This window comes from Dactylosporangium sp. NPDC049742 (assembly GCF_040674675.1).
GTDB classification, from domain to species: domain Bacteria; phylum Actinomycetota; class Actinomycetes; order Mycobacteriales; family Micromonosporaceae; genus Dactylosporangium; species Dactylosporangium maewongense.
Window position 1 is genome coordinate 1 of sequence record NZ_JBFANF010000043.1, and the last position, 55461, is coordinate 55461.

60 protein-coding genes, 5 tRNA genes and 1 pseudogene (1 of these 66 only partly in view) are annotated in these 55461 nt (G+C 71.3%); 29 read left to right on the forward strand and 37 right to left on the reverse strand.

Annotated features, from left to right (window positions below):
- Nucleotides 1-261, forward strand: a 261-nt coding sequence (locus tag AB0J72_RS38770; RefSeq protein ID WP_363408297.1) for a hypothetical protein, incomplete at its 5' end; no start/stop codon positions are given.
- A 402-nt stretch (nt 262-663) separates the two neighbouring features.
- Nucleotides 664-876, forward strand: coding sequence for a hypothetical protein (locus tag AB0J72_RS38775; protein WP_363408300.1), 213 nt, complete (start codon nt 664-666; stop codon nt 874-876).
- Between the two features lie 34 nt (nt 877-910).
- Here the strand turns inward: AB0J72_RS38775 and AB0J72_RS38780 are convergent, their stop codons facing one another.
- The 7 genes from AB0J72_RS38780 to AB0J72_RS38810 all read right to left on the reverse strand — a co-directional run bounded on the left by AB0J72_RS38780 (nt 911) and on the right by AB0J72_RS38810 (nt 7329).
- Entirely contained in the window at nt 911-1705 is a 795-nt protein-coding gene (locus tag AB0J72_RS38780; RefSeq protein WP_363408303.1) for a carbon-nitrogen hydrolase family protein, read from the reverse strand.
- A gap of 16 nt (nt 1706-1721) precedes the next feature.
- Entirely contained in the window at nt 1722-2555 is an 834-nt protein-coding gene (locus tag AB0J72_RS38785) for a DMT family transporter (RefSeq protein ID WP_363408306.1), read from the reverse strand.
- Between the two features lie 189 nt (nt 2556-2744).
- Complete coding sequence (clpX, locus tag AB0J72_RS38790) at nt 2745-4040, reverse strand: ATP-dependent Clp protease ATP-binding subunit ClpX (RefSeq protein WP_344501471.1); 1296 nt, start codon at nt 4038-4040, stop codon at nt 2745-2747.
- 274 nt (nt 4041-4314) lie between these two features.
- A complete protein-coding gene (locus tag AB0J72_RS38795; protein WP_344501472.1) occupies nt 4315-4974 on the reverse strand; it encodes an ATP-dependent Clp protease proteolytic subunit in 660 nt (219 codons plus the stop codon).
- A gap of 11 nt (nt 4975-4985) precedes the next feature.
- Nucleotides 4986-5636: an ATP-dependent Clp protease proteolytic subunit gene (locus AB0J72_RS38800; RefSeq protein ID WP_344501473.1), complete on the reverse strand. Its 651-nt coding sequence runs from the start codon at nt 5634-5636 to the stop codon at nt 4986-4988.
- Between the two features lie 174 nt (nt 5637-5810).
- The gene (gene tig, locus AB0J72_RS38805) at nt 5811-7181 is read right to left on the reverse strand and encodes a trigger factor (RefSeq protein WP_363408310.1); all 1371 of its coding nucleotides are present in this window, start codon (nt 7179-7181) and stop codon (nt 5811-5813) included.
- 74 nt (nt 7182-7255) lie between these two features.
- Nucleotides 7256-7329: transfer RNA gene (locus tag AB0J72_RS38810), tRNA-Pro, on the reverse strand.
- A 142-nt stretch (nt 7330-7471) separates the two neighbouring features.
- On the opposite strand from AB0J72_RS38810, the gene AB0J72_RS38815 reads away from it, so the two are divergent.
- Nucleotides 7472-7542, forward strand: a tRNA-Gly gene (locus tag AB0J72_RS38815).
- Between the two features lie 140 nt (nt 7543-7682).
- On the opposite strand, the gene AB0J72_RS38820 is transcribed toward AB0J72_RS38815, so the two are convergent.
- The 9 genes from AB0J72_RS38820 to AB0J72_RS38860 all read right to left on the reverse strand — a co-directional run bounded on the left by AB0J72_RS38820 (nt 7683) and on the right by AB0J72_RS38860 (nt 12522).
- Nucleotides 7683-7898 (reverse strand): hypothetical protein, encoded by a 216-nt coding sequence (locus AB0J72_RS38820; RefSeq protein ID WP_363408313.1) that lies wholly within the window; start codon nt 7896-7898, stop codon nt 7683-7685.
- Nucleotides 7898-8056, reverse strand: a complete 159-nt coding sequence (locus AB0J72_RS38825; protein ID WP_363408316.1) for a hypothetical protein — start codon at nt 8054-8056, stop codon at nt 7898-7900. Before AB0J72_RS38825 ends, AB0J72_RS38820 begins: the two co-directional genes overlap by 1 nt.
- 444 nt (nt 8057-8500) lie before the next feature.
- Nucleotides 8501-8698 (reverse strand): hypothetical protein, encoded by a 198-nt coding sequence (locus AB0J72_RS38830; protein ID WP_363408319.1) that lies wholly within the window; start codon nt 8696-8698, stop codon nt 8501-8503.
- Nucleotides 8699-8800: 102 nt separating this feature from the next.
- Nucleotides 8801-9181 (reverse strand): excalibur calcium-binding domain-containing protein, encoded by a 381-nt coding sequence (locus AB0J72_RS38835; RefSeq protein WP_363408322.1) that lies wholly within the window; start codon nt 9179-9181, stop codon nt 8801-8803.
- Between the two features lie 110 nt (nt 9182-9291).
- Nucleotides 9292-9447 carry a hypothetical protein gene (locus AB0J72_RS38840; RefSeq protein ID WP_344501479.1) on the reverse strand — a complete coding sequence of 52 codons (156 nt, stop codon included), beginning with the start codon at nt 9445-9447 and terminating at the stop codon, nt 9292-9294.
- Nucleotides 9448-9537: 90 nt separating this feature from the next.
- The gene (locus AB0J72_RS38845; protein ID WP_363408325.1) at nt 9538-10725 is read right to left on the reverse strand and encodes a sigma-70 family RNA polymerase sigma factor; all 1188 of its coding nucleotides are present in this window, start codon (nt 10723-10725) and stop codon (nt 9538-9540) included.
- Nucleotides 10709-11110, reverse strand: a complete 402-nt coding sequence (locus AB0J72_RS38850) for a YciI family protein (protein ID WP_363408552.1) — start codon at nt 11108-11110, stop codon at nt 10709-10711. The genes AB0J72_RS38845 and AB0J72_RS38850 overlap by 17 nt, the downstream gene beginning before the upstream one ends.
- A gap of 11 nt (nt 11111-11121) precedes the next feature.
- The gene (locus tag AB0J72_RS38855) at nt 11122-11874 is read right to left on the reverse strand and encodes an alpha/beta hydrolase (protein ID WP_363408328.1); all 753 of its coding nucleotides are present in this window, start codon (nt 11872-11874) and stop codon (nt 11122-11124) included.
- Complete coding sequence (locus AB0J72_RS38860) at nt 11875-12522, reverse strand: DUF2625 family protein (RefSeq protein WP_363408331.1); 648 nt, start codon at nt 12520-12522, stop codon at nt 11875-11877.
- Between the two features lie 128 nt (nt 12523-12650).
- On the opposite strand from AB0J72_RS38860, the gene AB0J72_RS38865 reads away from it, so the two are divergent.
- The 3 genes from AB0J72_RS38865 (at nt 12651) to AB0J72_RS38875 (ending at nt 14760) form a co-directional block, all read left to right on the forward strand.
- Entirely contained in the window at nt 12651-13463 is an 813-nt protein-coding gene (locus AB0J72_RS38865) for an SDR family oxidoreductase (RefSeq protein ID WP_363408334.1), read from the forward strand.
- A gap of 506 nt (nt 13464-13969) precedes the next feature.
- Nucleotides 13970-14260 carry a hypothetical protein gene (locus tag AB0J72_RS38870; protein WP_363408337.1) on the forward strand — a complete coding sequence of 97 codons (291 nt, stop codon included), beginning with the start codon at nt 13970-13972 and terminating at the stop codon, nt 14258-14260.
- 11 nt (nt 14261-14271) lie between these two features.
- Entirely contained in the window at nt 14272-14760 is a 489-nt protein-coding gene (locus tag AB0J72_RS38875; protein ID WP_363408340.1) for an SMI1/KNR4 family protein, read from the forward strand.
- Between the two features lie 9 nt (nt 14761-14769).
- Here the strand turns inward: AB0J72_RS38875 and AB0J72_RS38880 are convergent, their stop codons facing one another.
- Nucleotides 14770-15519, reverse strand: coding sequence for a tyrosine-protein phosphatase (locus AB0J72_RS38880; protein ID WP_363408343.1), 750 nt, complete (start codon nt 15517-15519; stop codon nt 14770-14772).
- Complete coding sequence (locus AB0J72_RS38885) at nt 15516-17219, reverse strand: hypothetical protein (RefSeq protein ID WP_363408346.1); 1704 nt, start codon at nt 17217-17219, stop codon at nt 15516-15518. Before AB0J72_RS38885 ends, AB0J72_RS38880 begins: the two co-directional genes overlap by 4 nt.
- Nucleotides 17220-17339: 120 nt before the next feature.
- On the opposite strand from AB0J72_RS38885, the gene AB0J72_RS38890 reads away from it, so the two are divergent.
- A complete protein-coding gene (locus AB0J72_RS38890) occupies nt 17340-18566 on the forward strand; it encodes a GNAT family N-acetyltransferase (RefSeq protein ID WP_363408349.1) in 1227 nt (408 codons plus the stop codon).
- Nucleotides 18567-19272: 706 nt separating this feature from the next.
- A complete protein-coding gene (locus AB0J72_RS38895; protein WP_363408352.1) occupies nt 19273-19698 on the forward strand; it encodes a hypothetical protein in 426 nt (141 codons plus the stop codon).
- Between the two features lie 92 nt (nt 19699-19790).
- On the opposite strand, the gene AB0J72_RS38900 is transcribed toward AB0J72_RS38895, so the two are convergent.
- From AB0J72_RS38900 to AB0J72_RS38920, 5 genes are all read right to left on the reverse strand, one after another.
- Complete coding sequence (locus AB0J72_RS38900; RefSeq protein WP_344501488.1) at nt 19791-20264, reverse strand: ribose-5-phosphate isomerase; 474 nt, start codon at nt 20262-20264, stop codon at nt 19791-19793.
- Nucleotides 20265-20277: 13 nt separating this feature from the next.
- The gene (locus AB0J72_RS38905; RefSeq protein WP_344501489.1) at nt 20278-20466 is read right to left on the reverse strand and encodes a hypothetical protein; all 189 of its coding nucleotides are present in this window, start codon (nt 20464-20466) and stop codon (nt 20278-20280) included.
- Between the two features lie 56 nt (nt 20467-20522).
- Nucleotides 20523-21689, reverse strand: coding sequence for a DUF1015 family protein (locus tag AB0J72_RS38910; protein ID WP_363408357.1), 1167 nt, complete (start codon nt 21687-21689; stop codon nt 20523-20525).
- Between the two features lie 17 nt (nt 21690-21706).
- Nucleotides 21707-21883 carry a hypothetical protein gene (locus tag AB0J72_RS38915; RefSeq protein WP_363408360.1) on the reverse strand — a complete coding sequence of 59 codons (177 nt, stop codon included), beginning with the start codon at nt 21881-21883 and terminating at the stop codon, nt 21707-21709.
- Nucleotides 21884-22052: 169 nt separating this feature from the next.
- Entirely contained in the window at nt 22053-22481 is a 429-nt protein-coding gene (locus AB0J72_RS38920) for an ATP-binding protein (protein ID WP_363408555.1), read from the reverse strand.
- A 126-nt stretch (nt 22482-22607) separates the two neighbouring features.
- Here AB0J72_RS38920 and AB0J72_RS38925 point away from each other — a divergent pair, with 126 nt between their 5' ends.
- Nucleotides 22608-23540 (forward strand): cation diffusion facilitator family transporter, encoded by a 933-nt coding sequence (locus AB0J72_RS38925; protein ID WP_363408363.1) that lies wholly within the window; start codon nt 22608-22610, stop codon nt 23538-23540.
- Here AB0J72_RS38925 and AB0J72_RS38930 read toward each other — a convergent pair.
- Genes AB0J72_RS38930 through AB0J72_RS38940 form a run of 3 tightly spaced genes read right to left on the reverse strand, consistent with a single transcriptional unit; the run spans nt 23508 to nt 24859 of the window.
- Nucleotides 23508-23825 (reverse strand): DUF3817 domain-containing protein, encoded by a 318-nt coding sequence (locus AB0J72_RS38930; protein WP_344501899.1) that lies wholly within the window; start codon nt 23823-23825, stop codon nt 23508-23510. The two genes, AB0J72_RS38925 and AB0J72_RS38930, sit on opposite strands and share 33 nt — an antisense overlap.
- Nucleotides 23826-23838: 13 nt before the next feature.
- Complete coding sequence (locus tag AB0J72_RS38935; RefSeq protein ID WP_363408366.1) at nt 23839-24204, reverse strand: hypothetical protein; 366 nt, start codon at nt 24202-24204, stop codon at nt 23839-23841.
- 25 nt (nt 24205-24229) lie between these two features.
- The gene (locus AB0J72_RS38940) at nt 24230-24859 is read right to left on the reverse strand and encodes a disulfide bond formation protein DsbA (protein WP_363408369.1); all 630 of its coding nucleotides are present in this window, start codon (nt 24857-24859) and stop codon (nt 24230-24232) included.
- A gap of 159 nt (nt 24860-25018) precedes the next feature.
- Between AB0J72_RS38940 and pepN the strand changes: the two genes are divergently transcribed.
- Nucleotides 25019-27610, forward strand: coding sequence for an aminopeptidase N (gene pepN, locus AB0J72_RS38945; RefSeq protein WP_363408558.1), 2592 nt, complete (start codon nt 25019-25021; stop codon nt 27608-27610).
- 1155 nt (nt 27611-28765) lie between these two features.
- On the opposite strand, the gene AB0J72_RS38950 is transcribed toward pepN, so the two are convergent.
- Nucleotides 28766-29170, reverse strand: a complete 405-nt coding sequence (locus AB0J72_RS38950) for a DUF5130 family protein (protein WP_354900557.1) — start codon at nt 29168-29170, stop codon at nt 28766-28768.
- Nucleotides 29157-29459, reverse strand: a complete 303-nt coding sequence (locus tag AB0J72_RS38955; RefSeq protein WP_363408372.1) for a hypothetical protein — start codon at nt 29457-29459, stop codon at nt 29157-29159. The genes AB0J72_RS38950 and AB0J72_RS38955 overlap by 14 nt, the downstream gene beginning before the upstream one ends.
- 59 nt (nt 29460-29518) lie before the next feature.
- Here AB0J72_RS38955 and AB0J72_RS38960 point away from each other — a divergent pair, with 59 nt between their 5' ends.
- The 3 genes and pseudogenes from AB0J72_RS38960 to AB0J72_RS38970 all read left to right on the forward strand — a co-directional run bounded on the left by AB0J72_RS38960 (nt 29519) and on the right by AB0J72_RS38970 (nt 30531).
- Nucleotides 29519-29674, forward strand: a complete 156-nt coding sequence (locus tag AB0J72_RS38960; protein WP_363408375.1) for a hypothetical protein — start codon at nt 29519-29521, stop codon at nt 29672-29674.
- 156 nt (nt 29675-29830) lie between these two features.
- A pseudogene (locus tag AB0J72_RS38965) lies at nt 29831-29956 on the forward strand (hypothetical protein); the annotation flags it as partial.
- Nucleotides 29957-29994: 38 nt separating this feature from the next.
- Nucleotides 29995-30531: a hypothetical protein gene (locus AB0J72_RS38970; protein WP_363408568.1), complete on the forward strand. Its 537-nt coding sequence runs from the start codon at nt 29995-29997 to the stop codon at nt 30529-30531.
- 5 nt (nt 30532-30536) lie between these two features.
- Here the strand turns inward: AB0J72_RS38970 and AB0J72_RS38975 are convergent, their stop codons facing one another.
- A complete protein-coding gene (locus AB0J72_RS38975; RefSeq protein WP_363408378.1) occupies nt 30537-31079 on the reverse strand; it encodes an HNH endonuclease in 543 nt (180 codons plus the stop codon).
- 199 nt (nt 31080-31278) lie between these two features.
- Between AB0J72_RS38975 and AB0J72_RS38980 the strand changes: the two genes are divergently transcribed.
- The 5 genes from AB0J72_RS38980 (at nt 31279) to AB0J72_RS39000 (ending at nt 36929) form a co-directional block, all read left to right on the forward strand.
- Complete coding sequence (locus tag AB0J72_RS38980) at nt 31279-32310, forward strand: mechanosensitive ion channel family protein (RefSeq protein WP_363408381.1); 1032 nt, start codon at nt 31279-31281, stop codon at nt 32308-32310.
- A 233-nt stretch (nt 32311-32543) separates the two neighbouring features.
- On the forward strand, nt 32544-34100 hold the full coding sequence (locus tag AB0J72_RS38985) for an MFS transporter (protein WP_363408384.1): 1557 nt from the start codon (nt 32544-32546) through the stop codon (nt 34098-34100).
- The gene (locus AB0J72_RS38990) at nt 34097-34507 is read left to right on the forward strand and encodes a globin (RefSeq protein ID WP_363408387.1); all 411 of its coding nucleotides are present in this window, start codon (nt 34097-34099) and stop codon (nt 34505-34507) included. Before AB0J72_RS38985 ends, AB0J72_RS38990 begins: the two co-directional genes overlap by 4 nt.
- A gap of 75 nt (nt 34508-34582) precedes the next feature.
- Complete coding sequence (locus tag AB0J72_RS38995) at nt 34583-35836, forward strand: delta-60 repeat domain-containing protein (RefSeq protein WP_363408390.1); 1254 nt, start codon at nt 34583-34585, stop codon at nt 35834-35836.
- 166 nt (nt 35837-36002) lie between these two features.
- Entirely contained in the window at nt 36003-36929 is a 927-nt protein-coding gene (locus AB0J72_RS39000; RefSeq protein ID WP_363408393.1) for a hypothetical protein, read from the forward strand.
- Nucleotides 36930-36976: 47 nt separating this feature from the next.
- On the opposite strand, the gene AB0J72_RS39005 is transcribed toward AB0J72_RS39000, so the two are convergent.
- The 4 genes from AB0J72_RS39005 to AB0J72_RS39020 all read right to left on the reverse strand — a co-directional run bounded on the left by AB0J72_RS39005 (nt 36977) and on the right by AB0J72_RS39020 (nt 42571).
- Nucleotides 36977-37052: transfer RNA gene (locus AB0J72_RS39005), tRNA-His, on the reverse strand.
- A gap of 53 nt (nt 37053-37105) precedes the next feature.
- Nucleotides 37106-37744: an oligoribonuclease gene (gene orn / locus AB0J72_RS39010; protein WP_344501505.1), complete on the reverse strand. Its 639-nt coding sequence runs from the start codon at nt 37742-37744 to the stop codon at nt 37106-37108.
- Nucleotides 37745-37839: 95 nt separating this feature from the next.
- Complete coding sequence (locus AB0J72_RS39015) at nt 37840-39570, reverse strand: hypothetical protein (protein WP_363408396.1); 1731 nt, start codon at nt 39568-39570, stop codon at nt 37840-37842.
- 1216 nt (nt 39571-40786) lie between these two features.
- Complete coding sequence (locus tag AB0J72_RS39020) at nt 40787-42571, reverse strand: copper resistance protein CopC (protein WP_363408399.1); 1785 nt, start codon at nt 42569-42571, stop codon at nt 40787-40789.
- A gap of 131 nt (nt 42572-42702) precedes the next feature.
- On the opposite strand from AB0J72_RS39020, the gene bcp reads away from it, so the two are divergent.
- From bcp to AB0J72_RS39055, 7 genes are all read left to right on the forward strand, one after another.
- On the forward strand, nt 42703-43176 hold the full coding sequence (gene bcp / locus AB0J72_RS39025) for a thioredoxin-dependent thiol peroxidase (RefSeq protein WP_344501508.1): 474 nt from the start codon (nt 42703-42705) through the stop codon (nt 43174-43176).
- Nucleotides 43177-43234: 58 nt separating this feature from the next.
- The gene (locus AB0J72_RS39030; RefSeq protein ID WP_363408403.1) at nt 43235-44809 is read left to right on the forward strand and encodes a circularly permuted type 2 ATP-grasp protein; all 1575 of its coding nucleotides are present in this window, start codon (nt 43235-43237) and stop codon (nt 44807-44809) included.
- 8 nt (nt 44810-44817) lie between these two features.
- Entirely contained in the window at nt 44818-45765 is a 948-nt protein-coding gene (locus AB0J72_RS39035) for an alpha-E domain-containing protein (protein WP_344501510.1), read from the forward strand.
- A complete protein-coding gene (locus AB0J72_RS39040; protein ID WP_363408406.1) occupies nt 45762-46604 on the forward strand; it encodes a transglutaminase family protein in 843 nt (280 codons plus the stop codon). Before AB0J72_RS39035 ends, AB0J72_RS39040 begins: the two co-directional genes overlap by 4 nt.
- A gap of 25 nt (nt 46605-46629) precedes the next feature.
- Nucleotides 46630-46702: transfer RNA gene (locus AB0J72_RS39045), tRNA-Leu, on the forward strand.
- Between the two features lie 52 nt (nt 46703-46754).
- Nucleotides 46755-47486: a hypothetical protein gene (locus tag AB0J72_RS39050; RefSeq protein WP_344501512.1), complete on the forward strand. Its 732-nt coding sequence runs from the start codon at nt 46755-46757 to the stop codon at nt 47484-47486.
- A 110-nt stretch (nt 47487-47596) separates the two neighbouring features.
- Nucleotides 47597-47745, forward strand: a tRNA-OTHER gene (locus AB0J72_RS39055).
- 136 nt (nt 47746-47881) lie between these two features.
- On the opposite strand, the gene AB0J72_RS39060 is transcribed toward AB0J72_RS39055, so the two are convergent.
- Genes AB0J72_RS39060 through AB0J72_RS39070 form a run of 3 tightly spaced genes read right to left on the reverse strand, consistent with a single transcriptional unit; the run spans nt 47882 to nt 49929 of the window.
- Entirely contained in the window at nt 47882-48373 is a 492-nt protein-coding gene (locus AB0J72_RS39060) for a hypothetical protein (protein ID WP_363408409.1), read from the reverse strand.
- A gap of 27 nt (nt 48374-48400) precedes the next feature.
- A complete protein-coding gene (locus AB0J72_RS39065) occupies nt 48401-49090 on the reverse strand; it encodes a hypothetical protein (protein WP_363408412.1) in 690 nt (229 codons plus the stop codon).
- Between the two features lie 17 nt (nt 49091-49107).
- Nucleotides 49108-49929, reverse strand: coding sequence for an MOSC N-terminal beta barrel domain-containing protein (locus tag AB0J72_RS39070; protein ID WP_363408415.1), 822 nt, complete (start codon nt 49927-49929; stop codon nt 49108-49110).
- 107 nt (nt 49930-50036) lie between these two features.
- On the opposite strand from AB0J72_RS39070, the gene AB0J72_RS39075 reads away from it, so the two are divergent.
- The 4 genes from AB0J72_RS39075 to AB0J72_RS39090 are packed head-to-tail and all read left to right on the forward strand — an operon-like array spanning nt 50037 to nt 55102.
- Nucleotides 50037-50885 (forward strand): MurR/RpiR family transcriptional regulator, encoded by an 849-nt coding sequence (locus AB0J72_RS39075; protein WP_363408561.1) that lies wholly within the window; start codon nt 50037-50039, stop codon nt 50883-50885.
- A 13-nt stretch (nt 50886-50898) separates the two neighbouring features.
- Nucleotides 50899-52548, forward strand: coding sequence for a urocanate hydratase (gene hutU, locus AB0J72_RS39080; RefSeq protein WP_363408418.1), 1650 nt, complete (start codon nt 50899-50901; stop codon nt 52546-52548).
- Nucleotides 52549-52550: 2 nt separating this feature from the next.
- A complete protein-coding gene (locus AB0J72_RS39085; protein ID WP_363408564.1) occupies nt 52551-53756 on the forward strand; it encodes an allantoate amidohydrolase in 1206 nt (401 codons plus the stop codon).
- The gene (locus AB0J72_RS39090) at nt 53753-55102 is read left to right on the forward strand and encodes a formimidoylglutamate deiminase (RefSeq protein ID WP_363408421.1); all 1350 of its coding nucleotides are present in this window, start codon (nt 53753-53755) and stop codon (nt 55100-55102) included. The genes AB0J72_RS39085 and AB0J72_RS39090 overlap by 4 nt, the downstream gene beginning before the upstream one ends.
- Here AB0J72_RS39090 and AB0J72_RS39095 read toward each other — a convergent pair.
- Nucleotides 55083-55461 carry the 3' portion of a hypothetical protein gene (locus AB0J72_RS39095; protein ID WP_363408424.1) on the reverse strand. The gene runs 131 nt beyond the window's last position, so the window shows 379 of its 510 coding nt (coding positions 132-510); its start codon lies beyond the right edge, outside the window; the stop codon is at nt 55083-55085. The genes AB0J72_RS39090 and AB0J72_RS39095 overlap by 20 nt on opposite strands.

The window sequence follows — 55461 nt, forward strand, 5'->3', positions numbered from 1 at the left end:
ATCCTCGGACACGACAACAGCCGTGTCACGGGGTCAATCAATTGGCACTGGCTTAACAAGCACCCTGTTGAGTTCTCAAACAACCAACACACACCGCTGAAGCTCGCTCAGTTGAGCTTGCCTCATCCGGGGCAACTTCTCTACTTTACCAGGTCGCTCGCCGTTGTCAAGTCCGTATTTTCGGGCTATTCAACTTCAAGCGGCTTCCCGAGCATAACAAGGACACCGTTTCCGGTGATCTTGTTTCGGGAGATCCAGTAGGACCGGCCGGCACTGGAGCGTGTCGCTCGCTTGCCCGCCCGGCTCCCTGCCGGCTTTGTTACTTTACCAGGTCGTTCCTGCCTGTCAAGTTCGCGTTATCCGCTTGTCGACCTTCTGGAACGTTTCCCGCACACGCCAACCGCACCGTTTCCGGTGTGGAGACCTGCTCGGGATTCCGACTGGACCGGCCGGCTCGAGCCTCTCGGCTTTCACCCGCCCGGCTCCCTGCCGGCTGGATCAACTTACCTGGCCGGCTTCGCGATCGCAAATCCGGCTTACACCGGTTGAAACCGCACCACCCAGGAAGAAGTCCGGCGAACCGGTCGTTTCCGACCAGTCCCTCGGACCTGGAGAACCGTACGGGGAACGGCGAACCCGCGTCAAATCGGGGAGGATGACGGCATGACGCCGAGCCCCCACGCGGACGCACTGCTGGACATGCTCTTCCCGCTGTGGCAGTTCGTCATCGGGATCGCCGTGGCGTTGTTCGTGGTCGTGGCCACCTATCGACTGGCGATGCGCGGACCTTCGCGGATGCGCGCCGCGATGCTCGTCACGGGCGCGGCGATCGTGGGGATCACCGTCGTCGGCATCCTCAGCAACCATCACGCCTGACCCGGCGGCAACCGCCGGGCCGGCGCGGGGAAGGTCAGAGCCGGCGGTTGGCCAGACTCGGCAACGTGGCGCGGATCTCCGCGAGCCGCTCGAAGTCGAGATCGGCGAACGTGACGCCCACGACATCGGGCGCCAGGGCGACGACCGTCCCCCAGGGGTCGATCACCATGCTGCGCCCGAAGCAGGTGCGGTCGGGGTCGTGGTTGCCGACCTGCCCGGCGGCCAGCACATAGCACTGGTTCTCGATCGCGCGGGCACGCAGCAGCGGCTCCCAGTGGTCGCGGCCCGTGTGGAGCATGAACGCCGCCGGCACCGCGAGCACCGTCGCACCGTCGATCGCCAGCTGCCGGTACAACTCCGGGAAACGCAGGTCGTAGCAGATCGACAGGCCAAGAACGGCCTCGTCGACCTGGAGCAGCGTGGTCTGCGCGCCGGGCGCCACCGTCGCGGACTCGTGATAGGAGACGCGACCGGGGATCTCGACGTCGTAGAGGTGGATCTTCCGGTAGGTGCCGGCGAGTCCGCCCTGGCGGTCGAAGACGAGCGTGGTGTTGTACGTGTGCTCGGGGTCGGGCCCGACCTCGTGGAAGGAGCCGGCGTGCACCCACATCCCGAGCTCGCGCGCGGCGTCGGCGAAGAAGGCCGCGAACTCCCCGTCGATCGGCTCCGGCTTCGGCGCCCCGTCGGCGCGGCCGAGATAGTCCACGTACTCCGGAAGCACCGCCAGATCCGCGCCGCCCGCCGCGGCGCGCTCCAGCAGGGTCCTGGCCACCCTCAGGTTGTCGGCCCGGTCGTCACGGGCGTTCAGCTGACACACCGCTACGCGCATACCCTCAGCCTATCGATCAGGCGGCGGTCAGGACGAGCGCTGCGGCGGCCAGACCGAGCCCGGTGATCTGCAGCGGCCGCATCCGCTCCCGGTCGACGGCCATCGCGAGGAAGACGGTGCTCACCGGGTACAGCGACGCGATCGGCGCGGTGATGCTCAGCATGCCCCCGCGGACGGCCACGAGGTAGAACGCGTTGGCGGTCACGTCGAACACGCCGGCGGTGCTCGCGAGCGCCACCGACGCCCGGTCCATCCGCAGCGGCACGCGCATGACGCGCATCGCGACGAGGAGACCGGCGACCCCGGCGAGGCGCCCCGACAGCAGCGGCCACATCCCGGACGTGTGCGACGTCTGGGCGATGAGCGTGAAGTACCCACCGAACAGCAGCCCGGCGCCGAGCGCGGCGACGATCGTCCCCCGGGGGACGGTGACGCCGCCGGTCGGGCCGGCGCTGACGAACGTGATGGCGACGACGGCGAGCACCGCGCCGCACAAGGCGAGCGTCGACGGGCGCCGGTCCAGGACGAGACCGAGCAGCAGCGGCACTGCGGCCGTCGTCGTGGCGGTCAGCGGCGCGACGACCGACATGGCGCCGCCGGCGAGACCGCGGTAGAAGACGACGAGACCCGCGACGCCGACGACGCCGGCCGCGGCGCCCCACGTAAGGTCGGCGGCGGCCGGCGGGCCCGGGCGGGTGACGATCAGCCAGCCGATGACCAGTGGGATGCCGGCCAGCTCGGCCACGAGCGCGATGCCGAACGAGTCGGTGCGCTGACTCGCCTTGCCGCCGGCGAAGTCACCCGCACCCCAGACGAGCGCGGACACGGCGGCGAAGACGAGTGACAACACGCCGAGAACGCTATTGGTTGTCATCGTGTACCGCTACCGCGTTTTCCGTCGCGTTGTCGGCAGTGTGATCCGTATTCCGCAGCGCTGGCGTACACATGCCGCAAACGCCAACGTCGTACACCTGCCGCAAACGACACAAAGAGAAGCGCCGCCCACCCGAGGGGGTGGACGGCGCTGCGTCTCGTGCGGCTAGGCCGACTTCTCCTCGCGGTCCGCGCGGCGGCGGCCGGCCCGGTGGGCGGCGAGGTCGCGGGGAACGATGGTCGGGATGACCTTCTCGAGCACGACCTCGCGGGTGATCAGCACGCGGGCGATGTTGGGGTTGCTGGGCACCTCGTACATCACGCTGAGGAGCACTTCCTCCATGATCGCGCGGAGGCCGCGGGCGCCGGTGCCGCGGAGGATCGCCTGGTCGGCGATGGACTCGAGGGCCTCGGCGTTGAACTCCAGCTCGACGCCGTCGAGCTCGAACAGGCGCTGGTACTGCCGGACGAGCGCGTTGCGCGGCTCGGTGAGGATCTTGACCAGCGCGTCGCGGTCGAGGCTCTTGACGCTGGTGATCACCGGGAGGCGGCCGATGAACTCGGGGATGAGCCCGAACTTCAGCATGTCCTCCGGCATCACGTCGCCGAAGCTGTCGTCGAGCGTGCGGTCGGTGATCGAGCGCAGGTTGGCGCCGAAGCCGGTGCCGCCCTTGCCGACGCGCGCCTGGACGATCCGGTCGAGCCCCGCGAACGCGCCACCGCAGATGAACAGCACGTTGGACGTGTCGATCTGGATGAACTCCTGGTGCGGGTGCTTGCGGCCGCCCTGCGGCGGCACGTTGGCTACCGTGCCCTCGATGATCTTCAGCAGCGCCTGCTGCACGCCCTCGCCGGACACGTCCCTGGTGATGCTGGGGTTCTCCGACTTGCGGGCGATCTTGTCGACCTCGTCGATGTAGACGATGCCGGTCTCGGCGCGGCGGATGTCGTAGTCCGCGGCCTGGATCAGCTTCAGCAGGATGTTTTCGACGTCCTCGCCGACATAGCCGGCCTCGGTGAGCGCCGTGGCGTCCGCGATCGCGAACGGCACGTTGAGCATCCGGGCCAGGGTCTGCGCCAGGTGGGTTTTGCCGCAGCCCGTGGGGCCGATCAGCAGGATGTTGGACTTCGCCAGCTCGACGCCGTCGCTGGAGTTGCCGCCGGACTCGGCCTGGACCCGCTTGTAGTGGTTGTAGACCGCCACCGCGAGGGCCTTCTTGGCCTGGTCCTGCCCGACCACGTACTGGTCGAGGAAGGCGCAGATCTCCATCGGCTTGGGCAGCTCGTCGAACTTGACGTCACCCGACTCGGCGAGCTCTTCCTCGATGATCTCGTTGCAGAGGTCGATGCACTCGTCGCAGATGTAGACGCCCGGTCCTGCGATCAGCTTCTTCACCTGCTTCTGCGACTTGCCGCAGAAGGAACATTTCAGTAGGTCGCCGCCGTCGCCGATCCGTGCCACCTACGATCTCCCTGCATTCGGCCGGACTGACTGCCCGGATCGCGTCGCGCATGTGCTTCGCGCTTTGCGCGCTTTGCGCTTTTTGTTCAGCTCACGTGCGCGGCTTGCTGCCGGTCGCCGCTTGCGTCTTGCGTCGTGCGTGTTGCTTCGTGCTGCCTCGACGTTACCTGGTGGTCGGCCGTATTCCGACCCCCTGAGCGGTGGTGTCTTTCCGGATGGCCACATCGGCCCGCCAGACCATGAGGTGAGGCGGGCCGACCGTGAACCTTGTGGGCTACGCCCCGGAAGCGACCAGCGCCGACTTCTTGCGGCTGACCAGGATGTTGTCGACCAGACCGTACTCCTTGGCCTCGTCGGCCGTCAGGATCTTGTCGCGGTCGATGTCCTTGCGGACCTTGTCGATCGGCTGCCCGGTGTGCCGGGACACCATCTCCTCGAGGTTCGTGCGCATCCGCATGATCTCGCGGGCCTGGATCTCGATGTCGGACCCCTGCCCGTAGCCGCCCTCGGTGGCCGGCTGGTGGATGATGATCCGCGAGTTGGGCAGGGCCAGCCGCTTGCCGGGCGTGCCGGCCGAGAGCAGGACCGCCGCGGCGCTCGCCGCCTGGCCGAGGCAGACCGTCTGGATGTCGGGCCGCACGTACAGCATCGTGTCGTAGATCGCCGTCATGGCCGTGAACGAGCCACCGGGCGAGTTGATGTACATGATGATGTCGCGGTCCGGCTCGTTGCTCTCCAGCGTCAGCAGCTGCGCCATCACGTCGTTGGCCGACGCGTCGTCGATCTGCACGCCGAGGAAGATGATCCGGTCCTCGAACAGCTTGTTGTACGGGTTGGTCTCCTTGATCCCATACGACGTGCGTTCCACGTAGGACGGGAGGATGTAACGGTTGTGCACCTCGCGCATCGCCGGGGGCAGGCTCAGATCGGTCATCGCTTCGCTCCTCAAGCCAGGGTTCCGGCGCCTTCCGGAGCCTGCTGGGCCCCGGTGATCACCTTGTCGATGAAGCCGTAGTCGCGCGCCTCTTCGGCGGTGAACCAGCGGTCGCGGTCGGAGTCGGACTCGATCTGGTCCAGGCTCTGCCCCGTGTGGAACGACACCCGCTCCTGGAACATCCGCTTGGTGTAGAGCATCTGCTCGGCCTGGATGGCGATGTCCGAGGCCGTGCCGCCGATGCCACCCGAGGGCTGGTGCATCATGATCCGCGCGTGCGGCAGCGCCATGCGCTTGCCCGGCGCGCCGGCGCACAGCAGCAGCTGGCCCATCGACGCCGCCATGCCCATCGCGACCGTCGCCACGTCGTTGGTGACGAACTGCATGATGTCGTAGATCGCCATGCCCGAGTAGACGGAGCCACCGGGCGAGTTGATGTAGAGCCAGATGTCGCGCTCCTCGTCCTCGGCGGCGAGCAGGAGCATCTGGGCACAGATCCGGTTGGCGACCTGGTCGTTGACCTCGCTACCAAGGAAGATGATGCGCTCCTTGAGCAGCCGATTGAACACCGAGTCGTCGAGCGTCAGGCTCGAGTCCGCGCCCCGACCGCGCCCCGAGGGCGCGGGACTGACTGGCGACGCTGGAATATGCAGGTCGGTCATGGCAGCCCTTCGCAAGAGTCTTGTACTTGCCGACCCTAACCGGTGTTGGGAGCGGGAGCTTCCTATGCTCACCGCATTTCGCTATGAGCGCACCGTGGTCGGCCGGGCCCGTTGTGCGTGCTTTGCCGCGCTGCGTGCTTCCACGCTGCGGCTCGGGCCCGGCCGGCTCCCAGATCAGTGGTTGTGACCCTCGTGGTCACCGTGGTCGTGACCCTCGTGCTCGTCCACCGGACCGCGCAGGTCGTCCAGCGACAGCGCGGTGCCCTCCGAGTCGACGATCTTCACCCGCTCGAGCACCACACCCAGCGCCTTGCCCCGCCGCACGTCACCGAAGACCGCACCGGCGACACCGGCCTGGACCAGCTGGTCGTAGTACTGCTGCGGGCCGACCCCGGCACGCTGCGCCCGGTGCACGATCTCGTGCCCGAACTCGTCGTCGCTCACCTGGATGTTCTCGGCGTCGGCCAGGGTGTCGAGCACCAGCTGCACCTTCACGCCCTCGACGGCCGCCTCGTTGAGCTCGGCGTCCATCTCCTCCTCGGTCTTGCCCTCGGTCGACAGGTAGTCCTCGAACGACGCACCGATGCGCTGGAGCTGGTCGTTCATCGACTCCTTGCGCGACTCCACCTCGTCCTTCACCACGCCCTCCGGCGCGGGGACCTCGGTGGCCTCGATGACGGCCTTCAGGGCCAGGTCACGAGCCGAGTAGAGCTGCTCCATCCGCTTCACCCGGGTCAGCCGGGTGCGCAGGTCGTCCTTGAGCTCGTCGAGCGTGTCGAACTCGCTCGCCAGCTGCGCGAACTCGTCGTCGACCGGCGGCAGCTGCTTGTCCTTGACCGACTTCACGGTCACCGACACCTCGGCGTCGCGGCCCTCGAAGTCGCCACCCACCAGCTGCGTGGTGAACGTCGTCGACTCACCCGCCGACATCCCCGCCAGCACGTCGTCGAGCCCCGGCACCAGCTGCCCGCTGCCCACCTCGTGGGAGATGTTGGTGGCGCTGCCGCCCGGCACCTCCTCGCCGTCGACCGTCGCGACCAGGTCGATCTGCACGAAGTCGCCGACCAGCGCCGACCGCTCCACCGTCTTCAGCGTCGCGAACCGGTCCCGCAGCCCCTTGAGCTGCTCGTCGACGTCCTCCTCGCTCACCACGAGCGCGTCGACCGTCACCTGGATCTCCGCCAGGTCCGGCAGCGTGATCTCCGGCCGCACGTCCACCTCGGCGGTGAACTTCAACGGCTGCCCATCCGCGAACTCGGTGATCTCCACCTCGGGCCGGCCCAGCGTCTTCACCTCGTGCTCACGCACCGCGGCCAGGATCTGCGTCGGGATGACCTCCTGCACCGCCTCGTTGAGCACGGCGCCCCGCCCGACCCGCTGGTCGATCACGGCGGTCGGCACCTTGCCGCGGCGGAACCCGGGAATCACGACCTGCGAGCCGATCTCCCGGTAGGCCTTCTTCAAGCTGGGCTCCAGCTCGGCGAACGGCACCTCGATTTCGAGCCGCACGCGCGTCGGGCTCAGGGTCTCGACGGTGCTCTTCACAGAACTTCTCCTCATGGGTCGCGGTCAGCCGCTCCAACGGCTGGGTGGACTGGCGGCTGCCTGGTATGTCCCGGTCGGGGTGGCGGGATTTGAACCCACGGCCCCTCGCTCCCAAAGCGAGTGCGCTACCAAACTGCGCTACACCCCGGTGCTGTGCGTCGGCAAGTGTATGCGTTGGGTCTGACAGGCCGCCGCTCGGTATGGCGGTGTCGCACTGCATGGACCCGCCATATGCCCTCCGGCGGAGGATTCGGTACGCTGGGAGCCGCACCCGGCCGAGCCGGGAGCACGCGGGCGTAGCTCAATGGCAGAGCTTCAGTCTTCCAAACTGACGGTGTGAGTTCGATTCTCATCGCCCGCTCTTAGCTCTTCAAGCAGGTCACAAGCTCCATCGTCGCACCGCCACGACCTGCGCTTCTCACCCTTGGGCCAGTAGCTTCCCGCCCGCGCCCTTGCTGACGGATCAGCGCCGCCGCATGCTCGGCTGGCCGAGGCGATGCGTCAGCTCGCAGGTGCTGGCGCCGGCCGCGGTGGCGAGGGCATGCCGATGTGGCGTAGGTCGCGGAAACGGAATCCGTTGGCCAAGTTGACCGCTTTGACCGCATATTTTCGTTTCACCGCCCAGTCGAAATTGCCGAAACGCAGCAGCGCCCAATCCCCGGCCCTGAACACGATCACGTCGGTTCCCTCATCGGTGAGCTCGGCGAGGTGCGCCATCAGTGCCGTGACCGCCGCGCAGTCCGGAGGGTGACGATCCGCACTCCGGCGCCGCCGGCTTCGACGCCGCCGAACGCCAGACCGCTCCTCAGCGCCGCCAACTTGCGCTGCACCCTGGTCCGGCTCGCGTCGAGATCCAGGGCGAACCGGCGCAGCACGACCAGCTCACCCCCTTGCAGACCCGAAAGGCGGCAACCACGGTCAGCGCACGGAACCGGGGCGGCATGGCGTCCGCGAAAGCGAACACCTGTTTGACGGTCTCCGTCGGACGCTCCGGGGTGTGGTTGCTCTCGCCGAGCTGCACCTTGCCGAGATGCGGCCGGACACGGAGGCGGTACAGGTCCTCGTAGTGCTCCCTGCTCCTGGGCGCGAGCTTGAGTTTCGGCAATCCACTGGACCGCGTTGCCGGCCGGCTCCACCTCGCCGGGCCTCCGGCGCGCCGTCCACGATTCCTTAATCACCTCCAACTCCATCACGGTCAGCCGGTCGTGCGCGTCCCGTTCAAGCGACCAACTGGCTCTCGCTCCGCGATGAAGTCGAAGATGATGAACCCGACCGTCGCAATCACCGTCGACCGTGCACCAAGTGGGATGATCCGGAGGTCAGGCCGCTCCCGCCTCGTCGGCCACCGCTGCGTCGCGCTCGGCGACGCTGCCGAACTCGCGTCCGCACGCGGTACAGATGTAGTCGCCGGTCTGGGCGCCGAGGTAGTACTCCTTGGCGAGATCGGCGTGGGCGCACGGAGGAGATCCGGCCGCCCGGTGCCGCGCCCGGAGCTCGCTCGCACTGTCGGACTGCACGGATCAAGCCTAGGCGGCGGCGGTGCACCTCGCGCCGGACTCCGATGATCGAGCGGCGATCAGGTCGCCGCGCCGGCGGGGCGCGGTCCTGCCCCGGCGGCCTTACTCGCAGGCGACGCCGTCGCCGTCGCGGTCCAGGGCCTTGCGGTAGCCGGGCTCGCCGCGGTGCAGCGGGGCGGCGCCGGCCTGCCTGACCTCCGTGCAGTTCGCGTAGTAGACCGCCGCGGGCTGTTCCTGCGTCGGTTCCGTCGTCGGCACGTCGACCGTCGGGACCGGCGGGATGGCGATCGTGGTCGTCGGGGCGGCCACGGCGGTCACCGGCGCGGACGGCGAAGGCGACGACGACGGGGACGGCGACGCGGACGCCGAGGGAGACGCCGAACCGGACGCGTCCAGGGGCTGCGCCGTCGGCTTCGCGGTGGAGCCGCAGCCGGCGAGGGTGAGCAGGACGATCACGGCGGCGGTGAGGCGGCGACGGCTCATGCGCTGATCTTCCGCCGCGAAGCGGCACCGTTGATCGGTCGCGTGGACGTCATCGGAATCACGTTCAGTCAAGGATCCAGTACGTTCGGACGCCCGAGCTGGAGCGTCGGTCATTCCTGGGAGGTCCAGCGGACCGGGAAGACGCCGACGCGGGACTCGTGGACCGGGTCGCCGGCGGCGACGTGGTCGGGGTGTTTCGAGCAGCGGACGGGGACGTCGCCGGTGGCGGTCGGGGTGAGTTTCACGGCGGTGCAGGTGATCTCCATGAGTGGGGACAGTAGTCGAACAGGCGTTCTAAATCAGCCGGATCATGGAATTGACCAGGAGCAACGCCCGCTACGTGCCCGACCGTCCGATCATTGGCACGCGGCGGCGCGGGTGTGCAGGTACCGGCGAAGCGGCACGCTGCCGGTGAGGCCGGCGGCCTTCGTGTAGGCGTCGCGGGCGTCCGCGAGCGAGCCGCTCATCTCCAGCAGATGCCCCCGCACCGCGTGGAAACGGTGATCGCCCGCCAGGGAGGTCAGCGACGACAGCAGCGACAGGCCGGCGGAAGGGCCCGAGGCCATCGTCACCGCCACCGCGTGGTTCAGCGCGACCATCGGGTTGTCCGTCAGGGTCAGGAGCAGCTCGTACAGTGCGACGATCTGCGGCCAGTCGGTCTCGGCGGCGGTGGGGGCCTCGTCGTGCAGGGCCGCGATCGCCGCCTGCAGCTGATACGGGCCGACCGGGCCGCGGGGCAGCGCCGCCGTGACGAGGGCGACACCTTCGGCGATCAGCGCCGCGTCCCACAGGGTGCGGTCCTGCGCGTCCATGGGGACGGGGGTGCCGTCGGGCGCGGTGCGGGCGGGCCGTCGCGCGTCGGTGAGCAGCATCAGCGCCAGCAGCCCGGCGACCTCGCTGTCGGCGGGCATCAGCCGGTGTACGAGCCGCGCCAGCCGGATCGCCTCGGCGGCCAGATCGGGCCGGTGCAGGTCGGGGCCGGCCGTGGCGGCGTAGCCCTCGTTGAACATGAGGTAGAGCACGTGCAGCACGGCGCCGGAGAAGCCGGACGGCAGCGCGAACGGCACGCCGCTGGCCTTGATCCGTTGCTTGGCGCGGCTGATGCGGCGGGCCATCGTCGCCTCCGGCACCAGGAACGCCCGCGCCACCTCGACGGTGGTGAGGCCGCCGACGGCCCGCAGCGTCAGGGCGATCTGGTCGGGCGGGGTCAGCGACGGGTGGCAGCACATCGCCAGGAGGATCAGGCTGTCGTCGTGCGCCGCGCCCGACGGCGGCGGTGGCACCCACTCCGCCTCGCGGCGCAGCCGCGCCTGCTCGCTGCGCAGCAGGTCCGTCAGCCGCCGCGACGCGACGGTGATCAGCCAGCCGCGCGGGGACTCGGGGACGCCGCCGGTCGGCCACTGCGCCGCGGCCGCGATGAGGGCCTCCTGCACGGCGTCCTCGGCGTGGTCGAAGTGCCCGTACCGGCGCACGAGCGCGCCGAGGACCTGCGGCGCGAGCGAACGCAGCAGGTCCCCTAAGGCGTCCTCAGAGACCGATCTCATCGCCGGATTCGATGATCGGCCGCACGTCGGCGTAGGCCGTCGCGGCGGCCGCGGGCGGCGCGGGGCACTGGCCGAGCCGGGAGGCGATCTCGGTGGCCCGGTCGAAGCTGTCGACGTCGACGATCCAGTACCCGGCGAGGACCTCCTGCGTCTCCGCGTACGGCCCGTCGGTGACCAGCGCCGGCGTCCCGCCGATGCGGCGGGTGTGCACCGGGGCGCCCAGGGCCCGGGTCTCGACCAGTTCGCCGGACGCCTCGAGCTCCTGGTTGAACTTCGTCATGAACTCGCCCATCGCGGCGAAGTCCTCGGCGGTCCAGACCGGTGCGTCGCCGGGCTTGCCGGCCATCTCGTCGTAGTCCCGCTGCGACGCGTACGTCAGGATCATGTACTTCACGGTCACTCCTCTCGAACGGCACCGTCCACCGGTGACGCCGGAGACGTCGGAGCGGGCGCGCCGTCCCGGACAGCATCGCCGAGAAACTTCATGACCGTCTCGCGGAACCGGTCCGGGGCGGTGCTGTGGATGCGGTGCCCGACCGGGAGGGTGACCAGCTCGCAGCGCGGGATGAGCGCCGCCACCTCGGCCAGCCGCGCCGGCGCGATGTGGCTCGCGGGTCCGCCGGACAGCAGCAGGGTCGGCGCCGCGATCGCCGGCAGCGCGTCCCACCACTGCGGTTGCGCCTGCCTGAGCTGCGCGATCGCGGAGGTCAGGGCCAGCCGGTCGTACCGGCGGCGCGGGTCGGCGGTCCCGATCGACAGCAGCAACAGGCGGCCCAGCGACAACCGGCCCTCGGAGACGCGCGGCGGCGCCGGCGGATCCTCCAGGACCAGCCGCGTGACCCGGTCCGGCCGCTCCTGCGCGACCAGCGACGCGGCGAACCCGCCCAGCGAATGCCCGACGAGCGTCACCCGGTCCAGACCGAGCCGGTCGAGCAGCGCGAGCACGTCGTCGCGGTGGGAGTTCAGCGTGTACTGGCGGGAGCGCGGACTGCCGCCATGACCTCTCAGGTCCGGCACGACCACCCGGTGCCCGGCCTCGAGCAGCGCCGGCGTGAACAGGTTCCAGGTCGCGCCGCGGCTGCCCCCGCCGTGCAGCAGGACCACGGCGGGGGCGTCCCGCGGGCCCTGGTCGCGGTGGTGCAGCTCCACCTACGCGCCGAGCTGGTCGGCGAAGTCGTGCAGGACGCTCACCAGCTGGGTCATCGGGACCGGCCGGCGGCTCACCTCGGCCACGTCCTTGCCCTCGGCGGCGAACAGCGGCGGCAGCGTGTGGATCCCGGCGTCGAACGGCACCGCGGCCACCTCGTCCTGCCAGCCCGGCCAGCGCCAGCTCAGGTAGAACTGGTCGATCGCGCCGCCGAGCATCGCGTACAGCCAGTCGGTGTACCCGAGGCCGAGGTCCTCCCAGCCGAGCGTGTCGGGCGCGAAGTAGTGGATCGACGGTGACGGACCGTCACCCTGCCGCCACACGAACTCGCCGCCCATCACGTCCTGCGCGACGACCAGCCCCGCGCCCTCGAACCCGGCGTTCACCGTGTGGATGTCCGGCAGCCGCCGCTCGGGGTGCCCCGAGCCGAGGATCCGCAGCCAGCCGTCGTCGACGACCAGCCCGCCGGACAGGTACACCAGCGACCCGAGCCACGACTTGGTGGTGACCTGGAGCCGCTCCAGGCAGGCCGCCGCCCTGTCGGGATCGGTCGGCAGGATCTCCACCGCGAACGGTGACCCGCTGACCGCCGCCTCGACCTCGGCCCACGCCGACCGGTCCTCGGAGATCAGCTCGGCGAGCGAGCGCATGCCGCAACTGTACGACGCCCCGCCCCGCCGCGTTCGCAGACACGAACGACGGATTTCCGGTGGTGAATGACGATCATTCACGTTCTCGCTCTGTCCCGCGTCGCGTACTCAGCGTCACGATGTCGGGCATGACTCGCCGCTGGCTGATCACCGGATGCTCCACCGGCCTGGGCCGCGCCCTCGCCGAGGCCGTCGCCGCCTCAGGACAGCAGGTCCTCGCCACCGCCCGCCGGCCGTCGACGATCGAGGACCTGCGGGAGGCGTACCCCCGCACGCTCGCCACCTGCGCGCTCGACGTGCGCGACCCCGACGACTGCCACAACGCGATCCACGCCGCCGTCGCCCGCTTCGGCGGCATCGACGTCCTGGTCAACAACGCCGGCTACGGCCACTTCGGCGCCGTCGAGGAGGTCACCGACGCAGAGCTGCAGGCCCAGTTCGCCACCAACCTGTTCGCCCCCTGGCGCCTGACCCGCCTGGTCCTGCCCCTCATGCGCGCCCAGGGCCACGGCGACGTCGTCATGGTCTCCTCGACCGCGGGCCGTCTCGCGTACCCGGGCCTGGGCGCCTACGCCGCCGCCAAGTACGCCCTCGAAGGCATGGTCGAGACTCTCGCCCAGGAGCTCACCGGCACCGGCGTCCACGTCGTCGCCGTCGAGCCGGGCTGCTTCGCCACCGAGTGGGGCACCACCCTGACCGAGTCGGACCACCTCGACACGTACCGCGCGGTCACCGCCCCCATGCTCGCCGGCACCCGCGCCATGAAGGACCTCCCGATGGCCAACCCGCCGTCCCTCTTCGCCACCGAGGTCCTGCGCCTGATCGCCTCCGACGCCCGCCCCACCCGCCTCCCCATCGGCGCCGACGCCTGGCAGTCCCTCCTCGACGCCGCCGCCCGCGACCACACCGCCCTCCTGAACGCCCGCCCCGTCTCCGTCTGACCCCCCGGCACGGCCGGCCGGCGCGGGTGGCATTCATCCCCGCGCAGCCGGTTTGCACTGTATTACCGCACGTAATTGTTTGTGAAGATTTCCAGCGCTTTTTGCCTGCGCACGGTAATCGATACAGTTGACGGCGCTCAGGGCAATCACAATGCGTGCGACAGCGCCCGGATCAGCGAATTTAATCATTGCCCGGGCCGTGCCGGGTGCCGTAGGTTGCGTGGCGTAATCACGACCTACGGGGGTTCAGCATGGCTGCAGATACGATTCCTGCTGCGCGAGAACGGCCAATGAAATCGCGGTTCCTCCGTCGGCCGATTTCGCACCGAGCATTCTGACGGGTCGATCCGGCTGACGGATCCCCGGGCGACCATCTCCGGCGCCCATCCCCGCACCGGCCTCCGGCGCCGACCCCTGCGGCCGTCACCGCGGCCACGACGCCCACGGGCGCCCCATCGCCGGGCAGCGGTCCCGGCGCCGTCGACGACGGCACCGACCACCACGGCGTGATGGACGCCTGGGCGAAGGCCAACATCGCGGGATACAAGTCGCGCGCGGCGGATTCGACGACCATTCGCTTGAGCGAGGCCAACCACGACGCGACCAGAGCGTGGTACCGCGACTGGCTGGAGATCAACTATGGCCGCCGGGTCGGGGTCAGGGTCGACTGGGCGGCGATGAGTCCCCGCGAGGCCTATGCAATGTCGGAAGCCATGTTCGACGTGGCGAACGTGCCGCAGGCCGCCCGCAACGCGTACTACCGTGAGTTCGCGAAGTACATCTATTCGCTGAGTTAGGATTTTTCGCCGTGGACATCGCGACGCTGCTGCGGGCGATCGGGTCGCGGGCCGGATGCCGGGTCTTCCCGGTGTCCGGCCCGGTCCGGGTCGAGCCGCACCACACCGTCCCGCGGGACGTCGCCGACTTCTACGCCGCGTGCGGTGGCGCGGAGCTGTTCGCCGATCAGTTCTTCGGCGCCCTGATCCTGCCGCCGGAGCAGGTGGTCAAGGCCAACCTCGCGATCGTCGGCGAGGAGTTCCCGGACGACCCGTCGGACGCCTGGTATCTCATCGCGAAGACCAACGACAGCGCGTCCTCGGCCATCTCCGCCGACTTCGGCGACGTCCACAACGGCCGCTGCTACGACAGCTACTGGGACCGGCACGGCGTTGCCGGGTCCATGGACGTCGTCGCGAGCAGCTTCACGGACCTGCTCGAGTGGATGCTGCGCGCCGAAGGGCGGGCGCTGCACTGGACCGACCCGTCGTTCCCGGCGCTGGGCGACGCCTACGACTGAGCGGACCGGTCAGGCGACCAGCGCGGCGCGCAGGGCGGACAGGTCGTCGTCCTTCAGGCCGTACGTGCGGGCCCAGTCCTCGATCGAGCCCCAGCGGTCCTTCGCCAGCTCCAGCGTCCGCAGCATCATCGCCGCCTCGGGGGTCCAGTCCAGGACGGAGGCGGGGCGGGGCGGGAGACCGAGGCGGTCGACGACGACCGAGACGCGCTCGTGGATGCGCGGCATCGCGGCGGCCGTGGCGGCGTAGTCGGCGGCGATGACCTCGTCCGGGACGCCCAGGAGGCCGAGGACCACCGCGGCCAGCACGCCGGTGCGGTCGCAGCCGGCCTCGCAGTGGAAGACGGCCGGCAGGGTCGAAGAGGTGGACAGGAGGCGGACGGTGGAGGCGAGGACGTCGCCCTTCTCGGTGAGCATCGCGACGTAGTGGCCCACGAGGTCGGCGGCGCCGCTGACGTCGGCGATCGGGGCGGAGACGTAGTCGACGGGGGCGGTCGCGACGAACCCGCGGCCCAGGTGGGCCACCTCGTACTCGCCGCGCAGGTCGATGACGGTGGCGACGCGCAGGTCCTTCAGGAGGTGGGTGGCGTCGGCGCCGGTGGCGTAGGCGAGGGAGTCGCTGCGGAAGAGGCGGCCGGGGCGGACCGCGCCGCCGGCGGCGGGCAGGCCGCCGAGGTCCCGGAAGTTGATCAGGCCTTCCAGGGTGTGGGTGGTGCGGCGGCGGCGCCAGCGCCTCGCCCGGCCGGGCTGCCAGCGCCTCACCCGGACAGGCCCGTCAGCCAGGTCCAGAACTGCATGAACCAGCCGACCTCGCGCAGGTAGGCGACGCCCGCCCCGGCCAGGAAGAGGCCGGTGAGCGCGTGGGCGCCCTTCGCGCTGCGGCGGATCCGGCCGAAGCGCTGCTCCAGGACGAGCCGGCCGACGAGCCGGGTGAGGGTGAACACGCCCGCGGCGACGGCGAGGACGACCAGGAACGCGATGAACGGGCCGGAGAGGCTGCCGTCGCTGTCCAGCGCCCAGAGGCCCCAGCAGATGAACGCGATGAACGCGCCGGTGCCGGTCAGCTCCCAGCCGATCTTGAGGGTGCGGGCGCGCTCGCCGGGCTCCGGCCGGTACATGGGGCGCTCGATCTCGGGGTCGGCGGGCATCATGCCGGTCGGGTCGGGTGCCGGCCGGTGGACGACCTTGGCCCGGCCGCGCATCTGCGGCACGCCGGCATCGGAGACGGCGACGCCGGTCGCCGCGGGCGACACCGGTACACCGGAAACAGGCGGCGCGGAGACAGGCGGTCCGGAAACGGGCGGCGCGGAGACGGGCGGCGCCGTGTAGAAGGCGGTCGGGGCCGAGGAGCTGGCGCGGAGGGCGACCAGCTCCCGCTCCAGGCGTTCGATGCGCTGGTACGCGTCGGTCTCGGTGCCCGTGACGGACGGCCTGGCCCGGCCGACGGCCCGCGACGTCTCCGACGCCTCCGGCTCGACCCAGTCGCAGCCGACGTCCGGCAGGCCGGACCGGCGCACCAGCTCCGCCAGGTGGGCCAGCCACGACGGCAGCTCGCGGGTGTCGGGGCGCTCCGCCGGGCGGTCAGCGAGCGGCGCGTGCAGGTGGTCCCGCAGGGCCGGGATGCGCTCCAGCAGCGGGTGGCGGCGCAGCACGTTCCACTGCGGCGGCGAGGCCTCCTGCGGGTTGCGCTGGTCGGTGCGGCCGTCGACCCGCGGATACGCGCCGGTGACCAGGAAGTAGGCGACCGCGCCGTAGCCGTGCACGTCGTACGCGGGACCGACGTACTTCACGCCGCCGAACGCCTCCGGTCCGCCGGACTCCGGGGTGTAGGCGATCTGGGTGATCTCCTCCTCGCGGAAGTACCGGGCGCCGGTGAAGTCGATCAGGCGCACCTCGCCGGTCGCGAGGACCATGAGGTTGGACGGCTTGACGTCCATGTGCAGGACGGCGGTCGCGCCGGACTGCTGCGGGTAGTGCAGCGCCTGGAGCACCGACCCGAGCGTCTTGAGCGCGCCGACGGCGTTGAGCCGGCGGCCACCGGGCGCCATGCCGGCCCGCTGCGCGATGTACTCGCGCAGGTTGACCCCGTGCAGGTAGTCGTAGACCTGGTACGGCACGGCGTCACCCGGCGCCGGCCGCTCCCCCGGACGGTGCGGCGGCGGCCCGTAGAAGCCGTCGGCGCGCCGGCAGATGCCGCCGACGCCCCGGTTGTTGAGGTCCATGAGGGCGGCGTCGCCCTTGTCCCACGAGCGCAGCTCGTCGGCGATCGGGCGCTGCGGGTCGATCCGGAAGACCTTCACGGTCATCGGCGCCGACGTCACCCCGCCGCAGATGCGCACCGCTCGATAGACGTCCGCCTGGCCGCCCGAGCCCAGATGGGCGACGAGCCGATAGCGCTGGAACGTCTCCGGCAAAGGGCTCGCCGGACCACACACGAGGTCCAGCAACGCACCCTGCGTCATCGTGCGACTCCCCCCAGACAGACTTTCCGCCCCCGGATACTTGCCGTCGGTCACTTCCGAGAGTAACCACGCCACGAAATCGGTCGCGCTCAGTGGAGGTCACGAGGTAGACACGACTGCGTGACCGGATACTCGCTGCGCGCCGCAACACCCGCCGACCTTCCCGCCATGCGCGAGGTGATCCGGTCCAACTTCAACGGACTCGGCGCCCCCGACCCGGCCAGCAAGCTCCACCTGGTGATCGACCCGGCGCGGTACCTGCTGACCGAGTCGGACGGGCGGATCGTCGGCACCGCCGGCGCGCTCACCCGCGACCTCGCCGTGCCGGGTGCCGTGATCCCCGCCGCTCACGTGACCGCGGTGACCGTCTCCCCCGTGCACACCCGTCAGGGCCTGCTGCGCCGCATGATGACCGAGCAGCTCACCACCGTGCCGGAGGCGGTCGCGGTGCTGTGGGCCTCGGAGGGCCGCATCTACCAGCGGTTCGGCTACGGCCTCGCGTCGCAGAACGTCACCATCCGCGCCGACCGCCGCGAGGTCGCGATCCGCGGCACCATCGGCACCGGCGCGGGCCACGTGCGCGGCGCGGCGCCCACCGAGGTGCTCAAGGAGCTGTCCGAGGTGTACGCCCGGGCGCTCGCCGGCCGGCCCGGCCTGTCCTCCCGCAGCGACGCCTGGTGGACGTTCCTCACCACCGACCTGGAGTCCGAGCGCGACGGGCACACGGCGACGCGTGCCGTGCTGTTCGAGAACGCGGACGGGGTCGTCGACGGGTACACCCGCTACCGCGTCCGCAGCCAGTGGGACGACAACGGCCCGAAGGGCGAGGTCAACGTCGTGGAGCTGGTCGCCGCGACGCCCCACGCCTACGCCGCGCTGTGGCGCTTCCTGCTCGGCGTCGACCTCACCCGCACCGTCGTCATGGGCCTCTCCAGCGTCGACGAGCCGATCTTCCACATGGTCGACGAGCCCCGCCGCCTGGCCGGCAAGATCGGCGACGGCCTGTGGCTGCGGATCGTGGACCTGCCGCGGGCGCTGACCTCCCGCAGGTACGCCGCCCCCGTCGACGTCGTCATCGAGGTCACCGACGCCCTCCTGCCGGCGAACGCGGGCCGCTGGCGCCTGCGCGCCGGCGCCGGCGGCGCCCTGGTCAACTGCTCCCCCACCGACGCCCCGGCCGACCTCACCTGCGACATCCTCGAGCTCGGCGCCGCGTACCTCGGCGGCACGACCCTCGGCGCACTCGCCGCCACCGGCCGCGTCCAGGAGCACCGCCCCGGCGCGGTCGCCGCGGCGAGCACCGCCTTCGGCTGGCACGTCGCCCCCGCATCGATCGAGATCTTCTGATCCCTCTGCTCCGGGGCCCGGAACGGGTAGGGTCTGGGGTGTGGGTGGGATCCAGCGCCGGCGGCGCCGCATGCGGCATCACCAACCGGTGACCACCGACACCCAGCCACCCGTCGTGGACGACCCGGACCCCGCCGCCGACACCGCTCCCGATGCGTCTGCGGCCGATGTACGACCAGCTGCCGCTTCCCCCTCCGAGCCGCCGCCGGCGAACGCGCCCGTGCCGGACCCGGCAACGACGGAAGCGGCGGCAACGGAACCGGCTGTGACGGAAGGTGCGGTGACGGAAGCGGCGACGGCGGAAGCGGCGGTGACGGCCAGGCCCCACGCGCCCGTGCCCCGGCCGCCGATCCACCCCCCGGTCAGCACCCAGCCGACCTCCGGCCCGCCGGCCGCCGCCGCTCAGGCCGCTGTGTCCCCGGCAGATCTCGCATCGACCGGCCGCCCCTCCGGCAACGGCCAGGACGCTCCTTCGCCCCCGACGCTGCCCGGCGGCCCTTCGCAAGAGGCGGGACCGAGCGCCGCGCCTCCGCAAGGGGCAGGACTGAGCACCACGCCTTCGCAGGGAGCGGGACCGGACGCCGCTGCTTCACCGCAAGGGGCAGGACCGAGCACCACGCCTCCGCAGGGAGCGGGACCGGGCGCCGCGCCTCCGCAAGGAGCGGGACCGGGCGCCGCGCCTTCGCGAGGCGCCGAACGGACGCCCGTGCCGAGCGCCGCGCCGACCAGCCCGGCCCCGCCGAGCCCGGCCCAGCTCGCGGAGCTGTCGGGCGCGTTCGCCATGACCGCGAACGTCCACGACCCCGAGACCACGGACACCGACCCCCACCACCACGCGGACCGGCAGCCCGGCAACCCCAAGGACGACCACGACCGCGAACACGATCACCACCACCACGACACCCACCACCATCATCACCACCACGACGAGGTGGTCTCCGAACGCGGCCTGCGCGGCCTCGTCGGCGGCGGCGCGTCCCAGGTGAGCGTCTCCGCCGCCATGCGCGCCCGCGACGCCGCCCGCCCCACCGACGACGACCTCGCCGCCGCCGAGCGCGACCTGCAGATCATCCGCCGCGGCTGGGTCCCCCGCGAAGAACTGACCCGCCCCGGCCACCGCCCCCGCACCTGACCGCCGACGGCGCACAACAAAGACGCGATCTACCCCCGTTTCAGAGATCGAATTGGGGGTGGATCGCGCAGCGTCGATTCGGAAAGGGGCTGTCAGGACTCGGGCAGGGGCGGCAGGACGCGGGTGGTGTCGTAGTCCAGGACCTGCGCGATCCGGCGGGCGTGCCGCTCGTTGCCGGAGAAGGACGTGGACAGGAACGCCGTCACGAGGGCGGTGGCCTCGTCGAGCGTGTGCTGGCGGGCGCCGACGGCCACGATGTTGGCGTCGTTGTGCTCGCGGCCGAGGCGGGCGGTGTCCAGGTTCCAGGCCAGGGCGGCCCTGACCCCGAGGACCTTGTTGGCCGCGATCTGCTCCCCGTTGCCCGAGCCGCCGATGACGACGCCGAGGCTGCCGGGGTCGGCGACGACGCGGGCGCCGGTGTGGAAGCAGAAGGCCGGGTAGTCGTCGTCGGGGTCGAACTTCGCCGGGCCGACGTCGACGACCTCGTAGCCCTGCAGCTGCAGGGCGCCGACCAGGTGCACTTTCAGCTCATAGCCGGCATGGTCCGAACCAAGATAGACGCGCATACCGGGAAGTCTGTCAGAACTGGATCAGACCCAGGCAGGAACCCACCACCAGCGCGAAACCGACGAAGAGCAGCCCGGACACCCATCCGGCGGTGGCGCCACCGGTGAGGCCCCAGTGCCGCCGCCGGTCCCAGACGAGGGCGGCGGCGGCAAAGGCGCCGATACCGAAGGCGGCGACCATCGCCGCGATGAAGATCTGCATGTGCACACCCCAGGCCGTAGACGAAGCGGCCTAGTGTCTACCACGATCGGGTGAAGCTACGACAGTTGGGCGACGACCAGCCCGGCGCGTGCTTTCGGGGTGAACCAGGTGCTCTTGCGCGGCATCTTCTGCCGGGCGAGGTTGACCGCGACGAAGTCGTCGACGGTGACGGGGGCGATGAGCACGGCCAGCTCGGCGCGGCCCGCGTCCACCTCGTCACGCAGCCACGACGCGGGGTAGTCGCCGCCGACGTACGTGATGCGCTTGTCGCCCGGGTCGAGGCCGAGGGTCTCGGCGAAGAGCCGGCGCTCGACCAGGGCATGGTCGAGGTTGTCGATGACGCCGCCGTCCGCGTCGCGGGGAAGCTCGACGGACCAGGCGCCGTCCCGCGTGTACAGGTGGACCCGCCCACCGGAGGCCGGCACCTCGGCGGCGTCCAGCGCGGTACCGCCGAACGAAACGCCGGCGGGGATCTCGGAGACCAGGCGGTTGTAGGGCTGGATCGCCACCGACTCGGGCGTGGTGACCACGGCGAGGAAGCGCGGGTAGCCCGCGGTCTGCGCGGCGAGGCTGCGGTGGTTGCCGTCGGCGACGACGAGCTCACCACCGCCGGCCAGCGCCAGGAGCCGGTCGCGGGTCGTGCCGGCGCCGACGGCCCAGATCTCGTGGCTGCGGCCGGCGGGGTCGACGTCGGTGACCGCGGGGCTGCCGGCGTGGGTGACGGCCTGGGCGATGGCCGCGTGCAGCGCCTCGCCGTGCGCGGTCTGCAGCAGGAGCACCGGCGACAGCAGGTGCTGGGTGGCCTCGGCGAGGGCGACCCGCTCGCGGACCTTCTCGATGAAGACGTCCTCGTTGCGGATCACGGCGCCGGGCTCGTCGGCGCTGGTGGAGATCTGGTCGGTGCCGACCATGCACCACAGGCCGTAGGCCCGGGCGCCGTCGGGTGAGGTGATCCGGTACAGCACGACCACGTCGTCGGCGGCGGTGTAGTGCCCGGCGTCCTTGGCCGCCTGGAGGCGGCTCACGGCGTCGGGGAGGCTGTCGGTGAAGGAGCGGCCGACATTGTCCGGCGCCCGGTGGGGCATCTCGATGGCGAGCGCGCTGGACGGGTTGGCCGCGATGATCGCGGTGATCTCCGCGTCGTCGGCGAACTCGTCGTAGTTCTGCGCGCCGGTGCCTCCGGCGGACAGCCAGGCGTGGGCGATCGGGTACGCAACCGTCATGAACGAAACGGTATAGCTCAGACATCCCGCGGGGAGGTGCGGGGGACGGTGCGTCCCGCGATGGTGGACGCGCTGACCACGACCGGTGGGGCCAGCAGCGCGATGACGTCGTCGGGCAGGTCGGGCAGCTCCTGCTTCCAGGCGCGTTCCTGCACGGTCCAGCGGGTCTCGACGGGCAGAGTCGGCGTGGTCATGGTGTTGAGCCCTCCGGCTTCGTGGGGTGACGTTGCACACTGCGCAACGGTGCCCAGATGTGCCGGAGTCGCACCGGCTGTGCGGCTCCAGTGCAGACCCACGCGCCGATCGACGGCACGGTTCTGTCCAGAAATCACCAGGACGGGCAGGAACGATCAAAAGGTGAGGTCAGACGGTCGCCGGGGTCACCCTCGTCAGCATCTTCACGATCCGCAGCGCCACCCCGTGCGGCTGGTGGCGGCGCAGCTCGACCATGTCCGCGAGGGCGTGGATGATCCGCAGCCCGCGGCCGTTCTCCGCGATGTCGGGATCCGCGGACGGTTCGGACTCCGGGGAGGCGGCGGCGACGTCGGACATCCCGATCCCCTCGTCGACCACGTCGATGACGCAGCGGTCCTCGTGGATCGTGACGGTGACCTGGTAGTCGGCGCCGGCGTGCTGTACGGCGTTGGCGCAGGCCTCCCCGACGGCGAGCCCGATGTCGTCGCGGCAGTCCCGGGTGACGGAGAACACGCCCAGCGCGGCGTCGAGAACGCGGCGGGTCAGCGGGACGGTGGACCGATCGCGTGGCAACGAGAGCGTCAGCTGGATTTCCATGCCCACGGACCAGCCCTCCTTCATCGCACTGCAACGTCGTACTGACTAGATGCCCCGGCTCGCGGTGACAGAAACGGCGCCGCAACCGCTGCCGTCATATAGCGAAGCACGCATAAGATGGCTGGCATGGGGCACGACCACGATCACGAGCACCACCACGCCCCGTCGGCCGACGCCGACCGGCGGCTGCTGGGTGTCGCGCTGGCGCTGATCACCGGCTTCATGGCGGTCGAGGTGACCGTCGGCGTCGTGGTCGACTCGCTGGTGCTGCTGTCCGACGCGGCGCACATGCTGTCGGACGCCGCGGCGATCGCCCTCGCCCTGTTCGCGACCCGGCTGGCGGCGCGGCCGCCGTCGGGCGGGTTCACGTTCGGGCTGAAGCGCGCCGAGATCCTCTCCGCGCAGGCGAACGGGCTGACCCTGCTCCTGCTGGCCGTCTGGATCGGCTACGAGTCGGTGGTCCGGCTGGCGCACCCGCCGTCGGTCGGCGGCGGCGCGGTCCTGGTCACCGCCCTGGCGGGCGCCGCCGTCAACCTGCTGGTGGTGTGGATCCTCCGCCGGGCCGACCGCTCCAGCCTCAACGTCGAGGGCGCGTTCCAGCACGTACTGACGGACCTGTTCGCCTTCGTCGCGGCGGCCGTGGCCGGTCTGGTCGTGCTGCTCACCGGCTTCCACCGGGCCGACGCGATCGCCTCGCTGGTGGTGGCGGCGCTGATGGTGCGCTCAGGGCTCGGCCTGGTCCGCGAGTCGGGGCGGATCTTCCTGGAGGCGGCGCCGGCCGGGCTGGACCCGGCGGCGCTCGGCCGCGAGCTGGTCGGCGTGCCGGGCGTGGTCGAGCTGCACGACCTGCACGTCTGGCAGGTCACCTCCGGCTATCCGGCGCTGTCCGCGCACGTGCTGGTGGCGCCGTCGGGCGACTGCCACGCGGTGCGCGAGGCGATCGAGGAGCGGCTCCGGGAGCGGTACGCGATCGAGCACACGACGCTGCAGGTCGACCACACGCTCGACACCGAGCACTGCGCCGACTCACACGGCGCTTCCTACAAGAGGTCGGGCTGACTGGACCCGGCGGGTCACGACCCGCTCGGCCACGAACGACAGGAACGGCACCGTGCCGGCCAGCAGCACCAGCAGGGTGAAGCCGAGCTTGAACTTCGCGCGGCGGGCCAGGTCGGCGGCGAGCACCAGGTAGGCCATGTAGAGGAAGCCGTGCGCGGGGCCGACGAGCGCCACGATCGTCTCCTCGTCGGCGGCGTACTTCAGTACGGTGCCGACGGTGAGCACGACCAGCAGCACGCCGACGATCCAGGCGATGATCCGGAAGCGCACGAGCGCGTTGTTCAAGGGCACGGGAACCTCATCCTGGGAAGTCGCCGGGGCGGCGGTCGGGGTTGGCGGCGAGCCAGGCCAGCATGCGGTTGTACTCGGCGAGCTCTGGATCATCGTCGGCGGTGGCGGGCTGGGGCGCGGGCCGCGCGGCCCTGGGGCGCAGCGGCTCCTGGGTCTTCACGGGCCTCGGCCCGAGGACGTCCCGGACGGCCCGCACCCACAAAAACACCACAAAAAGCGCAAACAGCGGCCACTGTACGGTGTAAGCCCAGCTCAGCATGTTGCCGGCGGCCGCCCGCTGATACTGCCAGCGACCGGCGAGCAGGCACACGGCCACCCCGGCGAGCGCCAGGACATGCCAGAGCACCCACCGAGGAGTCAGGAACCGCCGCACAGGTAGGCAGCCTACCGCTTCCGCATCAGTCGAAGACCGGCCCCACGTCGCGGGTCCGCTTGATCTCGTAGAAGCCGGGCGTGCCGGCGACCAGGAGCGTGCCGTCCCACAGCCGGCCGGCGGCCTCACCCTTCGGCGCCGGGGTGACGACCGGGCCGAAGAACGCGATCAGCTTGCCGTCCTCGCCCGGCACGTGGATGACGGGCGTGCCGACGTCCATGCCGACCGGGTTCATGCCGGCGAAGTGGCTCTCCCGCAGCTGCTCGTCGAACTCGGTGGAGTCGGCGTACTCGGCGAGCTGCGCCGGCAGGCCGGCCTCGACGAGCGCGGCCTCGTACAGCTCCGGGCCGAGCTCCTGCTTCTCGTGGTGGATCCGGGTGCCGAGCGCCGTGTACAGCGGGCGGAGCACGTCGTTGCCGAACTTCTGCTCGGCGGCGATCGCCACCCGGACCGGCCCCCAACCCTTGGCCAGACCCTCTTTGTATCGGGCCGGCAGATCGTCGCGACCCTCGTTGAGGATCGACAGACTCATGACATGAAACCGCACGTCAACTGGGCGAACCTGCTCCACGTGGAGCAGCCAGCGGGAGGTGATCCAGGCCCACGGGCACCGCGGGTCGAACCACATGTCTGCGATGATGCGCTCTTCTGCCATTGGCGGCGACACCTCACTCGAAAGGCCCTACAGCAACGCTACTGAAAGAGTCGGGAATCCGATTCGATCCTTACGTCCCGTAGGCCTCGGGTGCCAGGCGAGCTTGGGGTGACCTGAGCCACTCCTCCGGTGTCCGCCATGGACGTGGAAGACTCTGAGATGGCGCCGTCGACGGGGACGGCCACAGCGAACGACAGGAGACGACACGTGGCCGGTGTACGCAACCTACGCCAGGTTGAGGCGGTCGACCGGGCCCGCCTGCTCGACGTTGCGGCGTACGACATCAGTCTCGACCTGACGGACGGCGCCGGTTACCCAGGTGAGGGCACGTTCCGCACGACCACCGAGGTGCGCTTCTCGTGCACCGAGCCGGGTGCGGAGACCTTCATCGAGCTGGCCGTCACGGAGGTGCTCAGCGCGACGCTCAACGGCGCCGTCGTGGACACGTCCGCGTGGTCCCCGCAGACCGGGCTGCGCCTGCCCGGCCTCGCCGCCACCAACATCCTCGTCGTCGAGGCCGTGGGCACCTACTCGACGACCGGCCAGGGGCTGCACCGCAGCGTCGACCCGGTCGACAAGGAGGTGTACCTGTACAGCCAGTTCGAGACGACCGACGCGCAGCGGGTCTACGCCTGCTTCGACCAGCCAGACCTGAAGGCCAGCTTCACGTTCCACGTGACGGCGCCGGCGCACTGGCGGGTCATCTCCAACATGTCGCCGGAGCGGCGCGACGGCCTCACCGTGCACTTCCCGCCCACGCCGCGGATGAGCACCTACGTGACGGCGATCTGCGCCGGCCCGTACCACGAGGTCCGCGACAGCCACGACGGGATCGACCTGGGCGTCTTCTGCCGGCAGTCGATGAAGCAGTACCTGGACGCCGACGACATCCTGCTGATCACCAAGCAGGGCTTCGACTTCTTCCACCAGGAGTTCGGCATCCGGTACCCGCTGCCGAAGTACGACCAGGTGTACTCGCCGGAGTTCAACGCCGGCGCGATGGAGAACTTCGGCTGCGTCGTGCACGCCGAGCAGCACTACATCTTCCGCTCCCCGGTCACCGACTTCGAGTACGAGCAGCGCGCCAACACGATCCTGCACGAGCTCGCCCACATGTGGTTCGGCGACCTCGTCACCATGCGCTGGTGGGACGACCTGTGGCTCAACGAGTCGTTCGCGGAGTGGGCCAGCCACTGGTGCAACACCCGCGCGACCCGCTTCACCGACGCGTGGACGACGTTCCTGTCCATCCGCAAGAACTGGGGCTACCGGCAGGACCAGCTGTCCTCCACCCACCCCGTCTACTGCGAGATGCCCGACGTCGAGGCGGTCGAGGTCAACTTCGACGGCATCACCTACGCCAAGGGCGCCAGCGTCGTCAAGCAGCTCGTCGCGTACGTCGGGATCGAGGCCTTCACGACCGGCCTCCGCGCGTACTTCCAGCAGCACCAGTGGGGCAACGCCACGTTCGACGACCTGCTGTCGGCCCTGGAGACCGCCTCCGGCAAGGAGCTGCGCAAGTTCGCCGCGCAGTGGCTGGAGACCGCGCAGGTCAACACCCTGCGCCCCGAGCTGACCATCGCCGCCGACGGCACGTACGAGCAGGTCATCGTCGTGCAGGAGGCGCCCGCCGCCTACCCGACGCTGCGCACCCACCGCATCGGCATCGGCCTGTACGACGTGACCGACACGGGCCTGGTCCGCCGCGAGCTGATCGAGGCCGACGTCGACGGCGAGCGCACCGAGATCACCACCCTCGCCGGCCGCCCCGCCGCCGACGTCCTGCTGCTCAACGACGACGACCTCACGTACGCGAAGCTGCGCCTGGACCCGCGCTCGATGGACACCGTCGCCGACCACATCCTCGGCATGGACAACTCCCTGGCCCGGGCGCTGGTCTGGACCGCGGCGTGGGACATGGTCCGCGACGCCGAGCTCGCCGTGCGCGACTACATCAAGCTGGTCGCGTCGGGCCTGCCCGCCGAGCGCGACATCAACCTGGTCACCGCGACCATCCGGCAGGCGCAGTCGGCGCTGGTCTTCTACGCCGACCCGGCCTGGGCCGCGGAAGGCTGGCGCGTCCTCGCCGCCACCGCCCGGGTCGCCCTCCGCGACGCCGAGCCCGGCAGCGGCTTCCAGCTCGCCTGGGCCCGCTCGTTCGCCGCGGCGGCCCGTACCCCCGAAGACCTCGCGGTGCTGACGGGCTGGCTGGACGGCGTCGACGTCCCCTCCGGTCTCACCATCCAGGCGGACCTTCGCTGGGGCATCCTGCACGCCCTCATCGCCAACGGCGCGGCCGACCCGGCCCAGATCGAGACCGAACTCGACCGCGACCGCACGGCCAGCGGCGAGCGCCAGGCCGCCCTCGCCCGCGCCCTCGTCCCGACCGCCGAGGCGAAGACCGAGACCTGGCGCCGCCTGGTCGAGGACCACCACCTGCCGAACTGGCTGCAGCGGTCGCTGCTGCAGGGCTTCCAGCACTCGGCCCAGGTGTCCCTCACCGCACCGTTCCTGCCCGCGTTCTTCGACGCCCTCACGACCGTCTGGGAGAACCGCGACTCGGAGCCGGCCGCCGAGTTCGTCGAGCTCGGCTACCCGTCGTTCCAGGTCAGCGAGGACACGGTCGCCCGCACGGAGGCGTGGCTCGCCGAGCCCGGCCGGCCCGCCCCGCTGCGCCGCCTGGTCGGCGAGGGCCGCGACGGCATCGTCCGCGCCCTGAAGGCCCGCGCCAGGGACGCCGCCGCCGGCTGACCCGCTCGTTCCCCGAAGGACGGACCCAGCCACCCGGCCGGGTCCGTCCTTCCTTTTGTCCCGCCCGGCCGCACCGGCCCCATGATCCGGAAGCCTCCGTGCCTCCAGCACCGCACAGCCTCTACCGGAACACGGACCACAACGCACGAGGCTTCCGCGACGCGGACGCAGCTCTCGCGACGCAGACGTTGGTCAATGCCCCGGAATGTCCCTTTTCCGGATCAACGTTGCGCGGTCCACCTTGGTTTTAGAGATCAAACTGGGGGTGGATCGCGCAACCTCGATGCGCAAAGAGCCGCAAAGCGGGGCATTGACCAACGTCTGTCAACGGCGGCGCGGCGAGCACCCGGGGGTTGCCGCCCCCGCAAACGAGAGCCGCCACCGGCCGGGCTGACGCCACAGCGAGCAAGAACCACCACGGACCGAGCCGCCAGAGCGAGCGAGAGCCGCCGCCGCCGACCGACCCACCACCGCAGCGAGCGAGAGTCGCCACCGGCCGGGCTGACGCCACAGCGAGCAAGAAACCACCACGGACCCAGCCGCCTGAGCGAGCGAGAGCCGCCGCCGACCGACCACCACCGCAGCGAGCGAGAGCCGCCGCCGACCGACCACTACGGCGGACAAGAGCCACCACAAGCCGGACCGGCGCCGCAGCGAGCAAGAGCCACCACGGACCGAGCCGCCAGAGCGAGCAAGGGCCGCCGCGGGGTTGATCGCATAGCCTCGATGCGCGAAAGCCACAAAGCGGGGCATTGATCAATGCCTGTCGGCGTGGTGGCGCGAGCAACCGGGGTTGCCGCCCCGCAACCGAGAGCCGCCGTAGGCCGGGCCGCCGCTACAACGAACAAGAGCCGCCCCAAGCCGGGCCGCCCGCCGCAGCGGGCAAGAACCACCGCAGGCCGGGCCTCAGCCACAACGAGCGAAAGCCGCGCAAGCCGGGCCGCGGCCACAGCGAACAAGCTGTCGGCACAGCGGACAAGAGCCGCCGGGGATCGAGCTGTGGCGCGGGTGGCCGTGATCTGGTTGAGGTTTGTGGCGCGGCCTGCACGAGATCTCGGTGGATGACGCGCGGGGCGGTGAGGGGCGGAAAAGCGCGTGCGGCGGGTCCCCCGTAAGCAGGGGGCCCGCCGCGCGTGCGGAAGAGCGGTGGTGCGGTCAGTGGCGGCCGGCGTGGTCGGCGAGCTGGGACAGGCCGGCGACCAGGCCGCCGGCCAGGTCGCCGCCGCCGAAGGCGGCCGCCATGGACAGGGCGGCCAGCTTGGCCGCGCGGTCCGGGAGGCGGCGGCGTGCCTCGCCGCCGGTGATGATCTCGAGGATGCGCTGGTTGGGCGACACCGCGATGAGCACGGAGTGGGGCGGGTCGGCGAGCTGGCCGTGCAGCTGCTCGGCGTGGCCGCGGACCGGCTCGTCGAGGTCGCCGACGTAGATGCTGAAGGTGAGGCCGGTCGAGGAGTCGGCCAGGCGCAGCGCCTCGTCGAGGCGCAGCAGCTGGCGCGTGGTGAACGGCCCGTTGAGGACGTCGGGCTGGCCCTTCAGGCCAGCTCCGTTACCACCGGTCACTTGCGCCTCCCATGGCGTGCGGCTGCGCCCGGTCGCCGGACCACTCGGTCACGGCCGGCGCACCCGCGGTCAGCTCGGCCCGCCGCGCGCCGGTGAGCTCGCGGGCCTTGGCCGCCTGCGTCACCTGCTCGGGCACGGACAGGAACCAGACCGGCGTGAAGTCGAACGGCCGGCCCGGCCGGTAGCGCCGGGCGCGCCGGGCACCGCCGGCGTAGTTGGCGCCCGCGATGAGCACGATGACCACGGCCGGGATGCCGGCGAAGATCAGCGTCGTCTCGATGATGGACAAGCTCAACGCCCCCAGGCGTCGAAGGGACTAAAAGACCGGCTTCACGTTAGCGGTCCACGATGACCAGCGCGTTGCCGGGGGTCTTGCCGATCTTCGCAGACGATACCGTCGGGGCCATGGACCTCAGCCGCCAGTATGCCGAAACGCGTGACGCACAGGACCCGATCGGTCACTTCCGCACGCGTTTCCACATCGCCGACGAGCAGCTCGTGTAGTTCGACGGCAGCTCGCTCGGCCGGCTTCCGCTCACGACGCGTGACCGGCTGCGCGAGGCGGTCGACCAGGAATGGGGCGGCGAGCTGGTCCGCGGCTGAGACAGGTGGATCGACCCGGCGCGGGTCGCCCGGGCGCTGGACGACGACGTGGCGCTGGTGTGCCTGTCGCATGTGGCGTACCGGTCGGGCGCGATCGCCGACATGGTGGCGATCACCACTGCCGCGCACCGGGTGGGGGCCCTCACACTGTGGGATCTGTGCCACTCCGCCGGTTCGGTGCCGGTGCCGCTGCGGGAGTCGGGGGCAGACCTGGCGGTCGGGTGCACGTACAAGTACCTCAACGCGGGGCCCGGCGCGACCTGCAGCAGCGGCTGCGCCAGCCGATCTGGGGCTGGTTCGGCCAGCGGGACCAGTTCGCCATGGGCGCCGGCTACGACCCGGTCGAGTCGATCGGGCGCTTCCAGGTCGGTACGCCGCCGATCCTCGGCGGATACGCCGCGCTGGAGGGCGCCAGGATCACCGCCGAGGCCGGCATCCGGAGCCTGTACGACAAGAGCGCCGAGCTCACCTCGTACGCCATCCAACTCAGCGACGGGCTGACGCTGGCCTCCCCCGTGGATCCGGCACGGAGGGGCTCGCACGTGACGTTCCACCACCCGCAGGCGTGGCAGATCTGCCAGGCGCTGAAGGCGGCCGGGGTCGTCCCCGACTTCCGGACGCCGGAGCGGCTGCGGATCGGGCTGGCGCCGCTGTACACCCGCTTCGTGGACGTGTGGGAGGGCATGGCGCGGCTGCGCGACATCCTGACCAGCGGCTCCTACCGTGCGTTCGCAGCAGCCGCCGGCCGGGTGACGTGATGCGGTCAGGCCGCGAGCTGCGGGCTGTCCATCGGCATGTCGAGCCAGTCGGCCCAGCGCGGGTCGGGGGTGCGGTGACCGAGGACCCGCCACGCGACGCCCTTGGGCGCATGTGGGCTGGCAAGCAAACGCCAGCCGAGTTCGGCTGGCGTTTTGTCACCTTTGGTGTGGTTGCAGCGGGCGCAGGCGGCGACCACGTTGTCCCAGGCGTGCCGCCCGCCACGACTGCGTGGCATCACGTGGTCGATGGTCTCGGCCGGGCCGCGGCAGTAGGCGCACCGCCAGCCGTCGCGGGCGAAGATGCCCCGGCGCGACAGGCCTATGTGCGTGCGGTACGGAACTCGCACGTAGCGCGTGAGCCTGACCACGGAAGGCACCGGAAGCTCGTTCATCGCACTGTGCAGGATGCCCTCACCGTCAGCGACGCAGACCGCCTTCGAAGTGAGGACCAGGATGGTGGCACGTCTGACAGACACGACACACAGCGGCTCGTAGGTGGCATTCAAAACCAGCGCACCCGATACTCGTGCGGGTCGTATGTCAGGCATCGCCGTCCCCCTAGTGCGTGAAGGAAACTCCCTGGAGAAGGTCTGTGTGGCGGGCCACCGAGGTGGGGGTCCGTGCGCTAATCGTCCCTGATAGATCCTCGGATTGCACGTACTATTTGCGGCCGGCGAGTGAACCTTCGCCCACCGCACCGAGTGTTTGTGTGGACTTCCCCCGGTTCGCACCGTTTGCAAGGAGTGTTTGTTGAGCAGCGTGCTGGCCCTCGCGCCCACCCCGGCGCCCGACCCCACTCCGAGCTGCTCCGACAACGGGTTCTGCGAGTTCGTCTACGAGCAGACGAAAATCACCTGGCTGGCGGAGAGCAGCTACTGGGTGCTGGTCAAGCCGCTGACGATCGTGCTGATCATCATCCTCGCGTTCCTGGTCCGCTGGGTGATCCACCGGGCCATCGACCGCCTCATCAGGCACACGGTCTCGGACAACGAGACCGGCGGCTCGCTGCTGCGCCCGCTGCGCCGGCGGCTGCCCAACGCGCTCACCGCACCGTGGGAGCGGCGCAACCAGCGGGCCCGGGCGCTCGGCTCGGTCCTGCGCAGCATCGCCTCGGCGGTCGTGTTCAGCATCGCGGCCATGCTGGTGCTCGGTGAGATCGGCCTCAACCTGGGGCCGCTGCTGGCCAGCGCCGGGATCGCCGGCCTGGCGATCGGCTTCGGCGCGCAGAACCTGGTGAAGGACTTCATCGCCGGCCTGTTCATGCTCCTGGAGGACCAGTACGGCATCGGCGACGTGGTCGACATCGGCGAGACCGTGGGCACCGTCGAGGCGGTCGGCCTGCGGATCACCACGGTCCGGGACGCGGGCGGCGTCGTCTGGTACGTGCGCAACGGCGAGATCGTCCGGGTCGGCAACAAGAGCCAGGGCTGGGCCGTCGTGAACATCGACGTGCCGGTCGGGTTCGTCGCGGTCGACCAGGCCACCGCGGTGCTGCGCGAGGCCGCCACGGCGGTCGCGGAGGACCCCGACTTCGTCGAGGACTTCATCGACCCGCCCACCGTGCTGGGGGTCGAGCAGCTCACGGTCGAGGGCGCCGTGCTGCGCACCACCGTCAAGACGTCGACCGAGGCGCAGTGGCGCGTCGGCCGTGAGCTGCGGCGACGGCTCACCGAGGCGCTGGAGAAGGCCGGGATCACGGCGCAGATCAACGCCTCGCGCATGTTCATCCGCCCGCCCGCGGACGGCGGCCCCGACGGCGGCCCGGGCGGACCGACCTGACTCTGACCATACCGATGGTTTTGTCCGATCTTGCGGTCACTTGCGGCCAGCCCACTGGGTAGGGTCGCGCATCGGGTGGCTAGTCGGTTATCGTCCGTTCGTTCAGGTGCATCGCTGCACAGTGTCCCGGTCCGGCGTCGTTCGACCCCTCTCGACGCCGACACAGGCCGGCTCGGCCGCGCCCGCGAACGCTCGACGCCGCTGTCGTGACCGATGGAAAGGGGGCTCCACCGGTGTCTGATCCCGACGAGTCCGCCGAACGCCCGGCCGGCGCCTGGGAGGTGCTGGCCGACCGCGAGTACCGTGCGGTGTTCATCGCCAGCGCACTGTCCTGGTTCGGCGACAGCGCCGCCCGGGCGGCCGTCATCGCGCTGGTCTACCAGCGCACGGAGTCACCGATCGCGTCGGCGGCGGCGTTCGCGATCAGCTACCTGCCGTGGCTCGGCATCGGCGCGGTGCTGTCGGCGATCACCGAGCGGCACTCGTACCGCAAGATCATGATCCTGTCGGACCTGATCCGGATGGGCATCATGACCGCGCTCGCGGTCTTCGGCGGCCTGCCGGTCGGCGCCCTGATCGGCCTGCTGTTCATCAGCGCGCTGCTGAGCCCCCCGTTCGACAGCGCCCGCTCCGCCCTGCTGCCGCGCATCCTGCAGGGTGAGCGGTACGTCACCGCGCTGACCCTGCAGCGCACGTCCGGCCAGTTCGCGCTCATCGCCGGGTATGCGGTGGGCGCCGCGCTGACCGCCGTCGACGCCCGGTACGCGCTGCTGCTCAACGCCGCCAGCTTCGGCCTCTCCGCCCTCCTGGTGGCGGTCCGGGTGCAGGAGCGCACGCCGAGCCTCACCGCCGACAAGCGCACCAACCTGCTGCGGGAGAGCGCCGAGGGCTACACGGTCGTGTTCCGCTCGCCGGTAATGCGCTCGATCGCGCTCATCGTCTTCTGCGGGGTCTGCTTCGGCGTCGTGCCCGAGGGTCTCGCCGCGGCCTGGTCGGCCGACCTCGCCGGCGGCCCCAACGCCGTCTACCTCGGCACGATCATGGTCGCCGCGGCGGTCGGCTTCGTCGCTGGCAGCATCGTGATGACCTGGCTGGTCAAGCCACAGCGCCGCAACGCCTTCATCCGGCCGTTCTCCCTGCTCACGCCCCTGGCGCTGGTGCCGGCGCTGTTCGACCTCAACATCTACGGGGTCCTCGCGATGACCCTGATCTCCGGCGCCGCCCTGTCGGGGACCCTGCCGGCCACCAACGGGCTGTTCGTGCAGGTGTTGCCGCCGGCGTACCGGGCGCGCGCGTTCGGCGTGATGCAGAGTGGCGTGCACCTCATCCAGGGCGGCTCGATCCTCTTCACGGGCTGGCTCGCCACCCACAACCCGCTGCCGCAGGTGGTGGGCTACTTCGCGATCGCGGGCGTGGTCGTGATGGCGGTCATCGTCGCCACCTGGCCGGCGCACGCCACGATCGCCGACGCCATCGCCGCCAACAAGGTCCAGGTCGCGGCCGACGCGCACGCCGCCAGCCCCGGCGCCGACGAGGACTTCGGCGAGGTCACCATCGACCTCGGCCGCGCGCCCCTCGCGGCCCGCCGCTCGCGCCCGTCGCCCGGCCCGGCGCAGCGCCGCGCCGAGTCCAGCGCCGACCCCGACGCCGCGGAGCGCGGCCCGGCGCAGCGCCGGATGCCGGTCTCCGACCCGGAGGAGCGCACGGTCGACCTCAGCGAGCGCACGACGGACCTCGGTGCGCTCCCGCCGCGCTCGTTGAGCCACGGTCGCGGCATAGTTGACGGGTGACGTCCTCCCCGAACTTCTACGAGCTCGTCGGCGGCGAGCCTACGTTCCGCAAGCTGGTCGACGAGTTCTACGCCGGCGTGGCCGACGACCCGATCCTGCGGCCGCTGTATCCGGAAGAGGACCTGGGGCCGGCGAATGAACGGTTCCGTCTCTTCCTGATCCAGTACTGGGGCGGCCCCAGCACCTATTCGGACACCCGCGGCCACCCTCGGCTGCGGATGCGGCACGCGCCGTTCGTGATCGGCCCGGCGGAGCGCGACGCGTGGCTGCGGCAGATGCGGCGGGCGGTCGACGCGATCGCCCTCGAGCCCGAGGCCGAGGCCGTGCTGTGGGAGTACCTGGAGCGCGCCGCGCACTTCATGGTCAACGCCCCTGAGGACGGCCATATCGGACACATCGTGTCTTAGGTAACTTTCCTTCGTTAGTGGGGTATGCGCCCCATGTTGGGCGCTTCCCCTGGCACTGACGAAGGAGCCGCACGTATGCGCCGACGATTGATCGCCGCCGCCGCTACCGCTTTGGCCGCGCTCGCGGTCGCGATCCCCGCCTCGGCGGCGCTGAACCACGCCACGACCGTGTCGACGAACCCCGCCGACAACACGCCGAACGTCCTGGACGGCGAGGTGCGCGCGTTCGCGCTCGTCGGGGACGTCGTCGTGGTGGGCGGCGACTTCACCACCGTCGTCCCGGCCGGGAAGAGCGCGAAGCTCAAGCGCAAGAACATCTTCGCGTACCGGGTGGCCACCGGCGAGATCCTGCCGTTCGCGCCGGAGGCCGACGACGCGGTCCTCACGCTCGCCGCCGGGCCCAACAACACCGTCTACGCCGGCGGCGCGTTCAAGAAGATCGGTGGCGGCGCGCAGCGCGGCCTCGCGCAGCTCAGCCTCGCCGACGGCAAGCGGGTGCCGGCGTTCACCGGTGAGATCAACTGGGGCGACCTGCGCAGCCTCGTCACGTACGGGCCGTGGCTGTTCGCCGCCGGCTCGTTCAGCTCCATCGGCGGCCAGAAGCGGACCGGGCTGGCCCGTCTCAACGCCACCAGCGGCCTGGCCGACACGACGTTCGACGCCAGGCTCGCCGCGCCGAACCTGACCCGGGTCAAGCTCGAGGACCTGGCGATCAGCCCCGACGGCAACCGGCTCGCCGTCGTGGGCGCCGTGGAGCAGGCGTTCGGCCAGTACCGCGCCCAGCTGGTCGTCATCGAGAACGCGTCGAACTCGGCCCGGCTGGCCGACTGGTACACCGACGTCTACACCAAGCCGTGCCGCGCCGGCTTCGAGACCTACCTGCGGGGCGTCGACTTCGACCCGACCGGCACCTACGCCACGGTCGTCACGACCGGCCGTAAGTGGGGCGACCACCTCATGTGCGACACCGCCGCCCGCTTCGACCTGCGCGGCACCGGCCTGCACAAGCCGATCTGGACCAACTGGACCGGCGGCGACTCGCTGTACTCCGTCGCCGACACCGGCGCGGCCGTGTACGTCGGCGGCCACCAGCGCTGGATGGACAACCCGTTCGGCAAGGAGACCGCCGGCAAGGGCGCGGTCAGCCGGCCCGGCATCGCCGCGATCAACCCGGTGAGCGGCAAGGCCACCTCGTTCAACCCCAAGCGGGAGCCGCGGGGCGTCGGCGCCAGGGCGCTGCTCGCGACCCCGTACGGCCTCCTCGTCGGCTCCGACACGGAGAAGATCGGCGGCGAGTGGCACGCCAGGCTGGCGATGCTCCCCTTGTAGACGTATCTGGTTCGCACGGCCCCCGTCTTGTTGGACGGGGGCCGTTTTCGTGTGTACGCGTGGCCACACTCTCCGCGACGACCGGTCGAATGTCGGACACGCGTCGGTGCACCCGGCTACGGCGGCGCATAGGTTTGAGGAGCATGGATGCGAAGGGACGGAACCAATGGCATCGCAGGGCTATCGCGACTGGATCAGAGCCGGCCGGCCGTACACCCTGATCCGCCCGGCACGAGCGGTCCAGCGGACGCTGCTCAGGCACGGCATCACCGTCTGGGACTTCCCGGACGAGGACCACCAGAAGGCAGAGCCGCCCGAGGACCACACGCCCTACTCGGCGACGGGCTTCCCGGGCCAGAACCAGCGCTGGAACGCCCGCGGCCTGGACATCATGCCGCGCTCGGACTCCAAGGCACACCGCAAGGAAAACGCCGACATCGCCCGCCAGATGATCCGCGACCGCGACGCCGGCGTGCCGGGCGCCATGTGGATCAAGTACATCAACTGGACCGACGAGGACGGCGTCTGCCGCCAGGAGCGGTGGACGAGCAGGAGCAACCAGTTCCAGCGGACCACCCGGTCCTCGACCGACAGCGGACACGTGCACGTCTCGGGCCGGTCCGACGCCGACAACGACGCCCGAGCCGACGGCTACGACCCACTCGCCCGCATGCGCGGTATGACAGGAGACGACATGGCCAACACCTGGACCTTCATCGACCAGCCACCGGCCGACCAGTGGCGTATCTCGCAGAACGCCGGCGCGCCGTTCCTGAACGGGCAGGCGCGCGACACCGTCCTCGCGATCGCCGCGGCCCGCTCGGCCGACGCCAGCGCCGGCGTGCAGCAGCTGATCGCCGCGGCGGCCGCCGACGAGGCCCGCGACCAGGCCACGATCGCCGCCATCCAGGCGCTGACCGCGATCATCCAGGCCGGCGGCGGGACCGTCGACACCGCGCCGATCCTCGCCGAGATCCGCGCGGTCCGCGAGGAGACCCATGCCGAGGTGACTCGGCTGCAGGACGAGATCAACGCGCTCAAGGCGCAGAACGAGTCGCTCGCCGCGGCCCTGGCGGCCGCGAACAAGGACTGAAACAGTTCGGCCCCGGTCCTTCCGGACCGGGGCCGAACTGCCCTACATGGGGTGACTGATGGGATTTGAACCCACGACACCCGGGACCACAACCCGGTGCTCTGCCAACTGAGCTACAGCCACCATGAACGTGCTCGCCAATAATAGGGCATGAGCACGGGCATTCGTCGACGGGGTTAGCGCGCGCCGGTGTCGGTTTCCCGGCTCAACTCCGCCCCGATCGCCTTCGCCGCCTCCACGTCCGGCCCCGGCAGCGGCACGAACAGCGTCCGGCGGTAGTACTCCAGCTCACGGATGCTCTCCCGGATGTCCGCGAGCGCCCGGTGGGCGAGGCCCTTCGGCGGCTGGCCGAAGTACACCCGCGGGTACCACCGGCGGCACAGCTCCTTGATCGAGGAGACGTCGATCATCCGGTAGTGCAGGTGGTTGTCGAGCCGCGGCATGTCCCGCGCCAGGAACCCCCGATCGGTGGCGATCGAGTTGCCGCACAGCGGCGCGGTGCGCGGATCGGGCACGTGGGCCGTGATGTAGTCCATGACGAGGTCCTCCGCCTCCGCCACGGTGACCGCCGACGCCCGCACCGCGTCGGTGAGCCCCGACTTGGCGTGCATGTCGCGCACCACGTCGAGCATGCCGTCCAGCAGCGCGTCCTCCGCGTGGATCACCACGTCGACGCCCTCGCCCAGCACGTTGAGATCCGGGTCCGTGACCAGCGCCGCCACTTCGATCAGCGCGTCCTTCCCCAGATCGAGCCCCGTCATCTCACAGTCGATCCAGACCAAAAGATCACCCACGCCCCACAGCCTAGTGTTCATCTGGCCGACTTCTCACACTCCACATCTCCTCGTTACCTTTATCCTTCGGTCGTGACCCGCAGAACGTGGCGCGGCTCACGTTCCACCGGGGACCGTCAGCGCGAGGTGGCCGCCTCTTCCTGCCCCTCCACCGCGACCGGCGCCCAGGTGAACTGCAGCTCGATCGGCGGCAGCTTCGGCAGCGGCGGCAGTGCCAGGGGTCCCGGCGCGTCGTCGTCGAGCGCCTCCGCCGGGGCGGGGCGGTCCAGCTCGGTCTCCTTCTCAGCAGCGGTCTGACGCGTCGTCCGCAGCGTCTGCTGTACAGCGGCCGCCGCGTCATCGGCGTCCTCGCCGTCGACCGCCGCTTCTTGGCGCGCCTCGCCCTCGGGCTCCGTGGCCTGGGCCGCCGGGTCGTCGACCGGCCTGTCCGTCACCACGACCCCGATCACGGTGGTCTGGCGGTCGGCCTCGTCCGTCTGGCTCGCCACCGCGACCGCGACGACCGGCACGTCCCCGCTCTTCTCCGCCGCGGCCTTCTTGCCGCCGCCGGTCGCGATCGCCTTACTGCCGGTCTCGGTTGCCTTGCCGCCGGTCTCGGTCGTGTTGTCGCCGGTTTCGGTGGCCTTGCCGGTCTCGGGGGTTTCGCTGGGTTCGTTCGCCTCGCCGGTTTCCGGCATGTCGCGGTTCTTCGGCACGACGGGGTTGAGCAGGGCGGCGATCGGCTCGGACAGCGTCGACAGGTTGCGGCGCAGGCCCGCCCGGCCCTTCGTCGGCTGCGACGGCAGCGTCGGCAGCACGAGCCGCTCCTCCGCGCGCCGCGGTGGCCAGGCGAGGACCAGCAACGCCAGCAGGAACCCGGCCGCCCCGAGCATGAGCAGCCCACCGGCCGTCGGCCCGATCCACGCCGGCGCCAGCCGCGCCGTCACCGTCGCGTCGATCCCGGCGGTGCCGTCCGCGTTCATGACCACGAGCGCCAGGTGCCGCCCCCGCAACGCCGACGGCGACCAGGTCAGCTCCGCCGCCCCACCGGCCGTGACGCTCTTCGCCAGCCAGAACGCCTGCTCCCCCGGCGCCCCGCTCCCCACGTTCGGGTTCCCGGCCGCACCGCCGCTCGTCACGGCGTTCGGGTCGCCCGCCGCTGCGGCGTTACCGGCGTTCGGGTCGCCGGCGTTCGCGCCAGGGACCTCGGACCCCGCCGTGCCGGGCGCTGTCACACCGGGACCCGCCACGGCCGGCCCTGTGACACCGGGCTCAACGTCACCAGTACCCGCGTCACCAGGCACCGTGGTGCCGGTCTCGCCGGCACTGGGCTCTCCGGCGGCAGGACCTTCGGCGCTGGGGACGGTCGCGTCGGGGACCGCAGCCCCCGCCATCGCCGGGTCGCTCGCGCCACCCTGCGCCGGCCCGGCCTGGGACCCGGCGGTGCCGGGCTTCCCGGCCTTCGCCGCGGCCGCCCGGGTCTCGACCTCCGTGAACTCGACCGGCAACGGCCCCCGCGCCAACCGCACCCGGTCGATCCGGGCCTGCACCTTGCCGTCGAGGTACTGCCTCACCGCCGCTTCCGGAGCCAGCCCGATGAACAGGGGGCCGCTGGAGCCGACCGCCGACAGGCTGAGCGTCGTCTGCCCACCCCGCGCGAACGGCGCATCGGCTCGCAGCAACGCGTCGACGTCAGGCACCACCACCGCGCGCCCCCCGGAGCGCAACCGCTCCAACCGCGCCGTGAACGTGTCATCCCCCGCACGATGCTCCATGGCCACCCAGAGTCCGCCCCCAGCCAGCCCCAGCGGCACCGCGATGAGCAGCAACAGCGCGCCGACACCCGCCCGAACCAGACGCACGACCATGGCAGCGGCCCCTTCCCCCAGCAATCCGAATCCGACAATACCGCCAAAAAACCCGCGAATTACCTTCTTTCGCCGCAAACCCACTACCCGGTATCGAATTACCACGCCATCCCCCGAAGATCCCGATCCACCGCCCTGACCAGCACCTCCCACACCCAGAGGAGAACACCGATCCCCCACCCTGTCCGCGTCAGCCACCACTGCGCCGCCCCGCCACTCCCGCACCCACCCCCAGCACGCGGCACTTACCGCCCCAACACCCCGCGGCGCGTTGATCAAAGTCTGGTTCCGGCCATCCCGGCGACCACCCCTGTCCTTCGATCAAGCCAGCGACAGCAACGGCAAGCCGACGGCACGAGGGTCAGTGTTGCGCCGCACCACCGGCACGCCGACCAACTGCCACACCGGCTGCGACGGCGTCCGGCACACAGCACTCACCGCCTCGACACCCAGCAACGCGGTGATCAAAGGCTGGATCCGGCCGTCCCGGCAACCGCGCCTGTCCTTCGATCAACCCAGCAGCCCAAGCACCACCAATCCAGCAGCGCTAGGGACCGCCAGGCCAGCAGCGAGCACCGGCAGGTCAACGGCACGAGGATCGGCGAACCGGCGGCACAAGCACCGGCAAGCCAGCAGCACGAGGACCAGCAGGCCAGCAGCGAGGATCGGCAGGCCGACGGCACAAGGGTCGGCGTTGCGCAGGTGGTGGCCGGGTCCGGCAACCGGCGAGTCCCCGGCCCAAGCCGACGGTGGCCACGGACCCATCGCCGCCCACGGCGCCGCCACAGACACGCCGCACAGCCCACAGCGCCGCCACGGACGCGTCGCGCCGGCCATGGCGCCGCCACGTCCACTGACACACCGATCGACTGCCGGCACCCCGATCACGGCAACGGGCGCACGGGAACGGGCGCACAGCAGTCGGCCCGGAGCCGGTGCTCGCGGGAACTCCGCAGCCCGCACATCGCCAGCGCAGACACGACCGGTCAGCACAGCGATCAACCAGCCAGCGTCGCGATCAACGGCCAGCCCAGCGGGACCGGCCAACGACCAGCCCCAGCGGGGCCGGCCAACGACCGGCCCTGCGGGGGCAGCCAGCGCCGTGATCAACGGCCGACCCAGCGACCCAGCGGGGGCGACCAACGACCCAACCCAGCGGCCCAACCCAGCGGCCCAACCCAGCGCGGCCGAGCAGGGCGAGGCCAGCGGGCGGGGGTCAGCTGCGGATCGGGACCTGGACGGCGATGGTGGTCTGGTTGAGTTCGTCGACGCGGACGGTGAACTTCAGCTCCCACGTCCCCGCCGGTGTCAGGGTCACCGAGCCGGTGGCGTGGTCGGGGGTGATGGGCAGGGTCGGCAGGACGATGGGTTCGATGCCCTTGGCCGGCAGGGCGGCGGTCGCCTTCCACTCCGCGACGGTCTGCGGGCCCGAGCCGTCGGGCTTGAGGGCATACAGGTGGACGGTGTTGGGGCCGACGCGGCCCGGGGAGACGTCGACCTCGAGCTTCACCAGGTTGGTCGTGACGGTGGTGGTGAAGGGGCCCTCCGCCCCGTTGTCGCCGGCCGCCTCGCTGCGGGCCGGGCTCGTCTGCACCAGCACGGACGTGAAGCCGAGCACCACGACGGCGATGAGCACCTCGATCAGCACCGCCCGCCGCAGCCGGGCCCGGTCGGCCGGCTCGGCCGGCTCGGCGGCGACCTCCTCGGAGTCGGACAGGTCGGCCAGGTCCTCCAGGTCCTCCAGGTCCTCCGAGTCGGAGGGATCGTCGGGGTCGGCGAAGTCGGACGGGTCCTCGGCGGCGGGCGTGGGGGCCAGCGTGAAGCGACGGTTGGTGATGCTGCGGGAGTAGGCCGCGACCCCCAGGATCACGGCCAGCAGGCCGACCTTGACCATGACGAGGCGGCCATACGTCGTGCCGGTCAACGCGTCCAGGGTGCCGATCTCGACGAGGGCCTGCGCGGTGCCGGCGAGGACCAGCACCGTGATCGCCAGCAGCGCCCAGCCGGACCAGACGGGCACGATCGCGGTGAGCTCGCGGGTGTCGGCGCGGCGCAGCAGGAACGCGAACAGCATCAGCAGGCCGCCGAGCCACACCGCCATCGCGGCGAGGTGCGCGGCGTCGGCGACGACGGTCAGGGTCGGCACCGGCGAGGCGCTCGGGTGGCCGGAGATCGGCCAGGTCGCGAGGCCGACGACGCCGAGGATGACGAGCAGCGTCTGGTCGATCTTGCCCGCGCGGCCGGCGATGAGGGGGCGCAGCAGCACCGCGACGGCGATCGCGACGGCGATGCGGATCAGGTGGGCGGCGCCGAACGTGGTGCCGAGCACCTCACGGGCGGCGGTCGAGGACACGTCGAACAGGGACGTGCCGGAGGTGTACGGGATCTGCAGGTACAACTCCAGGGCGGCGCTGAGCACGAGCAGCCCGGCGCCGGTCAGGGCCACCCTGCCGGGGTCGCGAGCGGAGAGCCGCCGGGGCCAGAGGGCGAACAGGACCAGCGTCGGGCCGACCAGCAGGATCAGGCCGGCGAAGCCGATGAACCGCGCGACGGACATCGCGTTCTTCACCACGGCGTCGGTCTTGACGTCGGCGCCGGCGTCGTTGCCGCCGGGCACGGCGGAGACCTGGCCGTAGGAGAAGCTGTAGCCGCCGCTCACGGGGTGGCTGTCGGCGGAGATGACCCGGTAGCTGACGAGATAGGTGCCCTTCGGGCCGCCGGGCTTGAGCGGGATGACAAGCTCGGTGTCGCGCGCGGCGGGCTTGCCCGTGTCGGCGCGGCTGCCGTCGGGCGCGATGACCCGGATCTTGTCGGCGACGATGCGGACGGGCTCGCTGAAGGTAAGCGTGATCTCGCCGGGCAGCTGGTCCACGACCGTGCCGGCGACGGGGGCGGTGCGCTCGATGATCGCGTGCGCACCCGCGGGCGAGGCGGGGAGCAGCAGGATCAGCAGCGCACCGAAGAGCGTCGCCAGGGGGATGGACCAAGCGCGGCGGGTCATGCCGACCATGATTTCGCGAATTTCTCGGAGATGCTGCTGCGGGGGTCGGGTTTATACGATCCGTCACGTCGCCGGGACGCAACGCTATGCGCCGTCATGGATGTCACCGCCGCGCGATAGAGTGCCGGACCATGACGACCACACGCCTGGAGCCGGGTGACACCGCTCCCGATTTCACGCTGCAGACGGATCGCGATGAGCCCCTGTCGCTCGCCGACCTCCGGGGGCGCAAGGTCGTCCTCTATGCCTATCCGGCGGCGATGACGCCCGGCTGCACCAAGCAGGCGTGCGACTTCCGTGACAATCTCGCCTCGCTCAAGGCCGCCGGCTACGAGATCGTCGGCATCTCGCCGGACTCCCCGGCGAAGCTGGCCCAGTTCCGCGAGCGCGACGCGATCACGTTCCCGCTCGTGTCGGACCCGGACCGGGCGGTCCTCAAGGCATATGGCGCGTTCGGCGAGAAGCAGAACTACGGCCGCACGGTGCTGGGCGTGATCCGCTCGACCTTCGTCATCGACGAGAAGGGTCAGATCGAGCGCGCGCTGTACAACGTGAAGGCCACAGGACACGTGGCGAAGCTCCGCCGGGACCTCGGACTGGACTGACGCGTCGCGCAAACACATCGGTAATGCGGCTGAAACGGGCCGTGCCTAGCCTCTCGCCATGGCGGACATCTTCGACGACTATTCGATGTCCGGGGCCATGTTCGAGGCGTGGGACGAGATGTTCGAGCGCCCCGGCCTGCCGCGGTCGCCGTACCGGTCGCTGTTCGCCGCGCTGCAGCCGCTGGCCCCGGCCGACCTGAGGTTCCGCGCCGATCAGCTGGCCCGGGTCTTCACGGACCGGGGGGTCACGTTCGCCTATGCGGGCGAGGAGCGTCCCTTCCCGCTGGACCTGATCCCCCGGATCCTCGACGCCCACGAGTGGGACCTGCTGACCGCGGCCGTGCAGCAGCGGGTCAAGGCACTCGAGGCGTTCCTCGCCGACATCTACGGCGCCGGCCGCGTGTTCGCCGACGGCGTCGTGCCCCGGAAGCTGATCACCACCAGCGCGCACTTCCACCGTCAGGCGCACGGCATCGAGCCGGCCAACGGGGTCCGCGTGCACATCAGCGGCGTCGACCTGATCCGGGACGAGGAGGGCAGGTTCCGCGTCCTGGAGGACAACCTGCGCATCCCGTCCGGGGTGTCGTACGTGATCGAGAACCGCCGCGCCCTGACCCACACGATGCCGGCGTTGTTCGCCGAGGCGCGGGTCAGGCCGGTCGACGACTACCCGGCCCGGCTCCTGGCGGCGCTGCGGGCCGCGGCGCCGGAGGGCGTGGAGGACCCCACGGTGGTCGTGCTGACGCCGGGCGTCTACAACGCCGCCTACTTCGAGCACGCGCTGCTCGCCCGGCTCATGGGCGTGGAGCTGGTGGAGGGGCGCGACCTCGTCTGCAGCGGCAACCGGGTCCGGATGCGCACCACGCAGGGCGAGCGGCCGGTCCATGTGGTGTACCGGCGGGTCGACGACGAGTTCATCGACCCGCTGCACTTCCGGCCCGACTCGGTGATCGGCTGCCCGGGCATCGTCAACGCGGCCCGCGCGGGTCAGGTCACGCTCGCCAACGCGGTGGGCAACGGCGTCGCCGACGACAAGCTCGTCTACACGTACGTGCCGGACCTCATCCGGTACTACCTGTCGGAGGAGCCACTCATCGACAACGTCGAGACGTACCGGCTGGACGACCGCGACCCGGAGGTCCTCCACGACGTGCTCGGCCGGCTCGACCAGCTCGTGCTGAAGCCGGTCGACGGCGCGGGCGGCAAGGGCATCGTGATCGGCCCGCAGGCGTCGGACGAGACCCTCGCCGCGCTCAGGACGCAGGTCGAGGGGGACCCGCGGGGCTGGATCGCGCAGCGGCCGGTGGCGTTGTCGACGTCGCCGACGCTGCTCGGTGACCGGGTCGCGCCGCGCCACATCGACCTGCGGCCGTTCGCGGTCAACGACGGCGACGAGATCTGGCTGGTGCCCGGCGGCCTGACCCGCGTCGCGCTGCCGGAGGGCGCGCTGGTCGTCAACTCCAGTCAGGGCGGCGGTTCCAAGGACACCTGGGTGCTCGCGCACCCGACCGACCCCGCGCCGTCAGTACCGCAGAAACACAAACTGCCAGAGCCGCGTGAGGCCGGTGGCGGGCCCCGCGACTCCGGCCCGGCCGCCGCGCAGCTCGCCGGTCAACAGCAGCAGCAACAGTAGGAGGGGCCGTGCTCAGCCGCATCGCGGAGTCCCTGTTCTGGATCGGCCGCTACGTCGAGCGCGCCGACGACACCGCCCGCATCCTCGACGCGTTTCTCGGCCGGCTCCTGGAGGACCCGTGGGCCGACGAGGACGCCGCGTGCCGGACGCTGATGTCGGTGCTCGGCGCGCCCGCGCCGCAGGACCGGCGGATCACCACGGGTGACGTGCTGGAGCTGCTCGCGTTCGACGCGGAGGACCCGAGCGCGATCTCCGGCGCGATCGTCGCCGCCCGTGACAACGCGCGCGGTGTCCGCGAGACGATCTCCAGCGAGATGTGGGAGTGCCTCAACGTCACCTGGCACACGCTCGCGTCCCGGCGGGTGGCGGCCGAGCGGCTCGGACCGACCGTGTTCCTCAGCTTCGTTCGGGAGCGTTCGGCGGTACTGGCTGGGCTGGCCGAATCCACGATGAGCCGCGACGACGGATGGCGGTTCCTCGTGCTGGGGCGCAGCCTGGAACGCGTCGACATGACCGCGCGGCTGCTGTCGATCCAGACCAACACCACGGACGAGATCACGGGCTGGCGGACCGTGCTGCGCTCCTGCGGCGCCGACGAGGCGTTCCTGCGCACCCACGGCGGCACGTTCGACCCGCAGCGGGTCACGGAGTTCCTGCTGCTGGACCGGTTGTTCCCGCGGTCGGCGCTGCACGCGCTGGGCACCGCCGAGCAGTGCCTGCGCGAGCTGGCACCGACGACCGAGCGGGCCGGCGTCACCGACGCTGCGCGCCGGCCGATCGGGCAGATCCGCACCCGGCTCGAGTACGCCGACACCGCGACCCTCCTGGCGGAGCTGCCGCAGCACCTGCGGGCGCTGCAACAGACCTGCGCCACGGCCAGCGCGGCGATCACGGCCCGCTACTTCCCGCAGTCAACCCCCGTCACCTGGGGCACCGTCGCATGGGGTGGATCATGAGTTGGCGTCTCAAGATCAGGCATGTCACCGGCTACCGGTACGCGGGCACCGTCTCCGCGTCCTACAACGAGGCGCGGCTGACCCCGCTGACGCTGCCCTGGCAGACCACGCTGTTCAGCCAGGTCGAGGTCACGCCGGGGGCGACGACCTACCGGTATCACGACTACTGGGCGACGCAGGTGACCGCGTTCGACCTGCACCGGCCGCACCAGCAGCTACGGGTCGTGTCCAGCAGCCTCGTCGAGGTGACGCCGCCGCCCCGGCCGGTCGTCGACCTCGGCTGGTCGGAGCTGGCCGCCGACGCGGTCCTCGACACCCACGCGGAGCTGCTGACGGAGCGCCCACTCACGGCCGTCGACGCCGACCTCGCCGCCGAGGCGTGGGACGCGGTCGCCGGCAGGTCGCCGAAGGCCTCCGCCGAGGCGTTGTCGCATTGGGTACGGGAGAACGTCGCCTACGTGCCGGGATCCACCGGCGTGCAGACGAGCGCCCAGGAGGCGTGGAAGCTGCGCAAGGGGGTCTGCCAGGACATCGCGCACCTCACGGTCGGGCTGCTGCGGGCCAGGGGCGTGCCGGCCCGGTACGTGTCGGGCTACCTGCACCCGAAGGCCGAGGCGGAGATCGGCGAGACGGTCGCGGGGCAGAGCCACGCCTGGGTCGAATGGTGGACCGGCGATTGGACCGGCTTCGATCCCACGAACGGGATCCCGGTCGGCCCGCGGCACGTGGTGGTCGCCCGGGGCCGCGACTACGACGACGTTCCGCCGCTGCGCGGCGTCTATCACGGCGCGCCGAGCAAACATCTCGGGGTCACCGTCGAGATCACGCGCCTCGCCTGAGTAGAGTGATGCCCGGTTCGCACATGGGGCCGTAGCCCAATGGCAGAGGCACACGGTTTAGGTCCGTGCCAGTGTGAGTTCGACTCTCACCGGCCCCACGTTTATCTCGGATGAATTTCGTCGTACCCGGCTCGTACACTCGGCCGCATCATGACGAAGCTGAATCAGATCATCGCGGTCGAGAAGGGCGTCAAGTCGCGCTCCTTCCAGGAACTGACCGACGCGCACCACGTGCTGCAGAAGCCCGCCCTGCTCGCGGGCATCGCGCGCACCTACCGCCCGAAGGACGAGGAGGGCGAGCAGCTGCCGCCCGAGTCCACCCGCGTTCAGGTCAAGGCCGACGAGATCCTGCGGCAGACCGCCACCATCCTGACCCGGCTCTTCGACGTCACCGCGACGAAGGACTGGACCAACTGCGTCGCCCGCGCCGACGTCGTCGTCGACGGCACGCCGCTGCTGCGGGACGTGCCGGTGTCCTACCTGCTGTTCCTGGAGAAGCAGCTGGTCGACCTGCTGACGTTCGTGCGGAAGCTGCCGGTGCTCGACGCGTCCGAGTCGTGGGTGTATGACGCCTCCGCGGACTGCTATGCGACCGAGCCGACGCAGACCACCCGGACCAAGAAGATCCCGCGCAACCACGTGAAGGCCGAGGCCACGGAGAAGCACCCGGCGCAGGTCGAGGTGTACTACGAGGACGTCGTGATCGGCTACTGGAAGACCGTGAAGTTCTCCGGCGCGCTGCCCGCCCAGCGGGTCAACGAGCTGGTGGAGCGGGTCGAGAAGCTCCAGGCCGCGGTGAAGTTCGCCCGCGAGGAGGCCAACGGCGCGGAGGTCGTGCAGCAGGAGGCCGGCGAGAAAGTGTTTCGCTTCCTCTTCTCCTGACGACTAGGATCGGTGGTGCGCAAGGAGCGCAGACTGAACCTGAGGCTCAGTTTGACAGGTGCGCGCGGTGTCAATGTGGAGGTTCGATTCCTTCCGCCGTCACTCATGACGGCGTAGCCCAATGGCAGAGGCGGCCGCGGGAGCCGAAACACAAACTCAACTTCTCGCTCCAGTCTGAGCATTCGCCGCTCAACACCGGATCGACCGATCGCAGACCTCGTCGTCGAGGCTACGGGTTCAACTCCCGTTCGGGCCTCCAAGCACGGCCCGATAGCTCAATCGCAGAGCGCGACGCCTTCAAGCTGATCTGCGACCTTAAACGTGCCGGTGTGTGCAATTGGGCGGCAAATCGAGGCCCGGGGATGGATACTCCCCGGGCTTCACCAATTCCGGCGTCAGCGGGCGCTGCTGCGCATCCGGTTCAGGGCCGCCTCGGCCTCGTCGGGGTCGTCGACGCTGACCGTGAACTGGCGACCGGCGAAGTCGAACAGGAGCGCCGGCCCTGACCGTACGATGACGGCCCGGCCGCGACCGGGAATCCAGGTCCACCCCCATCGCTGGGCGAGGCTGGACTGCACGTCGACGGCGCGCAGGCTGTTGACCATGCGCAGCGGCACCTGGATCGGCGGCATCGGCAGCAGCCCGTGCCGGATGCGGACGTTGTACATGCTGATCTGCACGCTGACGTGCGCCATCGCGGCGGCCCAGACCAGGGCGGCGAGCGCGGCGACGAACAGCAGCATTGCGGCCGCCAGGGTCTTCGGCCGGTCGAACGGGTGCTCCGGGAAGAGCGTCACGGCCGCGGCGGCGCAGGCCACCGCCACGAGGGCGCCGACGCCGGCGCGGCGGTGCCCGATCGCTTGTCCCGACCACAGCAGAAACGACACGGGCGTTGTTCTACCAGAGGCGCCGCCTCACACGGCGCGGGCCCTGACGGCGTCGGCGAGATGGGTCAGCGACTGCACGACGGCGTTGCTGCCCTCGCCGCCGTGCAGCATCTTGCGGGGCTCGCGGATGCGTTCGACGCCGATGGCGTGGGCGCCGGCCCGCTGCGTGGCGGACATGGCCGAGAAGGTCGCGCACACGACCGCCGTCTCGCCCGGGTGGGCGCCGATCGCCTCCAGTACCGGAGCCATCGTGCGGATGGCGGGATGTCGCATCGCGAATCCCCGGCCCAGTGCCGGCCCGACCAGGGCGCGCAGGCCGTGGTGCTGCAGGAAGCGGCCCACCGCCGACTCGCTGTGCGGTGCGTAGACGGTGACGGCGCGGCCGGTGGCGCGGCAGGCCTCGAGGAGGGCGGGCGCGCCGGCCGTGATCGGCGCCCGCCCGGCCGCGTCGAGCTCCGCGTCGTGGACGAGCTGCTCGGCGCGCCTGCCGAGGTCCTCGCCCGCGGTGTACGCCTCGGCCAGCATGTCGAACGGGTTGCCGCTCACGCCGACCATGATCGACATCTGGTGGCCGGTGTCGAGCAGCATCTCGCGGATCTGCCGGGCGACGGCCTCGGGCTCGGGCAGCAGGTTGCCGAGCACGCTGAACGTCAGTACCACGTGCCCGGTCCGGTCGAGGATCTCGGCGAGGTGGGGCCGGACCCGCAGGGGCGTCACCCCTTGATCATGACCCGTCACCCGCCCCGCCGGGTCCGTTTTGCCACGATCACCTCGTCGCCCACAGCGATCTTGCCCTCGTGGTCCGGGATGAGGTTGACGCCGAACAGCAGGCCTTCCGGGAAGCGGCGGCGCTCGCCGAGCACGCGCAGCGGCTGGCGGCCCTTCTCGCCGGTCTCCGGGTCGATGGTGGTCAGGACGCAGCGGCTGCACGCCTTCGGCACCCGGAACGACACGTCGCCGATGACGACCCGTCTGCCGATCCAGGTGTCCTCGGCCCAGGCGGGCGCGCCGCCGACGACCACGTTGGGCCGGAAGCGGGTCATCCCGACGGGCTCGTCGCCGCCCTCGACCAGCCAGTCGTTGACGGCGTCGAGCGAGGCCGCGTTGGCCAGCAGCAGCGGGAAGCCGTCGGCGAAGCTGACCCGGTCGCCGGGCTCGCTGTAGCCGGGCTCGACCGGGCGGCGGGTCGGGTCGTCGAGCCAGACGAGGCTGACGGGGCGGCCGATCACGCCGGAGATCCACCGGTCGGCGGCCTCCCCGGCCGGTGTGGCGGCGATCGACCGGGAGAAGTGCCGGACGTCCGTGGTGGCGCCTCGCGGCGACGGAACCCACAGGTCCGGGGCGCCGGGCGCCCGCAGTGTCAGCCCGCCGTCGCGTGGCTCGGGCCGGATGCGCCCGAGGGCCGGGGTGTCCCGCTGGGTGACGAGCTTCGCGTCGCCGTCGACGACGAGCCAGCGGCGGTCGCCGGCCAGCCCCCACGGCTCCACCTCGGCGGAGCCCGCCTCCACTCGATAGCAGCTCTTGACGGGGTAGGTAGCCAGGTAGGTCAACCGCACGCCGCGAGCGTCGCACGCCGACCCCGTGGTTAGGCAACACTATGAATGAGTTGATGCGCTTGACTCGATCATGAATGTACTCTTACATTCGGGCGGTGACTTCGGAGATGGAGCGGCGACTGCTGGAGCTGTTCGACGGGCAGCGGCTCACGCCTGCCCAGCGGCGCATCGCCCGCTGCCTGGTCGACAACGCGGGCCAGGCGGGCTATCTGTCCAGCGGCGACGTGGCCACGCTCGCCGGGGTGAGCCAGCCGTCGGTCACCAGGTTCGCCACGGCGCTGGGCTTCGACGGATATCACGCGCTCCGCGACGAGATCCGGGTCACGTTCGACGGTTACCAGCACCGCCCGCCCCGCGACGACGAGCCGGTCGAGACCGAGACCAACCAGTTCCAGCAGGCGCTGGGCGCCGAGATCGCCAACCTGCAGCGCCTCGCCGACACGCTCGCCGACCCCAAGCCGCTCGCCGAGGCGGGCCGGGTGCTCATCGGCAGCCGGCCACTGCCCGTGTTCGGCATGCGGGCCGCCCGCGCCCTGGCGACGGCGTTCACCTACTTCGCCGCGAAGGTCCACCCCGACGTGCGCCCGCTGCACGAGCACGGCAGTCTGCTGGCGGATCGGCTGGATCAGGCACGCGCGGCGGGCGCAGTTGCGATGCTGGCGTTTGTGCTGCCCCGGTATCCGCGCGAGGCGGTCGACGCGCTGCGGGAGGCACGCGCCGCCGGTCTCACCATCGTGACCGTCACGGACTCGCCGGTCAGCCCCGCCGCCGCCGAGTCCGACATCGTCCTGCCCGCGGCCGTCGGGTCGCGGCTGGTGTTCGACTCCCACAGCGCACCGACGGCGATGGTGACGATGCTGCTGCAGGCCATGTGCGACGCCGCGCCGACCGAGAGCCAGGCCCGACTCGAGGCATTCGAGCGGGCCGCCGCCACCCGCCAGGTCTTCCTGCCCTAACCCGAGGAGTTCGATGGAGACGGTCCGTGCCCCTCGCGGCACCACGCTGACGGCCCGGGGCTGGCAGCAGGAAGCCGCGCTGCGCATGCTGATGAACAACCTCGATCCCGACGTCGCCGAGCGGCCGCAGGACCTGGTCGTCTATGGCGGCACGGGCAAGGCGGCGCGCGACTGGCCGTCGTTCCGTGCGCTGGTGCGCACGCTCACGACGCTGGCGCCCGACGAGACGATGCTGGTGCAGTCCGGCCGCCCGGTCGGCGTGCTGCAGACCCACGAGTGGGCGCCGCGGGTGCTGATCGCCAACTCCAACCTCGTCGGCGACTGGGCGACCTGGCCCGAGTTCCGGCGCCTCGAAGCGCTCGGCCTGACCATGTATGGGCAGATGACCGCCGGCTCCTGGATCTACATCGGCACCCAGGGCATCCTGCAGGGCACCTACGAGACGTTCGCGGCGGTGGCGGCCAAGCGCTTCGGCGGCACCCTCGCCGGCACGCTGACGCTCACCGCGGGCTGCGGCGGCATGGGCGGCGCCCAGCCGCTCGCCGTCACGATGAATGGTGGCGCCTGCCTGATCGTCGACGTCGACCGCACGCGCCTGGAGCGGCGGGTCGCGACCCGCTACCTCGACGTCATCGCCGACTCGCTCGAGGAAGGCGTGCGGCTCGCGGTCGAGGCGCAGATCGCCCGGCGGGCGCTGTCGGTCGGCGTCGTCGGCAACGCCGCGCTGCTGCTGCCCGAGCTGCTGCGCATGGGTGTGCCGGTCGACATCGTCACCGACCAGACCTCCGCCCACGACCCGCTGTCCTACGTGCCGAGCGGGGTCGACCCCGGCGACGCCGCCGACTACGCGGCGAAGAAGCCCGAGGAGTTCACCGAGCGGGCCCGCCACTCGATGGCCCGCCACGTCGAGGCGATGGTCGGGTTCCTCGACCGGGGCGCCGAGGTCTTCGACTACGGCAACTCGATCCGCGGCGAGGCGCAGCTGGGTGGGTTCGACCGGGCGTTCGCGTTCCCCGGCTTCGTCCCGGCGTACATCCGGCCGCTGTTCTGCGAGGGCAAGGGCCCGTTCCGCTGGGCCGCCCTGTCGGGCAACCCGGCCGACATCGCCGCCACCGACCGGGCCGTGCTCGACCTCTTCCCCGACAACGACTCGCTGCACCGCTGGATCCGTATGGCCGGCGAGCGGGTCGCGTTCCAGGGGCTGCCCGCCAGGATCTGCTGGCTCGGGCAGGGCGAGCGCGACAAGGCCGGCCTGAGGTTCAACGAGATGGTCGCCGACGGCACCGTCGAGGCGCCGCTGGTGATCGGCCGCGACCACCTCGACACCGGCTCCGTCGCCTCGCCCTACCGGGAGACCGAGGCGATGCGCGACGGCTCCGACGCGATCGCCGACTGGCCCCTGCTCAACGCGCTGGTCAACACCGCCTCCGGCGCGTCGTGGGTGTCGATCCACCACGGCGGCGGCGTCGGGATCGGCCGCTCGATCCACGCCGGGCAGGTCTCCGTCGCCGACGGCACCGAGCTCGCCGCGCAGAAGCTCGCCAGGGTCCTGACCAACGATCCGGCGATGGGCGTGCTCCGGCACGTCGACGCCGGCTATGACGAGGCCACCGAGGTCGCCGGGCAGACGGGGCTGCGGGTGCCGATGGGAGAGACGTCATGACGATGACCGGTGAGCGGTTCGCGGCGCTGTGGGGTTCGCTCAGCCCCATCGGCATCGCCGGCGGCGACGGCGGCTACCTGCGGCACTCGTGGACGGACGCCGACATGGTGTGCCGGGAGTGGTTCGTCGAGGAGGCGATCGACCGCGACCTGGAGGTGGAGGTCGACCGCAACGGCAACCTGTGGGCCTGGTGGGGCGCCCCCGACGGCGAAGGCGCCGTCGTCACCGGCAGCCACCTCGACTCGGTGCCGCACGGCGGCGGCTATGACGGGCCGCTCGGCGTCGTCTCCGGGCTGCTCGCCATCGACCGGCTCCGCGAGCGGGGCGTCACGCCCACCCGCCCCCTGGCCGTGGTGGTCTTCACCGAGGAGGAGGGGGCCCGCTTCGGCGTGCCGTGCCTCGGCTCCCGCCTGCTCACCGGCGCCTTCGACCCGGCGCAGGCGCTGCGGCTGCAGGACCGCGACGGGATCCACCTGGCCGAGGCGATGGGCAAGGCCGGCCTCGACGTCGACACGCTCGGCCCCGACCCCGACCGGCTGGCCCGCATCGGCGCCTTCGTCGAGCTGCACGTCGAGCAGGGCCGCGCCCTCGACGTGCTCGACGCCCCGGTCGGGGTGGCGAGCGGGATCTGGCCCCACGGGCGCTACCGGCTCGACTTCTCCGGCGAGGGCAACCACGCCGGCACGACCCGGATGCTCGACCGGCACGACCCGATGCTCACCCTCGCGCACACCGTCCTCGCCGCCGACGAGGCCGCCCGGTCGCACGGCGCCCACGCCACGGTCGGCCGGGTCGACGTCGCACCCAACGCGACCAACGCGATCGCCGCCCGCGCCTCGGCGTGGCTGGACGCGCGCGCCGCCGACACCGACACCCTCGACCGGCTCGTCAACGCGATCCGCCAGCGCGCCGAGCAGCGCGCCATGCACGACGGCACCCACGTCGCCCTGCACGCCGAGTCGGTGACCGGGGAGGTCGCCTTCGCCGGCGACGTCAGCCGCCTGGCGGCGCTGGAGCTCGGCGTCCCGGTCCTGCCGACCGCCGCCGGCCACGACGCGGGCGTCCTGTCGAAGCACGTCGACACCGCCATGCTCTTCGTCCGCAACCCGACCGGCATCTCGCACGCCCCGCAGGAGTCGGCCACGGACGCCGACTGTGCGGCCGGCGTCGAGAAGCTCACCGACCTCCTGGCCCGGCTGTGCCAATGAGCCCTTCCACCGCCCCACCGCGCTTCCACTGCGAGTGGGCCTGGCTCGCGGACGGCCTCGCGGCCGACGTGCTGATCGAGGTGGCCGACGGGCGGTTCACCACGGTCACCCCCGGCGTGCCGCTGGCCGCCGGGCTCGACGTGGTCTGGTTGCCGGGGGTGACGCTACCCGGGTTCGCCAACGCGCACTCGCACGCGTTCCACCGGGCGCTGCGCGGGCGGACGCACGGGGGGCGGGGCACGTTCTGGACGTGGCGCGAGCAGATGTACGCGGTGGCCGGCGCGCTGGACCCCGACTCCTACCACCGGCTCGCCCGGGCCGTGTACGCCGAGATGGCCCTGGCCGGCATCACCTGCGTCGGCGAGTTCCACTACCTGCACCACGGCCCCGGCGGCACTCCCTACGACGAGCCCAACGCGATGGGCGAGGCGCTGATCGCCGCGGCCGCCGACGCCGGCATCAGGATCACGCTGCTCGACACGCTGTACCTGACGTCGAGCGTCGACGGCCGGCCGCTGGAAGGGGTCCAGCGCCGCTTCGGCGACGCCGGCGTCGACGGCTGGGCGGACCGCGTCGGCCGGCTCGCCGCACGACCGCACGCGAAGATCGGCGCCGCGGCACACAGCGTGCGGGCCGTTCCGGCGGCGGCGCTCACCGAGCTCGCCGGGCACACCGAGGGGGTGCCGGTGCACGTACACCTGTCGGAGCAGCGCGCGGAGAACGATGCCTGCCTGGCGGTCCACGGCCGCACCCCCACGGAGCTGCTCGCCGACCGCGGGCTGACCGGGCCGCGGGTGACCGCCGTCCACGCGACCCACCTCACCGACACCGACCGCACCGAGCTGGGCGACTCCGGCACCGGGGTGTGCTTCTGCCCCACCACCGAGCGGGACCTCGCCGACGGCATCGGCCACGCCCGCTCGCTGACCGACGCGGGCAGCCCGCTGTCGCTCGGCAGCGACAGCCACGCCGTGATCGACCCGTTCGAGGAGGCGCGCGGCGTCGAGATGCACGAGCGCCTGCACACCGAGCACCGCGGCCACTTCACCGGCGCCGACCTGATCACCGCCGCGACCGCCACCGGCCATGCCGCCCTCGGCTGGACCGACGCGGGGACCATCGCCCCCGGCGCCCGCGCCGACCTCGTCACGGTCTCGCTGGCCTCCCCCCGCACCGCCGGCTGCGACCCGGCCGCCGTCATGTTCGCCGCGACCGCCGCCGACGTCCGCCACGTCGTCACCGACGGCCGCGTCGTCGTCCGCGACGGCGCCCACCTCACCGTCCCCGACGTCGGCGCCGCCCTGACCGACGCCCTCCACACCACACTCACCGGCAGCCGGCGATGACCTCCACATCCGCCACCAACTCCACCCACAGCAGCGAACCCGCCGCCGCGAGCCTCACCGAGACTGCCACCACCAGCCGCCACGCCGCCGTCGTCAGCCGCGTCGTCGCCAGCCGCGTCGTCGCCGTGGACAGCCGTGTCGTCGCCTGTGACGGCACCCGCCCCACCGCGTCCGTTGTCGGCGCAGCGCTGGCCGGCGCGCCAGCGTCCGCTGCGATCGGCGGGCGGCCGGCGCCTGACCGCCCAGGGCGGGGAACCGCGACCCGCGTAGGTCGACGGCGGCGGTCTCCAGCGACGAGGGCGACGACCGTCACCGGCTTCGGCGCAGCCCGGACCGCCACGCCGATCGGGGCAGCGGTC

Coding starts and splice junctions, on each gene's coding strand:
- AB0J72_RS38775 (WP_363408300.1), top strand. CDS start 664: ATGACGCCGAGCCCCCACGCGGACGCACTGCTGGACATGCTCTTCCCG.
- AB0J72_RS38780 (WP_363408303.1), bottom strand. CDS start 1,705: ATGCGCGTAGCGGTGTGTCAGCTGAACGCCCGTGACGACCGGGCCGAC.
- AB0J72_RS38795 (WP_344501472.1), bottom strand. CDS start 4,974: ATGACCGATCTGAGCCTGCCCCCGGCGATGCGCGAGGTGCACAACCGT.
- AB0J72_RS38800 (WP_344501473.1), bottom strand. CDS start 5,636: ATGACCGACCTGCATATTCCAGCGTCGCCAGTCAGTCCCGCGCCCTCG.
- AB0J72_RS38820 (WP_363408313.1), bottom strand. CDS start 7,898: ATGGCGCACCTCGCCGAGCTCACCGATGAGGGAACCGACGTGATCGTG.
- AB0J72_RS38835 (WP_363408322.1), bottom strand. CDS start 9,181: ATGAGCCGTCGCCGCCTCACCGCCGCCGTGATCGTCCTGCTCACCCTC.
- AB0J72_RS38840 (WP_344501479.1), bottom strand. CDS start 9,447: ATGGAGATCACCTGCACCGCCGTGAAACTCACCCCGACCGCCACCGGC.
- AB0J72_RS38845 (WP_363408325.1), bottom strand. CDS start 10,725: ATGAGATCGGTCTCTGAGGACGCCTTAGGGGACCTGCTGCGTTCGCTC.
- AB0J72_RS38850 (WP_363408552.1), bottom strand. CDS start 11,110: ATGATCCTGACGTACGCGTCGCAGCGGGACTACGACGAGATGGCCGGC.
- AB0J72_RS38860 (WP_363408331.1), bottom strand. CDS start 12,522: ATGCGCTCGCTCGCCGAGCTGATCTCCGAGGACCGGTCGGCGTGGGCC.
- AB0J72_RS38865 (WP_363408334.1), top strand. CDS start 12,651: ATGACTCGCCGCTGGCTGATCACCGGATGCTCCACCGGCCTGGGCCGC.
- AB0J72_RS38885 (WP_363408346.1), bottom strand. CDS start 17,219: ATGACGCAGGGTGCGTTGCTGGACCTCGTGTGTGGTCCGGCGAGCCCT.
- AB0J72_RS38900 (WP_344501488.1), bottom strand. CDS start 20,264: ATGCGCGTCTATCTTGGTTCGGACCATGCCGGCTATGAGCTGAAAGTG.
- AB0J72_RS38905 (WP_344501489.1), bottom strand. CDS start 20,466: ATGCAGATCTTCATCGCGGCGATGGTCGCCGCCTTCGGTATCGGCGCC.
- AB0J72_RS38910 (WP_363408357.1), bottom strand. CDS start 21,689: ATGACGGTTGCGTACCCGATCGCCCACGCCTGGCTGTCCGCCGGAGGC.
- AB0J72_RS38915 (WP_363408360.1), bottom strand. CDS start 21,883: ATGACCACGCCGACTCTGCCCGTCGAGACCCGCTGGACCGTGCAGGAA.
- AB0J72_RS38920 (WP_363408555.1), bottom strand. CDS start 22,481: ATGGAAATCCAGCTGACGCTCTCGTTGCCACGCGATCGGTCCACCGTC.
- AB0J72_RS38925 (WP_363408363.1), top strand. CDS start 22,608: ATGGGGCACGACCACGATCACGAGCACCACCACGCCCCGTCGGCCGAC.
- AB0J72_RS38940 (WP_363408369.1), bottom strand. CDS start 24,859: ATGGCAGAAGAGCGCATCATCGCAGACATGTGGTTCGACCCGCGGTGC.
- pepN (WP_363408558.1), top strand. CDS start 25,019: ATGGCGCCGTCGACGGGGACGGCCACAGCGAACGACAGGAGACGACAC.
- AB0J72_RS38960 (WP_363408375.1), top strand. CDS start 29,519: ATGACCAGCGCGTTGCCGGGGGTCTTGCCGATCTTCGCAGACGATACC.
- AB0J72_RS38975 (WP_363408378.1), bottom strand. CDS start 31,079: ATGCCTGACATACGACCCGCACGAGTATCGGGTGCGCTGGTTTTGAAT.
- AB0J72_RS38995 (WP_363408390.1), top strand. CDS start 34,583: ATGCGCCGACGATTGATCGCCGCCGCCGCTACCGCTTTGGCCGCGCTC.
- AB0J72_RS39000 (WP_363408393.1), top strand. CDS start 36,003: ATGGCATCGCAGGGCTATCGCGACTGGATCAGAGCCGGCCGGCCGTAC.
- orn (WP_344501505.1), bottom strand. CDS start 37,744: ATGAACACTAGGCTGTGGGGCGTGGGTGATCTTTTGGTCTGGATCGAC.
- AB0J72_RS39015 (WP_363408396.1), bottom strand. CDS start 39,570: ATGGTCGTGCGTCTGGTTCGGGCGGGTGTCGGCGCGCTGTTGCTGCTC.
- AB0J72_RS39020 (WP_363408399.1), bottom strand. CDS start 42,571: ATGACCCGCCGCGCTTGGTCCATCCCCCTGGCGACGCTCTTCGGTGCG.
- bcp (WP_344501508.1), top strand. CDS start 42,703: ATGACGACCACACGCCTGGAGCCGGGTGACACCGCTCCCGATTTCACG.
- AB0J72_RS39030 (WP_363408403.1), top strand. CDS start 43,235: ATGGCGGACATCTTCGACGACTATTCGATGTCCGGGGCCATGTTCGAG.
- AB0J72_RS39040 (WP_363408406.1), top strand. CDS start 45,762: ATGAGTTGGCGTCTCAAGATCAGGCATGTCACCGGCTACCGGTACGCG.
- AB0J72_RS39050 (WP_344501512.1), top strand. CDS start 46,755: ATGACGAAGCTGAATCAGATCATCGCGGTCGAGAAGGGCGTCAAGTCG.
- AB0J72_RS39075 (WP_363408561.1), top strand. CDS start 50,037: ATGGAGCGGCGACTGCTGGAGCTGTTCGACGGGCAGCGGCTCACGCCT.
- hutU (WP_363408418.1), top strand. CDS start 50,899: ATGGAGACGGTCCGTGCCCCTCGCGGCACCACGCTGACGGCCCGGGGC.
- AB0J72_RS39085 (WP_363408564.1), top strand. CDS start 52,551: ATGACCGGTGAGCGGTTCGCGGCGCTGTGGGGTTCGCTCAGCCCCATC.
- AB0J72_RS39090 (WP_363408421.1), top strand. CDS start 53,753: ATGAGCCCTTCCACCGCCCCACCGCGCTTCCACTGCGAGTGGGCCTGG.